The organism is Microvirga makkahensis, assembly GCF_009830105.1.
In the GTDB taxonomy this organism is placed as follows: Bacteria; Pseudomonadota; Alphaproteobacteria; order Rhizobiales; family Beijerinckiaceae; genus Microvirga; species Microvirga makkahensis.
Genome location: NZ_WURB01000010.1, coordinates 112,648 through 153,580, shown reverse-complemented (window position 1 = coordinate 153,580; position 40,933 = coordinate 112,648). Strand labels below are relative to the sequence as shown.

Annotated in this window: 40 protein-coding genes (1 of these 40 cut by a window edge); 16 read left to right on the top strand and 24 right to left on the bottom strand. The window is 63.1% G+C overall.

Going from position 1 to position 40,933, the window contains the following annotated elements; genetic code table 11:
* Positions 1 to 326 precede the first annotated feature (326 nt).
* From GR328_RS15480 to GR328_RS15470, 3 genes are all read right to left on the bottom strand, one after another.
* A complete protein-coding gene (locus GR328_RS15480) occupies positions 327 to 1,079 on the bottom strand; it encodes a recombinase family protein (RefSeq protein ID WP_160885422.1) in 753 nt (250 codons plus the stop codon).
* Between the two features lie 50 nt (positions 1,080 to 1,129).
* Positions 1,130 to 1,648 carry a superoxide dismutase family protein gene (locus GR328_RS15475; protein ID WP_160885421.1) on the bottom strand — a complete coding sequence of 173 codons (519 nt, stop codon included), beginning with the start codon at positions 1,646 to 1,648 and terminating at the stop codon, positions 1,130 to 1,132.
* Positions 1,649 to 1,869: 221 nt separating this feature from the next.
* On the bottom strand, positions 1,870 to 2,454 hold the full coding sequence (locus GR328_RS15470) for an NUDIX domain-containing protein (RefSeq protein WP_160885420.1): 585 nt from the start codon (positions 2,452 to 2,454) through the stop codon (positions 1,870 to 1,872).
* A 106-nt stretch (positions 2,455 to 2,560) separates the two neighbouring features.
* Between GR328_RS15470 and GR328_RS15465 the strand changes: the two genes are divergently transcribed.
* Complete coding sequence (locus tag GR328_RS15465) at positions 2,561 to 3,325, top strand: DeoR/GlpR family DNA-binding transcription regulator (protein ID WP_160885419.1); 765 nt, start codon at positions 2,561 to 2,563, stop codon at positions 3,323 to 3,325.
* A 442-nt stretch (positions 3,326 to 3,767) separates the two neighbouring features.
* Here the strand turns inward: GR328_RS15465 and GR328_RS15460 are convergent, their stop codons facing one another.
* A complete protein-coding gene (locus GR328_RS15460) occupies positions 3,768 to 4,670 on the bottom strand; it encodes a class D beta-lactamase (RefSeq protein ID WP_160885418.1) in 903 nt (300 codons plus the stop codon).
* 231 nt (positions 4,671 to 4,901) lie between these two features.
* Entirely contained in the window at positions 4,902 to 5,849 is a 948-nt protein-coding gene (locus GR328_RS15455) for a LysR family transcriptional regulator (protein WP_160885417.1), read from the bottom strand.
* Between the two features lie 237 nt (positions 5,850 to 6,086).
* Here GR328_RS15455 and GR328_RS15450 point away from each other — a divergent pair, with 237 nt between their 5' ends.
* Positions 6,087 to 6,317, top strand: coding sequence for a helix-turn-helix domain-containing protein (locus tag GR328_RS15450; RefSeq protein ID WP_160885416.1), 231 nt, complete (start codon positions 6,087 to 6,089; stop codon positions 6,315 to 6,317).
* Positions 6,318 to 6,662: 345 nt separating this feature from the next.
* Here GR328_RS15450 and GR328_RS15440 read toward each other — a convergent pair whose 3' ends face one another.
* On the bottom strand, positions 6,663 to 8,003 hold the full coding sequence (locus GR328_RS15440; protein ID WP_160885414.1) for a GAF domain-containing protein: 1,341 nt from the start codon (positions 8,001 to 8,003) through the stop codon (positions 6,663 to 6,665).
* Complete coding sequence (locus GR328_RS15435) at positions 8,000 to 8,497, bottom strand: pyridoxamine 5'-phosphate oxidase family protein (protein ID WP_160885413.1); 498 nt, start codon at positions 8,495 to 8,497, stop codon at positions 8,000 to 8,002. The genes GR328_RS15440 and GR328_RS15435 overlap by 4 nt, the downstream gene beginning before the upstream one ends.
* A gap of 110 nt (positions 8,498 to 8,607) precedes the next feature.
* Between GR328_RS15435 and GR328_RS15430 the strand changes: the two genes are divergently transcribed.
* From GR328_RS15430 to GR328_RS15410, 5 genes are all read left to right on the top strand, one after another.
* A complete protein-coding gene (locus GR328_RS15430) occupies positions 8,608 to 10,152 on the top strand; it encodes a flavin-containing monooxygenase (RefSeq protein ID WP_160885412.1) in 1,545 nt (514 codons plus the stop codon).
* Positions 10,153 to 11,557: 1,405 nt separating this feature from the next.
* Positions 11,558 to 12,202, top strand: a complete 645-nt coding sequence (eda, locus tag GR328_RS15425) for a bifunctional 4-hydroxy-2-oxoglutarate aldolase/2-dehydro-3-deoxy-phosphogluconate aldolase (protein ID WP_160885411.1) — start codon at positions 11,558 to 11,560, stop codon at positions 12,200 to 12,202.
* A 60-nt stretch (positions 12,203 to 12,262) separates the two neighbouring features.
* Positions 12,263 to 13,096 carry a tellurite resistance TerB family protein gene (locus GR328_RS15420; RefSeq protein WP_160885410.1) on the top strand — a complete coding sequence of 278 codons (834 nt, stop codon included), beginning with the start codon at positions 12,263 to 12,265 and terminating at the stop codon, positions 13,094 to 13,096.
* Between the two features lie 302 nt (positions 13,097 to 13,398).
* Positions 13,399 to 15,207 (top strand): IlvD/Edd family dehydratase, encoded by a 1,809-nt coding sequence (locus GR328_RS15415; RefSeq protein WP_160885409.1) that lies wholly within the window; start codon positions 13,399 to 13,401, stop codon positions 15,205 to 15,207.
* A 27-nt stretch (positions 15,208 to 15,234) separates the two neighbouring features.
* A complete protein-coding gene (locus tag GR328_RS15410) occupies positions 15,235 to 15,981 on the top strand; it encodes an SDR family oxidoreductase (RefSeq protein ID WP_160885408.1) in 747 nt (248 codons plus the stop codon).
* Positions 15,982 to 15,996: 15 nt separating this feature from the next.
* On the opposite strand, the gene GR328_RS15405 is transcribed toward GR328_RS15410, so the two are convergent.
* On the bottom strand, positions 15,997 to 16,296 hold the full coding sequence (locus GR328_RS15405) for a tetratricopeptide repeat protein (RefSeq protein ID WP_160885407.1): 300 nt from the start codon (positions 16,294 to 16,296) through the stop codon (positions 15,997 to 15,999).
* Positions 16,297 to 16,408: 112 nt separating this feature from the next.
* On the opposite strand from GR328_RS15405, the gene GR328_RS15400 reads away from it, so the two are divergent.
* Positions 16,409 to 17,593 (top strand): AraC-like ligand-binding domain-containing protein, encoded by a 1,185-nt coding sequence (locus GR328_RS15400; protein WP_160885406.1) that lies wholly within the window; start codon positions 16,409 to 16,411, stop codon positions 17,591 to 17,593.
* A gap of 22 nt (positions 17,594 to 17,615) precedes the next feature.
* Here the strand turns inward: GR328_RS15400 and GR328_RS15395 are convergent, their stop codons facing one another.
* The 7 genes from GR328_RS15395 to GR328_RS15365 form a co-directional block, all read right to left on the bottom strand.
* On the bottom strand, positions 17,616 to 18,590 hold the full coding sequence (locus GR328_RS15395; RefSeq protein WP_160885405.1) for a 2-hydroxyacid dehydrogenase: 975 nt from the start codon (positions 18,588 to 18,590) through the stop codon (positions 17,616 to 17,618).
* A 19-nt stretch (positions 18,591 to 18,609) separates the two neighbouring features.
* Complete coding sequence (locus GR328_RS15390; RefSeq protein WP_160885404.1) at positions 18,610 to 18,915, bottom strand: TfoX/Sxy family DNA transformation protein; 306 nt, start codon at positions 18,913 to 18,915, stop codon at positions 18,610 to 18,612.
* Positions 18,916 to 19,016: 101 nt separating this feature from the next.
* Positions 19,017 to 19,544, bottom strand: a complete 528-nt coding sequence (locus GR328_RS15385; protein ID WP_160885403.1) for a MarR family winged helix-turn-helix transcriptional regulator — start codon at positions 19,542 to 19,544, stop codon at positions 19,017 to 19,019.
* Positions 19,545 to 19,635: 91 nt separating this feature from the next.
* The gene (locus tag GR328_RS15380; RefSeq protein ID WP_160885402.1) at positions 19,636 to 20,451 is read right to left on the bottom strand and encodes an ABC transporter permease; all 816 of its coding nucleotides are present in this window, start codon (positions 20,449 to 20,451) and stop codon (positions 19,636 to 19,638) included.
* The gene (locus GR328_RS15375) at positions 20,448 to 21,224 is read right to left on the bottom strand and encodes an ABC transporter ATP-binding protein (RefSeq protein WP_160885401.1); all 777 of its coding nucleotides are present in this window, start codon (positions 21,222 to 21,224) and stop codon (positions 20,448 to 20,450) included. The genes GR328_RS15380 and GR328_RS15375 overlap by 4 nt, the downstream gene beginning before the upstream one ends.
* A 33-nt stretch (positions 21,225 to 21,257) precedes the next feature.
* On the bottom strand, positions 21,258 to 22,271 hold the full coding sequence (locus GR328_RS15370) for an ABC transporter substrate-binding protein (protein WP_160885400.1): 1,014 nt from the start codon (positions 22,269 to 22,271) through the stop codon (positions 21,258 to 21,260).
* A gap of 180 nt (positions 22,272 to 22,451) precedes the next feature.
* On the bottom strand, positions 22,452 to 24,026 hold the full coding sequence (locus GR328_RS15365) for an OpgD/OpgG family glucan biosynthesis protein (protein WP_160885399.1): 1,575 nt from the start codon (positions 24,024 to 24,026) through the stop codon (positions 22,452 to 22,454).
* A 636-nt stretch (positions 24,027 to 24,662) separates the two neighbouring features.
* Here GR328_RS15365 and GR328_RS15360 point away from each other — a divergent pair.
* The 4 genes from GR328_RS15360 to GR328_RS15345 all read left to right on the top strand — a co-directional run bounded on the left by GR328_RS15360 (position 24,663) and on the right by GR328_RS15345 (position 28,835).
* Positions 24,663 to 25,817 carry a type III PLP-dependent enzyme gene (locus GR328_RS15360; RefSeq protein ID WP_160885398.1) on the top strand — a complete coding sequence of 385 codons (1,155 nt, stop codon included), beginning with the start codon at positions 24,663 to 24,665 and terminating at the stop codon, positions 25,815 to 25,817.
* Between the two features lie 129 nt (positions 25,818 to 25,946).
* Entirely contained in the window at positions 25,947 to 26,522 is a 576-nt protein-coding gene (locus GR328_RS15355) for a GNAT family N-acetyltransferase (RefSeq protein WP_160885397.1), read from the top strand.
* 487 nt (positions 26,523 to 27,009) lie between these two features.
* Positions 27,010 to 28,440 carry a homospermidine synthase gene (locus GR328_RS15350; protein WP_160885396.1) on the top strand — a complete coding sequence of 477 codons (1,431 nt, stop codon included), beginning with the start codon at positions 27,010 to 27,012 and terminating at the stop codon, positions 28,438 to 28,440.
* A 56-nt stretch (positions 28,441 to 28,496) separates the two neighbouring features.
* A complete protein-coding gene (locus GR328_RS15345; protein ID WP_160885395.1) occupies positions 28,497 to 28,835 on the top strand; it encodes a hypothetical protein in 339 nt (112 codons plus the stop codon).
* Between the two features lie 234 nt (positions 28,836 to 29,069).
* Here the strand turns inward: GR328_RS15345 and GR328_RS15340 are convergent, their stop codons facing one another.
* From GR328_RS15340 to GR328_RS15330, 3 genes are read right to left on the bottom strand one after another with little or no spacing between them, the layout of a single operon-like run.
* On the bottom strand, positions 29,070 to 29,591 hold the full coding sequence (locus GR328_RS15340) for a DUF2937 family protein (protein ID WP_160885394.1): 522 nt from the start codon (positions 29,589 to 29,591) through the stop codon (positions 29,070 to 29,072).
* Between the two features lie 18 nt (positions 29,592 to 29,609).
* Positions 29,610 to 29,882: a hypothetical protein gene (locus GR328_RS15335; RefSeq protein WP_160885393.1), complete on the bottom strand. Its 273-nt coding sequence runs from the start codon at positions 29,880 to 29,882 to the stop codon at positions 29,610 to 29,612.
* An 8-nt stretch (positions 29,883 to 29,890) separates the two neighbouring features.
* Positions 29,891 to 30,895, bottom strand: a complete 1,005-nt coding sequence (locus tag GR328_RS15330) for a WD40 repeat domain-containing protein (protein ID WP_160885392.1) — start codon at positions 30,893 to 30,895, stop codon at positions 29,891 to 29,893.
* Between the two features lie 184 nt (positions 30,896 to 31,079).
* Here GR328_RS15330 and GR328_RS15325 point away from each other — a divergent pair, with 184 nt between their 5' ends.
* Entirely contained in the window at positions 31,080 to 31,343 is a 264-nt protein-coding gene (locus tag GR328_RS15325) for a hypothetical protein (RefSeq protein WP_160885391.1), read from the top strand.
* Between the two features lie 49 nt (positions 31,344 to 31,392).
* Here GR328_RS15325 and GR328_RS15320 read toward each other — a convergent pair whose 3' ends face one another.
* The 5 genes from GR328_RS15320 to GR328_RS15300 form a co-directional block, all read right to left on the bottom strand.
* Entirely contained in the window at positions 31,393 to 32,352 is a 960-nt protein-coding gene (locus GR328_RS15320; protein WP_205790039.1) for a CobW family GTP-binding protein, read from the bottom strand.
* Between the two features lie 159 nt (positions 32,353 to 32,511).
* On the bottom strand, positions 32,512 to 33,432 hold the full coding sequence (locus GR328_RS15315; RefSeq protein WP_160885390.1) for a metal ABC transporter substrate-binding protein: 921 nt from the start codon (positions 33,430 to 33,432) through the stop codon (positions 32,512 to 32,514).
* 22 nt (positions 33,433 to 33,454) lie between these two features.
* Positions 33,455 to 34,357 (bottom strand): zinc ABC transporter permease AztB, encoded by a 903-nt coding sequence (gene aztB, locus GR328_RS15310; RefSeq protein WP_205790037.1) that lies wholly within the window; start codon positions 34,355 to 34,357, stop codon positions 33,455 to 33,457.
* Positions 34,332 to 35,081, bottom strand: a complete 750-nt coding sequence (aztA, locus tag GR328_RS15305) for a zinc ABC transporter ATP-binding protein AztA (RefSeq protein ID WP_160885388.1) — start codon at positions 35,079 to 35,081, stop codon at positions 34,332 to 34,334. Before aztA ends, aztB begins: the two co-directional genes overlap by 26 nt.
* A gap of 252 nt (positions 35,082 to 35,333) precedes the next feature.
* Positions 35,334 to 36,911 carry an OpgD/OpgG family glucan biosynthesis protein gene (locus GR328_RS15300; RefSeq protein ID WP_160885387.1) on the bottom strand — a complete coding sequence of 526 codons (1,578 nt, stop codon included), beginning with the start codon at positions 36,909 to 36,911 and terminating at the stop codon, positions 35,334 to 35,336.
* 155 nt (positions 36,912 to 37,066) lie between these two features.
* Between GR328_RS15300 and GR328_RS15295 the strand changes: the two genes are divergently transcribed.
* From GR328_RS15295 to GR328_RS15285, 3 genes are all read left to right on the top strand, one after another.
* Positions 37,067 to 38,032 (top strand): TAXI family TRAP transporter solute-binding subunit, encoded by a 966-nt coding sequence (locus GR328_RS15295; RefSeq protein WP_160885386.1) that lies wholly within the window; start codon positions 37,067 to 37,069, stop codon positions 38,030 to 38,032.
* 92 nt (positions 38,033 to 38,124) lie between these two features.
* Positions 38,125 to 40,419, top strand: coding sequence for a TRAP transporter permease (locus GR328_RS15290; protein WP_160885385.1), 2,295 nt, complete (start codon positions 38,125 to 38,127; stop codon positions 40,417 to 40,419).
* Positions 40,416 to 40,778: a DUF1850 domain-containing protein gene (locus tag GR328_RS15285; RefSeq protein ID WP_160885384.1), complete on the top strand. Its 363-nt coding sequence runs from the start codon at positions 40,416 to 40,418 to the stop codon at positions 40,776 to 40,778. The genes GR328_RS15290 and GR328_RS15285 overlap by 4 nt, the downstream gene beginning before the upstream one ends.
* Here GR328_RS15285 and GR328_RS15280 read toward each other — a convergent pair whose 3' ends face one another.
* Positions 40,779 to 40,933, bottom strand: the 3' portion of a protein-coding gene (locus tag GR328_RS15280) for a hypothetical protein (protein WP_425487042.1). Its footprint extends 82 nt past the window's final position; 155 of the gene's 237 nt are visible here — the last part of the coding sequence; its start codon lies off the right edge, out of view — the gene reads right to left on this strand; it ends in the stop codon at positions 40,779 to 40,781.

The following is a 40,933-nucleotide window of genomic DNA, read 5'->3' as shown; positions in this document are numbered from 1 at the left end:
TTGCTTGTCCGGGGCCTGCTGCCGCACCGGCACGAGCCGGCTTGCCCTCTTGCGTGCTTGTTGAGCATCGCACCAGGCTTGTTGAGCATCGCACGAGAATACGCGCGAGATCGCCGTGCCGCTACAGGGCCGGGGAGGGCTGGATCATCAACTATCGGAGCGATCTGCGGTGCTGCGGAAGCCGGGGGGCCGTTTGGTCCCTGCCCAGCCGCACCGGAATGCCCGGATCTTACACCTGTGCAAGGACGCCGGCATGCTTCAGCCGGCATTCACCTCGCGGCTGGGCGTCGTTGCCGAAGAGGGCAGGGGCGCTCGCGCCCCTCCGATCATGCCGAGGAAGCCGGTCGGCTCATGCGGATCGGCGCCGGCGTCGCAGCGGTTACGACACCCGTCGCAATCGCCTTCACGATATCTCCCGGAAGGAAGACCAGACTCGCGATCGCCGCTTGCGTGATCGGCATCCCGGAGATCATCGACAGGCCGACGATGCCGAAAGCGTAGATCACGACAACGCCCCCGACAACGGAGGCCACAGCCGCCGAGACCCCGACCGGGAGCCGCTTGGGCAAAGCGTGAAAGACGAGGCCGGTGACGAAAGCGCCAGGAAGCCAGCCAAGAAGGAAGCCGACCGTCGGTCCGGCGAAGACGCCAAGGCCGGACGGGAACATCTGTGCCATCGTGCCCAGCATGCCGACATGGACCGCGTGCAGGCTCATGCCGTGAAACCTCAACTCGTCACAGAGGCTGACCACATCCGAGAGCTTGCGCGCAAGCCTATCGAGCGCCTCCACGATCACGACGTCAAACGCATCGCGACGCAATTCCAAGAGAAGCGCCTTGTAACCAGGGCGGTTGCTGCTGGCCCCGGAGAGCGCCCGGTCGTGGAAGTTCGCCGTGACCTGGAGCTCGTGTTGCGCGGCATAGCGGCGGTAGGCCTTCTCCAGGGTCGCGAGGGTAACCTCGTCCACGCGGCCGGGGGCCGGTATCGCCCTGGGCCGCGTGCCCGCCGGGAACACGCGCTTCGCCCGCCTCACCGGCGGCATAGTCCGATGAACCACCCCTTCAGCGAAGGCACTCATAGCGCGAGGATCGGCTCCTTGCGCCATGAGTATCAACGCGGCCGACCCAGCTATCGGGCCTTGGTAACGACACCGCAGGCGATGCGGTCGCCGGAGGCCCCTGCTGGGTCCGTCTTGTAGTCGTCGGCCTTGGCATGAACGACAATCGCCGTGCCGTCCTGATCGAGTAGGCTCTTCGCTCCCCCGGACAATGTCAGGCCAGGCGCAAGGGCATCCACAACGGCTTTGCCGTCAGATGCGGCATGCAGGTTGGGCAGATCGCCCGCGTGGGAGCCGGCCCCATCATGAAAGCCGTGTTTCCTGCCATCTGGGTTGAAGTGCCCGCCAGCAGTCGCGAACGGCGGCTTACACTGGCCCACCGCATGCAGGTGAAAGCCGTGGGGGCCGGGTGAAAGCTGGGTCAGCTCTCCGGTAACCAGCACACCCTGCGCAGTCTCGATCAGGGTCACGGCCCCAAGTATCTGCCCTTCAAGGCCTTTCATCTCAGCGACGGCTTTGTCGCCTGGTGCTGCATGAGCTGCCGAGACCATGGCGAACGTGCAGAGCAAAGTTGAAGTCAAACGGATCATCGGAACGTACCTCCTTTTCAAGTCTAGACCATGTTGGCTTAAGCGAATCCGGCTGGCATTCGCGTTGCAGGCTCGCAGCTTCGGGCAATCCCCGAATTCAGTGACAGTGTTGGCAGATAAACTGCGTCGGTTGGCCTCCGGCCCATCGCGCATCTCAAGGCTTCGGAGCAGCTAGTGGCGCTCCAATTCGGAACTAGCGCCGCTTCTGCACGCACCGTTGATCAACAGCGAAACAGATTGAGCGCAGCGTACTGGAGCAGCATGATGGTCTTGCCGTCCCTGATCGCACCTGTTCCGATCATGGCGAGCGCTTCCCCAATGTCTAGTTCCATCACCTCAATATCCTCGCCCTCGGCCAAGTTGCCTCCTCCGGGCGATATCCGGGCAGCGGCATCGTAGCGGGCGACAAAGAAGTAAAGCCGCTCGGTTACGGAACCCGGGCTCATGTAGGCTTCGAAGATCTTCTGCACGTCCGTGATCCTGTAGCCGGTTTCTTCCTCCGTTTCAGCCCGGATGCGCTCCTCAGGAGTGACCCTGTCGAGGAGCCCGGCCGGCGCCTCAATCAGAAGATCCCGATAGCCGTCGACATAAGTGGGAAAGCGAAACTGCCGGGTCAGGACGACCGTGCGGCGATCAAGATTATAAAGGAGGATGGTGGCCCCGTTTCCGCGGTCGTAGCTCTCGCGGGTCATCGTTTGCCATGTGCCATCGCCGCGCCGATACGAGAAGGTGGTCTTCTTGAGCACGTACCAGTCGTCGGACAGGATCTGCACATCGTGAATTTGCACACGGTCGGCAACGGTCATTGAAGGTGTCCTGGGAGTGCTAGGAGGGCTTGGGGTAAAACCGTCGTTGAGAATAAAACGTGCATAAACGTGCAAAGTCAAGTATAAACGTGCAAAAGGAGTGACCATGCTCACCCAGCAACGCAAGGCGCACATTCTTGAGGTGCTGAGGCGCGACGGCCGGATTATTGCAAAGACCCTCAGTCAGGAGCTCGGTCTATCGGAGGACACGATCCGGCGCGACTTGCGTGAGCTGGCGGCGGAAGGCTTGCTTCAGCGCGTGCACGGTGGCGCGCTTCCGGCTTCACCGGCTCTCGCCGACTTTTCGGGACGGCAAGGGGTTGCGCCGGGAGCCAAAGCCGCGATCGGTCGCGCCGCCGCCCGGATGATCCAGCCTGGTCAAGTCGTCTTTCTCGATGGAGGCACGACCGCTGTCCAGGTCGCCCGCAATTTGGCGTCGGATCTCAAGGCTACTGTCGTAACACACAGCCCTAGCGTTGCGGTCGTGCTGGCCGAGCATCCGACCGTTGAGGTGGTACTGATTGGAGGACGTTTGTTCAAGCATTCTGTCGTGGCGGTCGGAGCCGCCACTTTCGCGGCGATTGCACAGGTGCGGGTCGATACTTTCTTCATGGGAGTTACGGGAGTTCATGCCGAAGTTGGCCTGACCACCGGCGATTGGGAGGAGGCGGCTGTCAAGCGAGCGGTGTGCCGCCACGCCGCCGAGACGGTCGTGCTTGCCTCTCACGAGAAACTTGGCGCTGCCTCGCCTTATGTCATTGCCCCGATCACCGAGATCAGCACGCTAGTCGTGGAGGATGGACTGCCGGACTATCTGATCGAACCTTACCGCCGACTTGGCATCGCAGTGCAAACGGCGCGAGATCCGTAACCGAAAGCCTCGATAAACAGGACGGGTGCCGAGAGGACCAGGTGAAATACAATGAAGGCCTTCTAACCCATTGAGAGGGGCATGTTCCGCCACAGGATCATGCCTTTTGCCGTATGCGAGAGTGTGCGCCGTTTAAGCTGAACTCACTGAGTTTCAACCCGATCATTCAGGGTTGTCGAACGAGCCCCATTACATGGTGATACCGCTCCATTACGGCCCAGATCCGAAACAGCAATGTTCAAAATCCCAATAGGGGAATGCTGCATATCGGTTCCAGAGCTCCACAGAGCTGTTCGGAGCTCTGATGTTACCGAGAAAGGGCCGGGTCTTCTGGAGCCTCGAACGGCGCTTGGACCCAAGGATGGAATAGGCGCAACCTGAGTCCAGCTCCTAAGGTGCCTGCTTCATGACAGGTACTTGGATCGAGAAACTCCAATCTAGCCTACCAGTTAACAGGAAGAGCGCCGATTTCCTTAAGTAGAGTCTCGGCGAAATCCCGTCGAAACTTGAGAATAGATGAATAGCCCGGGCCACGAGCATACAGGGCATAGAACACGGGTTTTTTCTGAGGCCTCTCTACAAGCCCCACCAACCAGCCCTGAAACGCACCATCAAGGTTGCCAGCTTGAACCGGTCCTGAGCCGGTCTTTCCATATAGTTTATAGCCACCCTCATTCTGCAGCTCTGCCACCTTCTTGAAAGCAGTGAGCGTATCTGTCCGCAGCTCAAACTGACCCTCGATTGCATTCTTGATGAACGCTACCTGCTCTCGAGGTGAGATTAACAGCCGACGGGCTGCGTCAGGATCGTCGAGCCAAAACGTGTCACTGCCCTCTGGGACATTGGCATTGCCGTAACGGAATCGCTGGAGATACTCTCGGTAACGTTTGGCTCCGATTTCTAGAGCAAGGTCCTGGAAGTACCATGCAGCTGAACGCATGAATGCAGAACCGAGTGTTTGGTCCTGTCTCCAATCCACGGGCCAGTACTCGGCGGCAGGACGTCGATTCTGGTCCCACTTGCGCACATGATTGAGATTTGATGCGACCCCAGTCTCCAGTGCGATCATCAGGTTTGGGATCTTGAATGAGGAGAATGGAGGATGCCGCTCGTCAATGTCCTTGGGGTTGAATGCGTATTGTACTCCAGCCTCACTATCAACGGCGTAGAAGGTGACGTGTCGATCAGCAACTTCCGCTCGGAAAGGCTCACTTGAGAGCTCGTGAAGTCTGGGCTGCGAATATGCTGCTGCTGGCGCAGCTGCGATCATGCAGGCGGAGAGAATTCGCCTAGTGAACATGAGAGCATCAAGCTGGCGCAATATGCCTCTTAGAGCCTTAGACATTTATCCTCCTTCGATCGTGCCAGGTGCCGCTATGGAGACGCCAGATCTGCGTTCCAGGTATCGCCATAGCGCTGAGGGGGATACTGAGCCAACTGACTTATTGTCAGGGCATCATGAACAACATTCAGATTCGGCGCCGGCGGACCCGCGATCTTGACGTAAAGGGGCTCGGAGTACCCTGTAGCCTCCGTGAAGGATACTTCACCTCAGTGCGAACTTCAGCGGGATGTATCAGGTAGAGGTCTCTGGGATGCCTCTCGGGACCAACGAGGCTGCCTCCTGAATGATGCCCTTTGCCCAATTCAGTGCTGGTTCCTTCTGATCTCTCACCGAGCAGAGGAGAGTCAGATCCGATCGGAGTTGCGGCTCAATTCGAATGATGCGCAGCGTAGGCGAGCCTCTCACAATCGCAGCAGCAGTCCGGTCGGGCATTGAGGCGATGAGATCGCTCGTTTCGAGGACCTGCCCTAAACCGGCATAGCTCGGAACAGAGAGCGAAAATGTCCGAAATCGTCCACTCCGTGCAAGTGAGACGTCAAGATAATTTTGCGTTACCGGCCAAGGAACAGGATAAACTTGGGGTTGCGCGAGGTACAAGTTCAGAGAAACTGTATCGGGGCCATCATAAAGAGCCGACTTGCGGCCGGCTACGGCGACGAGTTCGTCTTGCCAAAGCAAGGTTGGCGCAATCTCCACTCCGATAGGAGTATGACCGCCAACCGACAAGACAAAGTCAAGACGTCCGCTCTTAAGATCGACCTCATAGCTTCTACGTTCGAATGTTTCGACCGTCAGAGACCATTGAGGCGCCCTAGACCGTACCAGTCCCATGACCGCAGGAATCAGTGTGGGTTCAAGCGCACCCGGCGCAGCAATCCTGAGCGCGCGCCGGGTGCGGCTAGGTTCAAAGGTGTCATGCTCCCCCTGTTCAGGTCCATTGAGGGATGAGATCAGCAAGGACAGTGGGCGTTCAAGCGCTCTTGCCCGAGCGGTTGGGATCATGCCCCCTGGTGTACGCACAAAAAGCGGATCCGCGAACGCTCCCCTTAACCGAGATAGAGCGTGGCTCACGGCGGACGGTGTTATGAACAGTCTCTCCGCAGTTCGGTTGACACTGCGCTCCTCGAGCATGATCCCGAGCACTTTGAGGAGATTCAAATCGAGTCGCCGCCAATCCATCCTGCCCCCGTGCAGCAAGCGCTGAACGCCTCCCATTCGATTGAGTTCTCAAGCATGGCTGGTTGGGAAGAATCAAGGCAGACCCCTCGGACAACCACACCTTGGGGCTCTCAGTACGGCCTCAAATGCTCATTTGAACTCGTCCACTCACCAACACCCCCTAGAGCGGTTTGGGGTTGAACAGAATCGGAAGATCTGACTCGATGGCGGTCACGGGCGTGAGCACAGAGGTTCGCCATGACCACCCCATTGTCTCAGGATCTGCGCCGGCGCATCGTGCGGGCGGTTGAGAACGGCAATTCGATCCGCCAGGCTGCCGCCCGCACCGAGGTGAGTCCCTCGACCGCCGTGAGGCTGATGCGGCGGCTGCGCGAGACCGGCTCAGTAATGCCTGAGCGGATCGGCGGCCACCGTCGCCCGGTGCATGAGCCACATCAGGATCTGCTGCGATCCCCGGTGGACGCCTAGTCCGGCATCACGCTCGCCGAGATCCAAACTGAACTGCGCGCCCGCGGGATCGAGGTGCAGGCCCTCTCGACCATTCATCTCATGCTCAAGCGCATGGACCTGACGCATAGAAAAGGCGATCCGAGCGGTCGGAGCCAGCTTGCTGCATCTGCCGCCCTACAGTCCCGATCCTAACCCGATGGAACAGCTCTTTTCCAAGCTCAAGCCGCTTCTGCGCACCTCGGGCCACGCGACGAGGAGGCGTTCTGGGAGACCATCGGAGAAATGCTCGACAGCTTTCCAGCGGAGGAGTGCCGGAACCGCCTCAGGAATAGCGGATGTGAGCCCGTCCAAGTCGAAACCGCTCTAGTCAGCGGCCTCTTCCAATACTGCGGATCCGGCGACCTCCAGACGGATCCGGCCACGGCCAACTCGTAGCAATTGTATGGGCACGGCCTTCTCCTCGAGCCGACGGCGGAGCAGAAGCAATCGTGTTTCGAGATTGTCCTTGATGTCCGGCAAGCGCAATTCTTCTGAGAGCCGGATTTCACGGTTCGTAAACTCCGTCCGTCCCTCACGGAGGTAGATGCGGAGCAGATGAACCAGCAGCCGACCAGGCACACCTTTGATCAGATACTCGTTTTCGATGAAGATGCTGTCATCATAAGCATAATGGACGACGCGGAACTGTCGCCCTGCCATGACAGGCTCAGCCGCCACGGTCGGTTCACTCGGCTGTCCCTCACCAGCTTCGGTCTCGGCGAGCGCGAGAGCTGCGGCGGCTTGCGTCGCCACGACCACGAGTGCCACTTCATCCTCTTTGGTGAAGGCGAGCCGCCGGGAGCTCTCCAGGAACAGCACGCCACGCAAGCTGCCATGCGCGATCATCGGCAGCGCGACTTGGCTCATGGTATCCTGCATTCCTGGAAGCAGGATTGTACGCGTGCGGTTCTCCTCGTACGAAGAAGCATGAACCGCAGAGCCGAATCGTCGGATCCGGCTCATGTCACTGACCCGAACAGGCCGACGTTCCGAGGCCGCTGTTCCGATCACGCCCTCGCCCACCAATACCTCGGAGCCGATCCCGCTGCGATCGTAGCCGCGGCTGCCGATGGTAAAGAGCCGCTCGCCAGTCGGGTCCTTCAGCAGCAGCATGGCGTTGGTGAAGTTGAACCTATCGCGCAGCCCATCCAAAACAGCATCAACGATGGAACCCGCATCGACCGCCTCCGAAATCTTTCGCGTGATCGCAGCGACGGTCATAAGCTGCAGCCCTGCCTCCCGCGAGGGAACTTTTAGTCTCGGCCTCGTCGAGGGGACGGCATGCACTGCTTCTACCCGATAGATGTCGACCCCGCGCAGCCGCATGACCTCGCCCAGGCCCATCTGGGTGCTGGTCGCCCGGAGCTGGGCCGCCATCTCTTCGAAGAGTTCGCCGCTGTCGAGGGTCTGCTCGAAAGCCACATAGAGCTGGTACTGCGCTCCGTCACGGGGATCGACAATCAGCACGGCGGCGGTGGGGTTGGCCCGCACGTTCGCGGCTGTCTTGGAAAAGAACTGATTGGACAGGGCCACCCGCTCGTCGTCGACCAGCACCACGTGCGACAGATAGGAAATGTTCGGCGTCCCATCGGGTGCGGCGGTGGCAATGATGGATGGAATGACACCCTCGAAACATGCGACGAGGTCGCGAAGCCTGATCGTCATGGTTGCCGCTCGACCAACTGGCCTGCCTTTGCGCCTGGCGTCTGTACAAAGATCTCCTCCACCGTAAGGCGCAGCGCAACTAGGTCTCGATTGATGAGCCAAGGCGCTACGATGCGCCTCTCAAGACCAAGTTCCCCCAAAGCCGCGCACATGCTTTTCCTGTAGCCGGCTGCCAGGGTGATGTGTTCAGCTGAGACCGGGGCCACTGTAGCCTGCCCCTTCACCTGATAAGACACGTAGTCCGAAGGGCGGGCAAAGGTAACCGCAAGCTGGCCATTGGCCCGAACGTTGAGCACCGTTCGCGGCCATTGCCACTCAGAAATCATCAGATCGATGCGGCCTTCCTCTCTGTGGACGACGGCTCCAACGGCCCGCGCGATCTCCGGCACCAGCGAGCCGTCGCGAGTGCCCAGAACGATCATCACAGGGCTGGCCATGAAGGCTGCGAACTCTTCGTGAATCAGCACGATGGATGCCCCTTTCCAGCCGAGCATAGCTTCTTAGCAATCTTTTAGGAAAGCAGGCCGTGCACTTAGGAATCATTTAGGAAACACAGAATGCAGATCGGCATATTTCATCGGCTCCCCTAACTGAGGAGCTCGAGATGACTGATACTGCCCCCCGTCAGATGCCATCCAACGCCGTCGGCATCATCGGTGCCGGTCCAGCCGGCCTGGTGACGGCACGCTGGCTGTCGAGCCATGGCTTCGAGCCCATTCTGTTCGAAGCAGCCGACCACCTCGGCGGCCAGTGGAACGCGACCTCACCCCTGAGCGGCACCTGGCGCGGCATGCGCACGAACACCAGCCGCGTGCTGACGCGCTTCTCGGATCTGGACCATCCGGAGGGATCACCCGTCTACCCCAGCCGGGAGGACATCCACGCCTATCTGGAGCGCTATGCCCAACAGTTCGGGCTCATGCCCCGCATCCGGAATCGCACTTGGGTTGAGCAGCTTCAAAGGGCCGATGGCGGCGGGTGGCTCCTTCGCTCGCGTCGGGATGGCGAAATCCAGACTGGGCATTTTGCCCGTGTGGTGGTCGCATCAGGCCGCTATGTGGTCCCTGAGGTTCCCGCAGTGCCGGGACTCAATGGTTTCACGGGGGCTCTTAGGGCTGCCCACACCAGCCAGTACGACAGCGGTCAGACTTACCGCGGCAAAGACGTGCTAGTCGCCGGCTGCTCGATCAGCGCGTTGGAAATTGCGTCCGACATCGCCTTGTCCGGCGCCCGTAGCGTCACGGTGTGTTATCGGCGGCAGCGCTATATTCTTCCCAAGCTGGTGGCCGGGGTACCGACCGACCATGTCATGTTTACGCGAGCGGCCGCTCTCGCAGGCGAGGTCTTGCCACCTGATGTTCTCGCGGCTGGTTTGAAGGCAACAGTGCTGCGCGTGGCCGGATCGCCCGATCAGTTCGGTGCGAGGACACCCGACGAGAACGTTTTCACGGCCGGGATCACGCAATCGCAAAACTTCCTCCCGCTCGTAGCCGAAGGTCGCATTGCTGTCCGGCCGTGGATCGAGGCTGTCGATGGACGCTCCGTCCGCTTTGCCGATGGAACCACGGATGCGTTCGATGCGATCCTGTTCGGCACGGGTTATCGTCTGTCGCTGCCCTTCCTTGCGCCGGAGATGGCAGCAGTGCTCGGCCTCGACGACACGCATATCGACCTATGCGATCATACTTTCCATCCAGAGCTTGAAGGACTCGCCTTCGTCGGCCTTTACGATCAGGTCGGACCGTTTTTCCCCGTTCTTGAATTGCAGGCGCGCTGGATCGCCTACACCTGGGCAGGCGTGATCCCGGCGCCGAGTAGCGATGTGCTGGCTGCCGGGCTGGCTCGGAGCCGTGCTCTGCGCGGAGGCCCTCAGAGCATCCCGATGCAGGTGTTGGCGTTGCTCTTTGCCCGGAATGCCAACGTAGAGCCTGACCTTGGCAAATGGCCGGATCTGGAGCGGGCGCTGCTCTTTGGCCCGCTTTCGTCGGTCTCCTTCCGCCTGGAAGGCCCGGACAGCCTTGAGGATGCGCCGGAGCTGACGGCGGCTGCGGCCGCCGCTTTCGGCGCGATCCGCTCGCGGGATATGAACGATGAGGAGCGCAGTCTGCGAGAGCTGATCACACGGTCATTCGCGTCCCGCGCAGCCTGACCTGAACGCTGCCACGGGCGATGTGCGGTTGGGCTTCCGCCTGCGCATCGCCCCTTAACCTGCCCTCGCTGTCGCAATGCCGGGTGCCCGCGCGGATCAGCCTATGATCATGGAACAACCATACACTGCTTGCTCGAAGCCAGTCGATCATAACGGATGGCCTGATCGTGCATCGTCGCTAACACAGAGCCACTTTGGCAGATCGGGGCTGTCCGCTGATTGTGTGCGAATGTCCCCGTTGGAGGCGGTTTCCACCCGTGCCCAATGTCCGGCCTCGGTCAGACTGGGACGTTCCGGGATTAGGTAGCAAAGGCCACCAGATTAAGGATCAATCGTTGCGATTGCTGGAGAATGCCCGCTTCACCTCAAGGCGCCAGACGGCAGATCGAGGGGTCCCCGAATTGGTAAACGAGCATATGCGGGCACTCGTCTCGTACGGGGAGCTGGGAACCCTTCGGGGCCTGCTCCGAACCGTCTCATCTCGTCCGTGACGGCGCCGTTTCAGGCAAGCGAAGTTCCATGCCGTATCGGGTTGCGGCATCGATGGTTCTTGCCATTTCCTCGGAGCCGGGTCGCGGCGCTTGCTTATCCTGACGCGGCCGCTGTCCGACCTCACGGAAGAAGTTCTCGAAGCCTGATGGCGCCATCCACACCGGCATTCTTGCCGGGGTCGAACTGATGTCGCGGAAACTGTGCACGGCGCCAGCGGGGATGTCCACGGGAGAACCCGCATTGGCAGTGAACGTGCGCTCTCCGTCCGCGACCTCCAACTTCCCCTTCGAGGATGTAATAGACTTCCTTCCGGGCATGGTGGATATGCGGCGGAGGTCCGGCCTGCGGCGGCACGTGGGCCTCCCAGACAAAGAGAAAGTTGTCGGTCTCAGCCCCGGCGATCCTGAACGCGTAGGTGTCCCCGAAAACCCGAATCTTTCCCCTGCGCCTGCGGGAACGTGCCGGATTTGAGGTGAGCTCGACGCCTGCGCGTCGATCGACGAGATCGGCAGGGCAGGGGCAGAAGAAGCATGCGTCACAGGACGCATGGCGTACTCCCGCAATGACGAAGTGGATCTCCTTGGGCAGACTGATCAACATGCCCCTCGCGCGTGAGGGGCATGCACTTGTGCGTCCGGGCCGCTCGTTCGAGCGAATGCGTCCGGTCATAGGCGGCACCGTACGACAGCCTGCACCATAACCAAAGCTAATTTATAATATGTTCAGCATTAGATGATATTATGGCCTGGTGCCGCTATGGAGGATTGTATCGCTCCAGTTGCATCTGCTTGTTCTAGGCGTCGTCCCGGTCACAAGCCGCACAGCGCCCAATACCCTCCAACACCTTGGCAGACACGCCGCCAAGGCCTAAAACCGCTTTCAATCCGGCGACGCGTGCAAGGAAGGAAGCGGCATGGCCTCTGAGGGAACTGTTCTTCGCGATTATCTGCGCCTCGCGCCTGTGATCCCGGTCGTGACCATAACAGACGCCCGGATCAGTATCGACCTGGCTCATGCGCTTGTGCGAGCCGGATTGCCTGTCATCGAAGTGACGCTCAGAACCTCCGCGGCGCTCGATGCGATCAGCGCCATTGCGAAGGCCGTTCCTGAGGCGGTGGTCGCGGCCGGCACGGTGCTGGCGAAAAGCCAGATCCGCGAGACAATCGATGCCGGGGCCAAATTCATCGTGACGCCCGGAACGCCGCCGAAGCTGGCTCAGGCTCTGAGCGAAGCGACGGTCCCGGTAATGCCAGGCTGCACGACGGTTTCGGAGGCGATGGCGCTCGCCGACATGGGGTTCTCTCATCTGAAATTCTTTCCGGCGGCGGTCTCCGGGGGAGTGGCGTGGCTGAAATCCGTCCATGGGCCCCTTCCGAATCTCCTATTCTGTCCGACCGGCGGCATCGACCGCGCGAGCGCAGCTTCTTACCTTTCTCTCCCCAATGTCGCCTGTGTGGGCGGCACGTGGATCACCCCGGCCGATGCGATGAGGAGCGGAGATCTCGCCGAGATCGAGCGCCTTGCGCGCGACGCGGCCTCCTTGCGCGGCCAAACCTGAACCATTCTTCCTTACCTCCGTTGTGTTCTTGCTTTGTCAGTGAACCGGCAGGAGGAGCCCATGGTCGATTACAGAAAGCTGTTGGATGCGTTCGTGGGCGCGATGGGCCGCGCGGAACCGCACCATCAGGAACGGCCGGGCTCTCCGGAGGTCAAGCAGGATGCCGGGCTGCCGCAACAGGGATTCGGGAAAGCCGTCACGGATCTTGCCGGTCAATCGCCGGAGCAGCTTATTCAGAAGGCCAGGAACTTGGCGGCACAGCATCCAGGCGCAACACAGGCGGCCCTGCTCGGCTTGGCGGGGCTGTTGTTTGGGCGGCGCAAGAAGGGCAAACTCGCGAGCAACATCGTGAAACTCGGTGGACTCGCGGTCATCGGAGGTCTTGCCTACCGGGCTTATCAGAAACAACAGGGTGGGGGGGCGAAAGTTGCGCAATCCCAAGAGCCGGCCACGGTAGAAGGCGAGGCGTCCTCGGGCGGGGCTGCGGCCCAGGCGGCGCTCGCCGTTCCCGAGACATCCCGCTTCCATCCTGTTTCACAGACCGAGGACGACGCCCTGCTTTTCTTGAGAACCATGGTCGCGGCTGCGGCGTCCGATGGAAGGATCGACGAAGCAGAGCGCGGCCGGATCGTGAAGGGGCTGACCGAGGCCGGCATCGATCCCCAAGCCAGCCGCTGGCTGGAACGGGAAATGGCCTCGCCCGCCGACGTGGAGGAACTGGCCGCCAACGTCAATGACCCCGAAAAAGCCGCACAGGTCTATGCGGCGGCTCGTATCGCGATCGATCCCGACACGATACAGGAGCGTGAATTCCTCCACCAGCTGGCGGAAGCCCTCGATCTTGAGCCTGCGGCCCGGGCGCAGATCGATGAGACGGCGAGTGCTTTGCGTTGACCTTTCGGGCTTTCGGGATGAGGCCGCGACCGGCCTGATTCCCGTATGGGTGGATGCAGCCTGATCATGCCGAATCTGCGCCTGCGCCCTGAGGGCCGGCACGACAGCGGCACCTGTCTCAATGTTTCATGACAATCTGTACGATCCAATCGAAAGTCGTCTTGCGTCGCGAAACGTTTCGCTTTCGATTGTAGTCAAGAGAATCGACAAAGCAGGTTCGATTTCGCCAAACCGGTTGGACACTGGTTCTGTCCTGTCCCAGATTAGGCCGAAGCACCTGTGTCATCTGAGAGGATTCAAGAATGGCTGACAGGCCCCATCGCCGCTCTCCCGATCAGCTCCGCTCTCGGCTCTGGTTCGACAATCCGGACAATCCCGGAATGACAGCGCTCTATCTCGAGCGCTACCTGAACTTCGGGCTTACGGGGAAGGAACTCCAGGGTAGGAAGCCGATCATCGGCATCGCGCAGACGGGGTCCGACCTCTCGCCCTGCAACCGTCACCACCTCGAGCTCGCCAAGCGCGTGCGTGACGGCATCACGGCGGCAGGCGGCGTGGCGTTCGAGTTCCCCTGTCACCCGATTCAGGAGACGGGCAAGCGCCCGACAGCCTGCCTGGACCGCAATCTGGCCTATCTGTCCCTCGTCGAGGTTCTCTATGGCTATCCTCTCGACGGCGTCGTTCTGCTGACCGGTTGCGACAAGACCATGCCGGCCTGCCTGATGGCGGCGGCCACCGTGAACATCCCGGCGATTTCGCTCAATGTGGGTCCCATGCTCAACGGCTGGCATCATGGCGAGCGCACCGGTTCCGGGACGATCGTGTGGAAGGCCCGCGAGCGTCACGCGGCAGGTGACATCGATTATCAGCAGTTCATAGACATTGTCGGCTCCTCCGCGCCCTCCGTCGGCCATTGCAACACCATGGGCACGGCTTCGACCATGAATGCCTTGGCCGAGGCGCTCGGCATGTCGTTGCCTGGTTCGGCTGCGATTCCGGCACCTTATCGCGAGCGTGGGCAGATGGCCTATGAGACGGGCCGGCGCATCGTCGAAATGGTCTGGGAGGATCTGAAGCCCTCCGATATCATGACGCGCGAGGCGTTCGAGAACGTCATTGTCGCCAATGCGGCCATCGGGGGCTCCACCAATGCGCCGATCCATATCAATGCCATTGCGAAACATATCGGCGTTCCGCTCACCAACGACGATTGGGAGCGCATCGGCTTCGAGATCCCGCTGCTCGTGAATGTTCAGCCCGCCGGTGAGTATCTCGGCGAGGAGTATTTCCGCGCAGGCGGTCTGCCGGCGGTCATCGCGGAACTCATCGGTGCGGGAAAAATTCACGAGGATGCGCTGACCTGCACGGGCACGAGCATTGGTGAGAACTGCAAAGGCAAGTTCACCTGGGATCACGACGTGATCCGCTCCTATGACAATCCGTTGAAGGAAAACGCGGGATTCCTGAACCTCAAGGGGACGCTCTTCGACTCCGCGATCATGAAAACCAGCGTGATCAGCCAGGAATTCCAGGAGCGTTATCTGAACAACCCGGACGACCCGAATGCCTTCGAGGGCCGCGTCGTGGTGTTCGATGGACCCGAGGATTACCATCACCGCATCGACGATCCGTCGCTCAATATCGACGAGCACACCATACTCATCATGCGCGGGGCGGGACCCATCGGCTATCCCGGCGCGGCGGAAGTGGTGAACATGCAGCCGCCCGGTTCACTCATCAGGCGCGGCGTGCTCTCGCTCCCCTGCATCGGCGATGGACGCCAATCCGGCACGTCCGGCACGCCGTCCATCCTCAATGCCTCGCCTGAGGCGGCGGCGGATGGCGGCTTGGCGCTGCTGCAGACGGGCGACCGCATCCGCATAGACCTCAACAAGCGGACGGCCGACATTCTGCTTCCTGCGGGGGAGTTGGAGAAGCGCCGCGCCGATCTGGAAGCGCGGGGCGGCTATGCCTATCCGGCGAGCCAGACGCCTTGGCAGGAGATCCAGCGCTCCATGGTGGATCAGCTCTCCGAGGGCATGACGCTCAAACCTGCGGTGAAGTATCAGAAGGTGGCGCAGACCTTCGGTGTGCCTCGCGACAATCATTGAGGCATTCGTGGAGCACTGGAAAACACCATGGCGGACCGGCTGAAGAACAAGACTGCCCTCGTGACTGCGGCAGGGCAGGGGATCGGGCGCGCCATCGCGGAGGCTTTCCTTCGCGAGGGGGCGCGGGTATGCGCTACGGATCTCGACGAGAAGAAACTCGAAGGCCTGGAAGGAGCGACGCGACACCGACTGGATGTCCGTTCGAGTGCTGCAATCGATGCGCTTGTCCGCGACGCCGGGCCCTTCGACATCCTCGTGAATGCGGCAGGATACGTTCATCACGGCACGGTTCTCGAATGCTCGGAAGACGATTGGGATTTCTCGTTCGATCTGAACGTGAAATCCATGCACCGCACCATCAGGGCCGCCCTGCCTGGCATGCTGGAGAAGGGTGCCGGCTCCATCGTCAACATCGCCTCCGGCGCATCTTCCGTTCGCGGGATTCCGAACCGCTATGTCTACGGCGCGACGAAGGCGGCGGTGATCGGCCTCACCAAAGCGGTGGCCGCCGATTTCATCAAGCGCGGCGTTCGTGCCAATGCCATCTGCCCCGGCACCGTGCAGTCGCCATCGCTCGATCAGCGCATCGCGGATCTGGCGGCAAGCTCCGGTCAAAGTACCGAGGTCGTGCGCCAGGCCTTCATCGACCGCCAGCCGATGGGACGGCTCGGCACCTCTGAGGAGGTTGCGGCGCTCGCCGTGTATCTCGCTTCCGATGAATCGAGTTACACGACGGGCCATATCCACCTGGTGGATGGAGGATTTGCGCTCTGAGAGGCGCTTGCCTTCTTAAAGTTGAGCGCGTGGCGTCTGATCGACCGCACGTTGCATGGCGCGTTTTGCTTTGTTGAGCCAGAGGATCGCCTGCTCGTCGCGCCAATCCAACCGCAATGCATGGCGAAAATCGCTGGCTGCCTGATCGTATTGGCCGATACTAAGCAGAATGCGCCCGCGAATGAGGTGAAAGCGGGCCGAATGAGGGCGGCCGGCTGCAGTCAAACCGGAAAGGCAAAGCCTGTGTCTCCAGTACGGAATGAAACCTGGAAGCAGCCTTCGCGATAGATCAATGCTGTTCTGATTGTCGGGCATCGTTTCTTTCCAAGGATGCATGATGGCTTTGGCCAGTCGGTGTCGGCAAAACGGAAGAGCCTCGCAAACGACCTCATGAAGATGCCATCCGTCTTCCGCAGCGGAAATCGGAGTGGCGCAAGACTTGTCGGAAAAACGCGGATATCGTACTCTTGCGCGAACGGTTCACCCAGAAGATGCACCAATAGAGCCAAAAGTCCTGGGATTGACTGTCGAGACGGGCAGGATCATGGCAGGTGCTTCCCCGGATCTGGAACAGACGACGTTTCCGAAGTCGACAAACGGCCCCGGCACAACGCCTGTCGCTCACGATGGCTCTGTAATCGATCTTACGGTCAGATCATCTCAGCTTGATGAGATGGAGGATCTCACAAGTTCGCTGATGACCCCCAACAGGCTGAGACCGTTAGACAGGGGCGGTGCATTCGACGGGGCTTTCCGCGTCCATGGCTCGCAGGATTTCTGTACCTTTGTGGTGGGCTATGGGTGCTCGGTCGGGGTCAATATCCAATACAAGTCGATGGATGAGCGGGTGGGTTTTGTCTTGGCCCCCAAGGGGAAAGCTCGCATGGCCATGGACGGGCAAGAGTTCGAGGTTTCCGACCAGCGTGGGCTCGTACTGACCGCCGGGGATCCCAGAACTCTGAGCTATTTCGACGATTGCGTGACCTCCATTCTCGTGATGAATCTACGCAAGGCGGCGGAATACTGCACGAGGCTGCTGGCTCGTGACCTCGACAGGGATCTCCGGTTCGACACCGGCTTCGATCTGAGCAGTGCCAGTGGACAAAGCTGGATGCGGCTGTTCCAATATGCCACCGCCGAGCTTGCAAACCCACACTCATTGTTCCGGACCATACCCGCCGCCCGTCAGCAACTCGAGCAGACGGTGCTGACCGGCTTTCTCCTCAGTCACTCTCACACCTACTCCGACGCGCTGCTCCGGCCCCAGCCCGCGGCCGCTCCGTACTATGTGAAAAGAGCGGAAGTTTATATCGAAGCGCATTTCGCCGAGCCGCTGTCCCTGGCCGACATCGCGGCCCAAGCCGGCGTCAGTGCGAGGAGCCTGCAGAACGGATTTCAGAATTTCCGCAACACCACGCCGATGGGATTTCTCCGAGCGGTGCGGCTGCAGCGCGCGCATGAGGCGCTTCTCAGGGCAGACCCGATCCATGGGACTGTGACGGAGATCGCGCTGAGTTGCGGCTTTAACCACATGGGCGAGTTCGCCAGTCTCTACCGGCAGACCTTCGGCGAGACGCCGAGGCAAAGCTTGACGAGAACGCTTTACCGCTGAGGCAAGTGCACGGGAAGGGGGCTTATGACTTGGTCAGACCGTTCCAGGGCGTTTCCGAAACCGGCGTCAACGGTCCACGCCCTTCGAACCATGCGATGAGATTGTCGGCCACCAGCTGGCCCATGGCGTTGCGCGTGTGGACGGAACCCGAGGCGATGTGGGGCAGAAGCACGACCTGCTCCATCTCGATCAGTTCCTGTGGGACGCGTGGTTCGTCCTCATAGACGTCGAGGCCCGCGGTCAGGATCGTGCGCGATCTCAGCGCCTCGATCAGCGCCCGTTCATCGACCACGCTGCCGCGTGCTACGTTGATGAGAACGCCGTTCGGACCAAGCGCCTTCAGGACGTCCGCGTTGACGAGGTGCTTCGTCGAGGCACCGCCCGGGGTGATCACGACCAGCACGTCGCAGGCTTCGGCCAGACCGACGAGCGTCGGATGATAGGCATACGCGACGCCCTCCTGCCGCGTGCGGCCGTGATAGGCGATGCTGACGTCGAAACCTTCCAGGCGCTTTGCGATGGCCTTGCCGATGCGCCCGAGACCGACGATCCCGATCTTCCGCTGGCGAAGAGTCGGCGAGAGAGGAAAGGGCGCCTCCAGCCAGCGCCCCTCGCGCAGGTAACGGTCCGCCTGAGGAATCTTGCGCAGGGTGGCGAGAAGCAGGCCCAGGGTGAGATCCGCCACTTCATCGTTGAGCACGTCCGGCGTGTTGGTGACAATGATGCTTCGCCCGGCGGCCTCGGTGACATCCACGTTGTCGTAGCCCACGCCGAAACTCGACACGATCTCGAGATTCGGCAGGCGCTCGAACAGAGCCGCATCCATCCGGCCGTAGAGGGTGCTGGTGGCGACGCCGCGGATGCGCGGGCCGATCTCGCTCAGATATTGCTCGCGATCCTCATGCTCCCAAAGCCGGTGGAGATTGAAGGCTTCGTCGAGCGCCTCGATGACGATGGGCATCATCGGAGCGGTCATGAGGACGTCGGTTTTGCTCATGGTGCTTCTTCTCTGGTCTTCAGGCAATCGTGCAGCGTGATGCGGGTCTCTTCGGAAGGCCCTTCTCGACGAGGCGGGCCTCCCTTTGAAGGGCTGTTTTCACATCCTGGGGCAGATCGAGCCAATGATAACCGCGTAGGGCGGCTTCGAGCCCATAGAGGGCGTTAAGGCTCACCTGGCGAGGGAGCATGAACTTGAGACGGCGATAGGCCGCCACGGAGCCGATGGCTCTGAGATCGGACACCGTGCGGATACCGGCCTCCTCCAGCCGTCCCCGGGTGACGGGGCCGATTCCAGGAAGGGTGCTGACGGGTGCATCGCTCATGCGAAAGGATCCGTTCCTGCTCTTCGTGACATCACGATAGAGCAAGTTGCGGCCGGATGCGATAGACCGTGCGGCGTCAGCGGAAATGAGCCTTGGACAGCTCAGGCGGTGGCGGCGAGCTCGGGCTCCTCCGAGCCCAGATCCTCGAGATCTTCATCGGTCTCGAAGCCGGTCTGATCGGCGCCCGTGATGCCGGCGAGGTTCTTCGCGGCCTTGCGCAGCAGCTTGCGCAGGCGCTTGCGGTCCTTGTTGTCGAATCCTGCGAGAAGCTCGGCCTCCACCTCCTCCCAGAGAGCATCGATGGCCGCAGCCTTGCGCTTGCCCTCTTTGGTGAGCTTGACGCGTACGATGCGCGCATCGCCCGGCTCCGTGTGCCGCTCGACCAGCTTGAGGGAGGAGAGGCGGGATACGGTCTTGGAGGCTGTCGGCGGGCGTACGCGAAGAATGGCGGCGAGATCGCCCATGGTCATGGGACCGGCGTTGGCTAGGGCCTGAAGAACCTGCTCCTGGCCCGCGAAGAGTCCGAGTTCGGAGAGCTTGTCGCCCGTGCGGCTGCGATGGAGGCGGGCTGCTTGGACGAGAGCCCAGCCGACGCTTTTCACGCCGGGATGAATGGTGTCCTTGTCCATGCAATGCCCCTCTGGTGCATCAGTCGTAGCATGATGAGCAGGAAGTCATGACGTTTCGATGACAGATCCGTTGCCATCAACAGATCTCGCATCAAGCCTCCCTGGGCAGAGCGCTTTCGTGCCAATGTCGCAGCAGAATCCTGGTCAGGGCGCTCAAGGCGAGAAACAGGATAACGCCCATCAGCGCCAGGAGGACGAGTGCCGCAAAGAGGCGCGGAATATTGAGCCGGTATTGACTTTCGATGATGCGATAGGCCAATCCGGATCCGGCTCCTGCGGATCCGGCCGCCATTTCCGCGACGACGGCTCCGATCAGGGAGAGGCCGCCCGCGATGCGCAGGCCTGCGAGGAAAGCGGGCAGGGCGGCGGGGCGGCGCAGATACCAGAAGGCCTTCAACCGGGAGCCCAACCGCGCGCTCCAACCCTCGTGCGCGGGAGCGCCATAGAGCCGGAACAGCTCCAGCAGATTCCGGTCGACCGACTGAAGCCCCAGCATCGTGTTGGAGAGAATCGGGAAGAACGCGACGAGCCACGCACAGGCCAGCACCGCCACGTCCTGCGGCATGTAGATGAGCAGCAGCGGCGCGATGGCGATGACGGGCGTGACCTGCAGCACGACGGCGAAGGGATAGAGAGAATACTCGACGATGCGCGAGAGGCTCAACGCAGCCGCCAGGGTCACACCGCCGAAGACCGCCAGAACGAGGGCAGCGAGAGTAGTCTTCAGCGTGACCAGAAGAGAAGCCGACAGAAGCGGCCAGTCGGCTTTCATCGTCGCCGCGATCAGGCTCGGCGCAGGCAGGATATAGGGCGGCACATCGGCGGCGCGCACATAGATCTCCCATCCTGCGATGGCCATGACGAAAACCGCGAGCGGCAGGGCGAGCTTGAGAGGATCGCGGGTCATTGCAGCCTCTCGCCCGTCATGCTGCTCGTCAGGGCCCGCGACGCCTGCCGGCACAGATCCGAATAGGCGAGGCTCGTTCGGAAATCGCCGCTCCGTTCCCAGGGGGATGCGCCCGCGATCTCGGCGACGACCCGTCCCGGGCGCGGTGACAGAACGGCGATGCGGCTCGACAGATAGGCGCTCTCGTAAACCGAATGGGTCACGAACACGATGGTGCAGTTCAGCTCTCTCCGCGCTTCTAGAAGGTCGTCGTTCAACTTGAAGCGCGTGATCTCGTCGAGGGCAGCGAAGGGCTCGTCCATGAGGAGAAGTCGCGGCCTCACGCTGAGCGCCCGGGCAATCGAGACACGCATCTTCATGCCGCCGGAGAGTTCGCGCGGGTAAGCCTTCGCGAAATCCTCCAGACGCACGAGAGCGAGGCTCTCCGCGATGCGGTCCTTGGCCTCGCGTCGGGAAACGCCGCGCAGGCGCAGCGGCAGCCACACATTGTCCGCCACATTGGCCCAGGGCATCAGGGTCGGCTCCTGGAACACGAAGCCGACCTCGCCGCGATGGTCCGCGTCGGAAGAGCCGGGCCAGGTCACAATTCCGGACGTCGGCTCCGTGAGGCCCGCGATGAGGCGCAGCACCGTCGATTTCCCGCAGCCGGATGGGCCGAGGAGGGACAGGAAATCGCCCTCGCGGACATCCAGGTCGAGCCCGTCGAGGGCCGTCACGCCATTGGCGAAGACCTTTCCGACGCGGCCGAGAGAAACGAGGATCGGGGCGTTCATGGGATGCGCGGCGCCTGACGAGGCCGATGCCGGTTACTTCCTCAGTTCCAGCCCCACGCCCTTGTTGACGAAGCGGAGCGTGTAGGCCTTCGTGTAGTCGAGATCCGGCTTGAAGAGGCCGGCTTTCACCATCTTGTCGAAGAAATCCCTCATGCGTGCATCCGACATGGCGCCGATGCCGAGCTTGTGCGCATCGCCCGAATCGACGATGCCGTATTCCTTCATCTTCGCCACGGCATAGGCGAGGATTTCGTCCGTCATCTCGGGATTGTCGCGCTTGATGAGCGCGTTCGCCGGTCGGTTGTCGCCATACAGATAATTGTACCAGCCGATCGTGGAGGCATCGACGAAGCGCTGCACGAGATCGGGATCCTTCTCCACCAGGTCGCGACGGGTCTCGACGGTGGTCGAATAGGTGCTGAATCCGTGATCGGCGAGCAGGAACACGTTGGGCTTGAAGCCCGCCGCCTTCTCGATCACCAGCGGGTCGGACGTGGCATAGCCCTGCTGGACGGCCCGGCTGTTGGCGATGAAGGGCGCCGGGTTGAACCCATAGGGCTTCACCTGCTCGTCCTTGAATCCGAACTCCGCCTTCATCCATTGGAAGAAGGTGGCAGCGCCGTCCTTCGAGAGCAGGATGTCGTTCGATCTCTTGAGATCTTCGAACCTGTCGAGGTCCTGGCCCGGGTGACTCATCAGGATCTGCGGCTCTTTCTGGAAATGGGCGGCGACCACCATGGTCGGAATGTTCCTCTCCACGGCCGAGAAGGCCTGGATGAGGTTGCCGCCCATGTAGAAGTCCAGCTTGCCGACACTCATGAGCATGCGATTGCTGGCGCGCGGACCGCCCGGTACGATGGTGACCTTCAATCCGTGCTTCTCGTAAGTGCCGTCCGCAAGCGCCTGATAGTAGCCGCCATGCTCTCCCTGAGCGAGCCAGTTGGTGCCGAAGGTGACCTCCCGCAGCGCATCCTGCGCTGCGGCGGGACTCGTGCTCCAGCTCGACAACGCCATCAAGAGCCCAGCTGCCCAGACATACCGTTTCATCGTATTCGCCCCGCTTCCGCGCAGACGGCTCCTGCGCGCTCAAGTCAGGTCACGGTTCTGCGCGGTTCCACGACGCTTGGCAAGGGCCTCACCCTTGGGGTCTGGCGCTCTTCTCCGGCCCACCTACCCGATCGGGCTCCTCATCGGAGCACGCCGTCCGAGACGGCGGAGGCAGTTCCGTCACTCCACCGACCAGGGATAGATCCAGGTTTCCGTCAGCGCCCGGTTTCCTGCGCGCAGGAAGGCGCGCAGGTCCGTGGACTGGCCGGGCTCCAGCTTCACGTCGATGGCGGCGCGGAAGCCGTTGATGTGGTCGTTGGGCATGAGGAAGGTGTTGGTGATCCGGCCTACGGAGGTAGAGGGAACCAGCTGCACCTGATCGGGGGCGTCGAAGTAGTAGCCCAGCTCGCCTCCGGCGAAATCGACGATGAAGCGGCGGTGCGTGCGGTCGCTCGGCGCGTTCGAGCCGCTGGCACGGGGCGGGGTCTGGAAGGTGTTGATCGCCTTGCCGCCCGGATGCATGGAGCCGATGGCTGCCGCCGCCCTCAGGCGATAGGAGAAGGTGATCTCCTGGCCGGGCTCGTAGGGACGGTTGGGCTGCCAATAGGCCACGATGTTGTCGTGCGTCTCGTCCGGCGTCGGCAGCTCCACCAGCTCCACCCAGCCTTCGCCCCAATCGCCCACCGGTTCCACCCAGTAGCCGGGGCGCTGGTGGTAATAGGCTTCCAGATCCTGGTAGTTCTCGAACACCCGGTCCCGCTGCATCAGGCCGAAGCCGCGCGGATTGTTGTCGGAGAAGGACGAAATGGTCTTGGCAGCCGGGTTGCGCAGGGGGCGCCAGATCCACTCGCCCGCGCCGGAGTGCATGAGAAGTCCGTCCGAATCGTGCAGCTCGAGGCGGAAATCGTCCGTGGGCTTGCGATCGTTCTCCCCCTCGAAAAACATCGAGGTGAGCGGCGCCAGGCCCACGTTCTCGATGCGCTGGCGCGGGAAGAGCACGGCCGTGATGTCGAGCGTGGTTTCCTCCGACGGATAGATTTCGAAACGATAGGCTCCTGCGACGGAAGGGCTGTCGAGGAGAGCATAGACCGTCGCACGTTCGCTGTCGGGTCTGGGCATCTCGATCCAGAACTCGCGGAAATGCGGAAACTCCTCCTGCTCCCCGCCTTCCACGTTGATGGCGAGTCCCCGCGCCGAGAGGCCGTATTTCTGGTCCCGCCCGAGGAATCGGAAATAGCTCGCGCCGAGAAAGGCGATCAGCTCGTCGAACACCTTCGGGCTGTTGAGCGGATAGTGCAGCCGGAAACCGGCAAAGCCGAGATTGACCGGCAAGGGGCGGTCGATCTTGTTGCGGCCGTAATCGAACAGCTCGCGCTGATACGGCACCGGCGTCGGCACGCCCTCGCGAATGACGTTGACCGTCACAGGGCGCTGATAAAGGAAGCCGAGGTGGAACAAATGCAGCCGGAACGGGCCGTTTCCGGTGGCGAGCAGCGCTTTGTCCCCGCGGAAGCGGATATCGCGGTAATCGTCGAAGCTCAGCCGGTTGAGCGGTTCAGGCAGCTGCGCGGGCGGAGCCTCGAACGGAACGCTCGCCAATTCCCGCGCCCGGCGCACCACGTCCTCGAACTCGAACGGATCCGGCTCCGGAACGCCGTTCTGCGGAGCTTGCGCGAAAGCATCTCCGCCCCAGGCGGAGAGCGCGGTGGCAGCGAGCAGGCTTTGCAGAAAGGCGCGACGGGAGGAATGGAGCATGGCTGTGAGACTGTCTGTCCTGAATCGGCGAGAAGGAGGGCGGCCCTGAGGACGCCGTAAGCCTCAGATGGTTGAGCTTCGGCCTCTTAATAGGGGCTGAACGGAAGCGTCGCCATTCCCCTGCGGAAGCAGGGTTAAAAAATTGCGAGGAAGCCTCGAAAGGCTCTTGTGATCCGGGGCGAATGGTCTTATCTCATCCCTGCCCAAATTCGCACGTGCCTGTGGTCGCGTGCCGGTTGGTGGGCATCCGGACAAGAGGCCGGACAGCCGCCCGAGAGCGAATCTAGTTCTCGACTACCCCTAACCGGCAGCCGGAGGCGAAACCGGCGCACCTCGTTCTCAACGGGGGACGTGACTTAAAGCAACGACGAACGGGCTTTTTTGGTCTCGCCGGCCCTCCAAAGGTCGGCACCGAAGAGGCTTGTTTCTCATTGCCGGGCGTGCGGACGGGGAATCCCCATCCAATCCAAGGCAGCATCGTCGGGTGAAGAGCCCATCTCACGCTTCTCGTGTCTCCATCGCACGAAGCGGGATGCATCTTCCCTCGCTGACGCCGGACGGCAGAAGGATCTGACCGTCCAGATTTCAATCCGGAGGCTTAAAGACCTCCATTGAACCTTTGGTGGGGAGAGCGCCATGACTGAGCGCATTCGCGAATTTCTGCGCAACCGACGTGAGGACGGCCCCTGCGTCGTCGTCGACCTTGATGTCGTGCGCGACAACTACTCCAAGTTTGCCCGTGCGCTCCCCGACACGCGCGTGTTCTACGCCGTGAAGGCGAACCCGGCTCCGGAGGTGCTCAAGCTCCTTGCCGATCTCGGCTCGTGCTTCGACACGGCCTCTGTCGTCGAGATCGAGCTTGCGCTCGCCGCCGGCGCCACGCCCGACCGAATCTCCTTCGGCAACACGATCAAGAAGGAGCGCGACATCGCTCGCGCCCTCGAGATCGGCGTGCGCCTCTATGCGGTCGATTGCGAGGCCGAGGTCGAGAAGGTCGCCCGCGCCGCTGCGACCGCCGGCGTTGCTGCTTCCGAGGTGAAGGTGTTCTGCCGCATCCTGTGCGACGGCGCCGGCGCCGAGTGGCCGCTCTCCCGCAAGTTCGGTTGCGTGCCGGAGATGGCCGTCGACGTGCTCGAGCATGCGGTTCGCCAGGGTCTGGAAGCCTACGGCGTGTCCTTCCACGTGGGTTCGCAGCAGGGCAACACGGAAGCTTGGGACCAGGCTCTTGGCTCTGCCTCCGCGATCTTCCGTGAATGCGCCGATCGCGGCATTCACCTGTCGATGGTCAATCTCGGCGGCGGCTTCCCGACGAAGTACCTGAAGACGATTCCTCAGGTGGAGGCCTACGGCGAGTCGATCTTCCGCGCGCTGTCGAAGCATTTCGGCAACCGCATTCCGGAAACGATCATCGAGCCGGGCCGCGGCATGGTCGGCAATGCCGGCATCATCGAGGCCGAGGTCGTCCTCGTCTCGAAGAAGAGCCGCGACGAGGGCGAGGTGCGCTGGGTCTATCTCGACATCGGCAAGTTCGGCGGTCTCGCCGAGACCATGGACGAGTCGATCCGCTACCCGATCCGCACGGAGCGCGACGACGACCACATGGCGCCGTGCGTGCTCGCGGGTCCCACCTGCGACTCGGCCGACGTCCTCTACGAGAAGGAGCCTTATCCGCTTCCCGTCTCGCTGGAGATCGGCGACAAGGTGCTGATCGAGGGCACGGGCGCCTACACCACCACCTACTCGGCGGTGGCGTTCAACGGCTTCCCGCCTCTGAAGTCCTACGTGATCTAACTCACGTCCCGCCTGCCTCGCTCCACCGAGGCAGGCACCAACCTCACAGAAGTTGTCCCGGACGGCCTGCATGGGATGTCGTGCAGGTGCGAGGGCTGTCGCTCACCCAACGCTTGGGAGGCCACGGCCATGATCACGATTCGCGATGAATCCTTCCACGATACCGAGGCACGGGAAGCCCTGCTCGATGCTTGCTTCGGGCCCGCCCGCTTCCAGAAGACGTGCGAGCGCCTGCGTGAAGGGCGCAAGCCCGCCGATGGCTTGGCCCTTGTCGTCGAATGCGATGGCGCGCTCGCCGGCACCGTGCGCCTGTGGCACGTCTGCGCCGGTCCGAACCGCCCCGCGCTCATGCTCGGCCCCATTGCCATCGATCCCGCGCTGCAGAGCCTCGGCCTCGGCGGAAAGCTCATGCGCGAAGCGCTGGGCCGCGCGGCCGCTCTCGGCCACAAGGCAGTGCTGCTGGTGGGCGATGCGCCCTATTATGCGCGCTTCGGCTTCTCCACGCAGAAGACCGGGTCCCTCTGGCTCCCCGGGCCTTACGAGCGCAGCCGCTTCCTCGCGCTCGAGCTCGAGGCCGGGTCTCTCGACGGCGCGCGCGGCCTCGTCTCCGCGACGGGCGCCGTGGAGGACAAGCCGGATCTCGGCGCCTTGGTCGCCGCCGCCGCTCAAGGACGGCTGCCCGGCCTGCTGCGGCCCACAGCCTGATCGGCCAAGCCTCGTCCAGGCGCCGCCAAGCGGCTCCCGGATCGGGCAGCATGAAGGCGAAGCCGGCGGTGATCGGGGCAGCGCATCGTACGGACCGGGTTCTTCGCCCGCTCCTCCATGTCGTCACCGGCCTTGTGCCGGTGATCCCGATTCATGAGGCGCGATGGCCGGGACTGATCTCCGGATCACGTCCGGGGACGGCCATGGCACGCTGTCCTCGCGCTTCTTGCGGACCCGAAGGGCCGTGTCGAACGATGCGCCTGTCACCCGCTCACGAGGTCTTGTTTCGCAATGTCGAGCCCTAAATCCATGTCTGGCGTTCTTCTTGTCTCCTCAGCGTCCGCGCTCCGTCGGAAACCACGATACGAAGCCAGGACAAGGGCGCGGGCATTGACCCCGGGGGCTCCTCAATCCTAGATGCCGCCACAACCGTCTGACCCGGAGACACATCTCTCTTCCTCTCAGGATTTCGTAAGGAGAACCATCGATGACCACTTGGCCCGTTCACGGCCGCATCACCGGCCCGATCGTCATGATCGGCTTCGGCTCGATCGGCAAAGGCATGCTGCCTCTGATCGAGCGGCATTTCGAGTTCGACAAGAACCGCTTCACGGTCATCGATCCCGTCGATACGGACCGCAGCATGCTCGACGTGCGCGGCATCACCCTGGTCAAGGAAGCCCTGACAGTCGAGAACTACCGCGAGATCCTGACGCCTCTGCTCACGGAGGGCGGCGGACAGGGCTTCTGCGTCAACGTCTCGGTGGACACTTCCTCGCGCGCCATCATGGAGCTCTGCCGCGAGATCGGCGCGCTCTACATCGACACCGTGGCCGAGCCATGGGTCGGCTTCTACCAGAACAAGAGCGCGGACCCCGCGGAGCGCACCAACTACATGCTGCGCGAGAACATCCTCGAGGCGCGCCGCCAATCCCCCGGTGGAACGACGGCTGTGTCCTGCTGCGGCGCCAATCCCGGCATGGTCTCCTGGTTCGTGAAACAGGCGCTGCTCAACGTAGCAAAGGACCTGGGGCTTGAGGTCGGGGTGCCCGCGACCCGCGAGGAATGGGCAAGGCTCATGAGCCGAGTCGGCGTGAAGGGGATTCACATCGCTGAGCGCGACACGCAACGCGCGGAAAAGCCGAAGCCCATGGGCGTGTTCGTGAACACTTGGTCGGTGGAAGGCTTTGTGGCGGAAGGCCTGCAACCGGCCGAGCTCGGCTGGGGCACGCACGAGACGTGGATGCCGGAGAACGCCCGCACCCACGACAAGGGCTGCGGCGCCGCGATCTACCTGCTCCAGCCGGGCGCGAATACGCGGGTACGCACTTGGTGCCCCACACCGGGCCCGCAATACGGTTTCCTGGTCACGCATAACGAGGCGATTTCGATCGCGGATTACTTCACGGTGCGCGAAGGCGACAAGGTCGCCTACCGTCCGACCTGCCACTACGCCTACCACCCGGCGAACGACGCCGTGCTGTCTCTGCACGAGATGTTCGGCAATGCCGGCAACGTACAGGAGACGTCTCACATCCTCACCGAGGATGAGATCATGGACGGGTGTGACGAACTCGGCGTGCTCCTCTACGGCCATGGCAAGAACGCTTACTGGTACGGCTCGCAGCTCTCCATCGAGGAGGCCCGCAAGCTCGCCCCCTATCAGAACGCCACCGGCCTTCAGGTGACCTCCGCCGTGCTCGCCGGTATGGTATGGGCGCTTGAGAATCCGAATGCAGGCATCGTGGAGGCGGACGATGTCGATTTCCGCCGCTGCCTCGAGGTGCAGATGCCGTATCTCGGACCTGTGAAGGGCTACTACACGGATTGGACGCCGCTGGATGATCGTCCCGGTTTCTTCCCGGAGGACATCGACACCTCCGATCCGTGGCAGTTCCGGAACATTCTGGTGCGCTGACGGCGCACGTCAGGTCCGGGCTCGCCCCGGGCCTGACGAGGAGCGGAGTGATCGCCATGCCTCATTTCGAGGAGTTCTACGCCAACAAGTTGCGCGGAGGTCTCGGGGTCGTCGATGCCGAGGCCGTTCTCGACCTGCGCGGCGCATCCCGCGAGCAGGCTTCGGCGTCGCTCCAGGACATGCTGGAGCGCAGCCGCTTCGCCCATGCCAAGTCGGTCGCCGTCCGCCTCGATCCGCCGCCGGAAGGGGGCGGCGAAACGCTTTTCCAGTCCATCGGCAAGGCGCTGCTGGAGGCCAGGAAGCGCGGCTGGATCGACCGGCTGCAGACCCTGCCCGCCAGCGACGGGCTGGGCTTCTACGTAGTGCTGGCCGGGAGACCGGAGCGGAAGGTTTAGAGCCGTTTCCACTCACGTCGACCCGTCTCCCCTCATTCATGTGCCGCGTTTTTCGGCGGGCCGGTTCGCTCGTAAGGTGTGAGCTGCTCCCGTGTCATGGCCGGGCTCGTCCCATCCATCCCGATGCGTCTCCCTTCGTCATGGCCGGCACAAGGCCGGTGATGACACCTCGGCGGGTTTCAAATCTCACTTGGCGCTCACTTGGCGCCTCGTGCGACCCTACGGGGCTCGGGATCAGGCTCTTACTGCGGCCGGCTTGCGAGGCCTTCGCCGCAGGCTGCGCACGAATCCTGCCAGCAGCAGAGTGCCGCCCCACACGGCGACGAAGCCGATGGCGGCGGAAAGCAGGCCCTCTTCCGACATCGGGACGGCGGGCTCGAAATCCCGAAAGGCCGCCTCCATCACATCCCGGTCGCCGTCGCGCACCATGAGAGCGATGCGCGCGAAAGGACCAGCCTGCATCATGGCCTGACGATGGGCCTGGAGACGGCCGAGGCGCTCGACGTTGCCCTGCATCGCGATGCCCTGGCGACTCACGAGATCGTCGGGATTGGAGCGCAGCCGCGCGATGGCGCTGTCCTGCGACTCGCCATTGGCCGCCGCATTCGCGTCGAACTGCGCGATCACGCGCCCGAGCTCGTCGATCGCGCCGCCGAGGCGCTGGCGGTACTGCTGGGAATATTCGGGCCCCTGCGAGGCCGTAACGCCGCCGAGAAGCCCAAGGCCGAAGGCGACGATCCGAACGATCCGTGACACGCGCGACCTCCTCAAGGATCAAAGCGCGCCGAGGATATCCTGTTCCGTCACCTCATCGAGGGCTTTTTGCACCTTGAGCGCCCGGGTCTTCTGCCCGGGCTCCATCACCAGGATCACCGTCTCGATGCCGGGGCAGCCGGGATCGTTGCAGGCGATTTCGTTGACGGCGAAGGCGGTCTCGGGAGAGGTCCGAAGCGCCGTGCGCGCCATCTCCTTCACGCGCTCGATGGCCTCCCGCTCGGGTTTCGGAAGGCCGAACGTGCCTCTCAGGAAAGCGCCGAACAGTGCCATGGGCGACCTCATGGCAGAGTCAGGATACCGGCCTGACCGTCCTCGCAGCCGAAGGCGAGGCGCCGACCAGCCTTGTCCCAGGCCATGGCCGTGACTCCGCTGCCCTCCACGGCAGGGCGCACCAGAAGCTCGGAGGCATCGGCGAGGCGAATGAGCAGGATGCCGCCGTCCTCGTAGGCGACCGCCAGGACAAGAGAGTTAGGGTGGAACGCCACGCGGCTGACCCTCGCGGGCCGCACGCCGCATTCGCGCGGCGCCTTGCCCATGGGGCCTTCCTTCGCTTCGAAGGGCCAGATGATGGCTGCGTCCGCGCCGGACGTGGCCAGCCACTTGCCGTCATGGGACCAGGAGAAGGACCGCGTCTTCGAGGGATAGCCGCTCATGCGCATGTGGCCCTTGTCGGGGATGAGCCGCCAGCCGTGGAGCGCATTCTCCTGCATGGAGGTCACCACGAAGCGGGCGTCGGGCGACCAGGTCACGTCCAGATGCGAGCCCTTCCACTCGAGCATCTCGGGTTTCGCCTCCACATTGGGGAACCACAGGGTCGCCCCGTTGTAATGGGAGATGGCCAAGCGATAGCCCTTGGGCGCGAAGGCGAGGCCGCGGGCGGTGGAGGGCACCTCCAGCGTCTTCTCGCGGCCCTTGTCGTCCCGGGCGAAGACCCGCTTGCCCGCCGCATAGGCGAAGGCACCATGGGCGCTGAGCGCCAGCGAGTCGATCCAGGCGCCCTTGGCCTCCGCCAGGGTCCGGGTGGAGCCGTCCGGCCCCGTCACGGCCACGCGGCCGTCGTCGCCGCCGGTCACGAAGCGCTCGCCGTCGCTTGCTCCCACCAGAACGCCGGCATCGGGATGGGCTTCGACCCGGTGGGTCTCGCCGTCCTTCGCGAGCAGCACGCCGCCATCGCCGAGGCCGAAGGCGGCGGTGCCCTTCAGCCAGCCGATGGCGGTGACATGCGCCTCCGCCGTCACGGGGGCGACGCTTTGGGTCAAGGATGAAGCGGTTCCAGTACTCATCGAAGCGATCCCTTCAGGTGGGTTTCCCCATAGCATGGTTGCAGGGCGGAAAGGCAAGGCGAGATCCGGGGAGAGGCCATGCCCGGTCGCGGCTCCGATCGAGCGTCAGGGGTAATTCCTAAGAGCGATAGCCGCAGTCCGGTGCCAGCCCCATCCTAGATTTTTGAGGATCGGGAGCTCCGGCATGCAAATTTTCATCGCTATCGCTTTTGTCATGACAACGCTCGGCTCGATGGGGGCTTCCGCGCAGACGTGGGGCGGGGCTCCGGCTCAAGGAGAAGCGGCCGTCTCCGATCAGAGGGCAGCATATAAGGCGGCCTGCGAACGGGACGCCCGGCTGATTTACCGGACCGGCAAGAACGTGACCGTAAAATGGCGGCAGCAGGTGAAGGCCACCCGCAAGGCTTATGTCCAGGACTGCCTCGCGAGGGCCGGCTTCACGCAGTGAGGGATCTCCGCGTTCAGGAGCAGGAGGCCTGCCTTCGGAGTGGGGCGTGTCAGGCCGCGCAGGCCAGGAAACCGTCTCGGATCGCCTTCTCGTTCAGGTTCCTGCCGATGAAGACCACCTTGGAGGTGTGCTTCTCACCGGGCTTCCACTCCCCCTGCACGTCGCCGTCGAGGATCATGTGCACACCCTGGAAGACGAATCGCTTCGGTTCGTTTGGGAAGGCCACGATACCTTTGCAGCGCAGGATGTTCGGCCCCTCCACTTGGGTCAGGTTCGAGATCCAGGGCATGAACTTTTCCGGATCCACCTCGCCGTCGATAGCCACGGAGACGGATTGGATCTCCTCGTCGTGGTGATGATGGCCTTCCTCCAGGAAGTCGGGCTCGAGTTCGATGATGCGGTCGAGATCGAAGGCCTTCCGGTCGAGCACCTCGTTCAGCGGCACGGCCGCGTTCTGCGTGCGGTGGACCTTGGCATAGGGATTGATGGCGCGGATGCGCGCCTCGACCTCGTCCAGCTGCTCGGGCGTCACGAGATCGGTCTTGTTGAGGATGATCACGTCGGCGAAGGCGATCTGGTTCTTGGCCTCGGGCGCGTCCTTCAGCCGGTCGGACAGCCACTTGGCGTCCGCGACCGTCACCACCGCATCGAGGCGGGCGGCATCGGACACGTCCTGGTCCATGAAGAAGGTCTGGGCGACGGGGGCGGGGTCCGCGAGGCCTGTGGTCTCGACGATGATCGCGTCGAACTTGCCTTTGCGCTTCATCAGACCGTCGAGGATTCGGATCAGGTCGCCGCGCACGGTGCAGCAGATGCACCCGTTGTTCATCTCGAACACCTCCTCGTCGGCGCCGACGACGAGTTCGTTGTCGATGCCGATTTCGCCGAACTCATTCACGATGACGGCGTATTTCTTGCCGTGGGGCTCGGTCAGGATCCGATTGAGGAGAGTGGTCTTGCCGGCGCCGAGATAGCCTGTGAGAACGGTAACGGGGATCTTGTCGGTCATCGGATGGTCCGCGATTTTCATCCTCCCCTCGAGAGGGAGGATCGGCCGGAAGGCCGAGGTGGGATGGAAACACCAGCTTGGGTAAGGTCGCGCTGCCAACCTCACCCCGAAGCGCTTACGCGCTTTGACCCTTCCCCTCAAGGGAAGGGCGGGAAACGGTCAGCTCGACAAAGCCGCGCTGAAAGCCTTTATATTGTGTCTCATCATGTCAATGTAAGTGCCGGCGGGGCCGTCCGGCTCGGAAAGGGCGTCGGAATAGACCCGCTCTCCGATCCTGGCCCCGGTCTCCTTGGCGATTCGCTCCATGAGACGGGCATCTGAGACGTTCTCCACGAAGACGGCGGCGATCTTCTCGCGCCTGATCTGCTGGATGATGCGGGCCACGTCCTTGGCCGAGGCCTCGGCCTCGGTGGAGACACCCTGCGGAGAGACGAAAGCGATCCCATACGCGTGCCCGAAATAGCGGAAGGCGTCATGGGAGGTGATGATCCGGCGACGCGCTTCGGGGATGTTGGCCACGAGGCCTTTCACCTCGGCTTCGAGAGTGTCGAGTTTGGAGAGGTACGCGGCGGCGTTGCTCTCGTAGGCCGCCTTGCCCCCGACATCCGCCGCGATCAGGGCATCGCGGATATTGGCCACGTAGATCCTGGCATTGCCAATGTCCTGCCAGGCATGGGGATCGATGCCGTGGTCGTGATCATGGCCATGGTGATCGTCGTCTCCCTCGATCAGCTTCGCGCCCTTCGCAGCCTCGACCTTTGTGGCCCTGGTGCCCGAGGATTTGATGAGACGGTCGATCCAGCCCTCGAATTTCAGGCCGTTGGTGAAGACGATCCTGGCCTCGGTCAGGCGGCGTCCGTCGGCAGGCGTGGGTGCGTAGACATGGGCATCCCCGTTCGGACCGACCAAGGTCGTCACCTCCACGCGTTCTCCGCCCACATGGCGCACGAGGTCCCCGAGAATCGAGAAGGTCGCGACGACCTTGAGCTTTTCCGGCGGCTGTGCTGCTGCGGGCATGCTCATGCCGGTGAGCGCCAGAGAACACGCAAGCAGAGATAATGTCGCTCGTCTCGTCAGCATGGTCGGATCCTTCGGTAGGGTTTCAGGCTTCCAGATGCTTGCCCGGCCAGAGACGCCAGAGCACGCCGCCTTCGCGGCCCATGAGCAGCGAGGCTACGTAAACGGCACCGGCCGAGAGGATGATCGCAGGTCCTGCGGGCAATTCCGCATGGAAGGAGAGCAGGAGGCCCGCGATGCCGGAGGCAATGCCGATGAGCATGGACACGACCATCATCATGGTGATGTCGCTGCTCCAGAATCGGGCGGCGGCGGCGGGCAGCATCATCATGCCGACGGCGAGCAGGGTGCCGAGGGCGTGAAATCCGCCGACAAGGTTCAGCACCACGAGGCCGAGAAAGATGAGATGGGTGGGCGTTCCCGAGCGGCTGACCGAGCGCAGGAAGATCGGATCGACGCATTCGAGCACGAGCGGGCGGTAGAGAACCGCAAGGGCCAGAACCGTCAGGGTCGAGATCGAGGCAAGCAGCAGCAGCGTGCCGTCGTCGAGCGCGAGCACCGTACCGAAGAGCACGTGCAGGAGATCGACGTTCGATCCTCTGAGAGACACGATGGTGACGCCGAGCGCGAGCGAGAGGAGATAGAAGGCCGCGAGCGAGGCGTCCTCCTTCAGCGAGGTGTAGCGCGAGACGAGGCCGGCGGCCATGGCGACGATCACGCCCGCCGCCAATCCGCCCACTGTCATGGCGGGAAGAGACAGGCCCGCGAGCAGGTAACCGACCGCGGCACCGGGCAGAATGGCATGGGCCATGGCGTCGCCCGTGAGGCTCATGCGCCGCAGCATCAGGAACACGCCGATGGGGCCGCCGCCGAGCGCGATCGCGATCACGCCCACGAGCGCGCGCCGCATGAACTCGAATTCGGAAAAGGGGGTGATGAGAGGATCGAGCACGGCCGGTTCTTTATGCGGCTCCGCGCTGGCACACATGCGCATGGGGATCATGCGCCTCGACCATGCGGCGGGCTTTCAGGAGGTTGTCGGCGCTCAGCACCTCGAGCGTGTCGCCCCAGGCCACGGGCTCGCGGGCGATGAGCAGGGTTTCCGGGAAGACGCGCCGGACCATGTCCAGATCGTGCAGCACCGCGACGACCGTGCGGGACTCGTCGTGCCAGCGGCGCACGAGGTCGAGCAGGTCGGCGGTGGTCTTGGCGTCGATGGCGGTGAACGGCTCGTCGAGCAGGATCACCGGCGCATCCTGCAGGAGCAGGCGCGCGAAGAGGGCGCGCTGCATCTGGCCGCCGGACAGGGTCGAGATGGGACGGCGCTCAAAGCCGATGAGGCCCACGGCCTCCAGGGCCTCCTCGATCTTCGCGCGGTCTTTGGCCGAAATGCCGCCGAAGAGCCCCGAACGGGACCAGAGACCCATCGCCACCAGGTCGTAGACGGAGAGCGGGAACGAGCGGTCGATCTCGGCCGCCTGCGGCAGATAGGCGATTTCGGAGGAGGGGCCGTCGAGCCGGATCCGGCCGTCGAGGGGCTTCAGGGTGCCGACGATGCCCTTGAGCAGGGTCGACTTGCCCGCCCCGTTGGGACCGACCACCGCCGTCAGGCTGCCGGCGGAGATGGCCCCGTTCAGGTGATGCACGGCGGGCCTGCGGCCATAGCCGAGGGTCACTTCGTTGAAGCGGATGGCTGTGGCGGGCGCGGACATGCTCTTAGCCCAACACTCGTAAGACCAGCAGCCACAGAATCCCCAGGGCTGCGGCGGCGCCCGCCAGCCGCTGCCACACCGAGAGGCGAAGCAGCGAAAAGGTGGGGGCGGCGGCCATGGCCCGGTGCTCGTGGCGGTGGTTGTGGTGACCGTGCGACATGCCTCCACACATAGACTCAATCGATCGCCGTTTCCAGTGGCGTATAGTATTTTATACGCCACTGTTAACATTGTGGGTTACAAACAGAAATCTTAGAACGTTGGATGGTGCTGATAGAGCCAGGTTTCGCTCAAGACCTCATCTCCGCTGCGCAGGTAGCAGCGCATCTCAACCGGCTCGGTGCCGGTGACCGTCAGGTCGAACTGGGTCCGCCAGTGGCCGGGCACGTTGTTGGGAACGGCCTCGGTGAGGATGTTGGAGAACTCGCCGCGCGAGGCGGTGAGGACGGGCTTCGGGATCACGCCGCTGGGAAGCCTGGTCAGCGGCTCGCCGATGAATTCCACCATGAACTTGCGCACGCCCTTGGGGCGCAAGGTGCCGGCCTGTCCGCCATTGCCGAAGCGGGTGGCGATCACGTGGGCGAGCGGGGTCGGGTAGGGCTCGTTCGCCGCCCAATGCATGCGATAGCGGAACTCCATGGCCTGACCGGCGCGGGCGGGCTCCGCCGGCACCCACATGGCCACGATGTTGTCGTGGATCTCGTCGTCGGTGGGAATCTCCACAAGCTGGATGGAGCCTCTTCCCCAGGTGCCCTGAGGCTCGATCCAAAGCGAGGGGCGGCGGTCGTAATAGACGCCGTCGAGATAGTGGTCGAAATTGCGGTCCCGCTGGAGCAGGCCGAAGCCGCGCGGGTTCTCGTCGGAGAAGGCCGAGGTGATGATCCGCGGCGGGTTGTTGAGCGGGCGCCAGATGCGCTCGCCGGCTCCTGTCCACATGGCGAGTCCGTCGGAATCATGGATCTCCGGGCGCCAGTCGATGGCGGTGGTCTTCGCTTTTTCCGAGTACCAGTACATGGATGTGAGCGGCGCGATTCCGAGGCGCGCGATATCCTTGCGGAGGTACAGGGCGCAGTCGAGGTCCATGATGACCGCGGCAGCCCGCTGCATCACGAAGCGATAGGCTCCCGCCACGCTCGGGCCGTCCAGAAGGGCGTAGATCGTCACCGTGTCCGAGCCGGGCTTGGGCGTCTCGAAATAGATGTGGGTGAAATCCGGGAATTCCTCGGGCCTGCCATGCACGGCCACATCGACGGCCAGGCCGCGGGCGGAGAGGCCGTACTGATAAAGCTCGCCGATGGCGCGGAAATAGGACGCGCCGAGGAAAGCTACCCAATCATTCTTTCTCCAGTCGAGCCTGCCGTTGCGGGATTCCTGGAAGCGGAAGCCGGCGAAGCCTGTGTTGTCCGGGAGCTTGCGGGCGGGCGAATCCGCCGGCATGTCGAAGTATTGGGTGTCGTAGACGATCTCGCGGGCCTGGCCGCCTTCGACCACGTGCATGCGGACGGGCTTCTGGAAGAAGCGTCCCATATGGAAGAAGGTGACCGGGAACTCGCTGGGACCGTCGGCCCAGAGAGCAAGGTCGGTCTTGAACCTGATCTTGCCGTGGGCGTCGTAGTCGATCTGATAGAGAATGTCCGGCGAGGGGCTCGGCGGGGCGGTATAGGCGGTGCGCGCCATGGCCTCGGCCCGCTTCTTCAGGTCCTCGAAAGAGAAGGGGGCCGGTGACCCCATCTTCAAACCCTGCTGCGCCAGGGCGGGGCTCGAGAAGCCCTGAGCGGCCAGGGCGGCCGTGGCGGTGGCGGTCTGGAGGAACTGGCGGCGGTTAAGCATGGATCGACGCATTTGGTTGTGGAGAAGACGGACCCCTACCGACCAAGGTGGCAGGATTAAGTCCTCATAGCCTCTTGAGAAAACTTCGTCAGCAGCCAAAACTAGGTCCACACACAAGCACCGCTGAGTCAGGTGCCATAAATTGGGAGTACGTCATGTATCGAAACGTCATGCGCCGCCTCGTGGGCGCGGCCACCGCTCTCGCCCTCGCGGGTGCGAGCCTTCCGGCTCAGGCCCAGGACTTCATCAACGTTCTGACCGGCGGCACCTCGGGCGTCTATTATCCGCTCGGCGTGGCGCTCTCCAAGGTGTTCACGGAAAAAGTCCAGGGCTCGCGCCCCTCGGTCCAGGCCACCAAGGCTTCGGTGGAGAACCTCGTCCTGCTGCAGCAGGGCAAGGGCGAGATCGGCTTTACCCTGGGCGACAGCCTGGCCATGGGCTGGGCAGGAAACGAGGAAGCCGGCTTCAGGAGCAAGCTCGACAAGCTGCGCGGGATCACCGCCATCTATCCCAACTACATCCAGATCGTCGCCACCAAGGATTCCGGCATCAAGTCGCTCGCCGACCTGAAAGGCAAGCGCCTCTCCGTCGGTGCGCCGAAATCCGGCACCGAGCTCAATGCCCGCGCGATCCTTCAGGGGGCTGGCCTGACCTATCAGGATCTCGGCAAGGTCGAGTATCTGCCCTTCGGCGAGTCCGTCGAGCTCATGAAGAACCGCCAGCTCGACGCCACCCTGCAATCGGCCGGTCTCGGCGTCTCCTCGATCCGTGACCTCGCCACTTCCGTTCCGATCGTGGTGGTCGAGATCCCGGCCGACGTGGTGACCAAAGTGGGCTCTCCCTACATCAAGGCCACGATCCCGGCCGGCACCTATGAGGGCCAGACGGCACCCGTGGATACGGCCGCCGTGGTGAATTATCTCGTCACCCATTCCGGCGTGAAGGACGAGACGGTCTACCAGATGACGAAGGCGATCTACGAGAACCTGCCCGAACTCGCGGCCGCTCATGCGGCCGCCAAGGACATCAAGCTCGAGAACGCTCTCTCCGGCATGCCGGTCCCAGTTCATCCGGGCGCCCAGCGCTATTTCGACGAAAAAGGTGTGAAGAAGGGGTCCTAATCCCTTAGACGGATTTACATTCGAGCCGGGGCGGCGCACCTGCCCCGGCTTTCGCATGTCAAGAACGTGAATCGGTTGAAGAGAGGGCCTCCATGAGCCATGGCATGAATGCGTCCGAGATCGCGACGCTCGAGCAGCCGTCCGCGCCGGCCAATCCCGAGCATGGCCTGCCGGAGAATTTCGGTGAAGGCATTCCAGGCAAGTTCCTTTTCTGGATCGCGGTGGCTTTCTCGGCTTTCCAGATCGTCACGGCCTTAGGCATCCCTCTCGATCGTCCGATCTTCGGGAGCGTCTCGGCGCTCCATCTGACCGGCGCGGTCTTCGCGGCTTGGGCCGGATGGCTCGTCTTCCAGCGTCTGAAGGGCCGCAGCGTGATCGACGGGGCGCTGGCGCTCGTAGCGCTCGCCATCGCCTATGCGCTCATCTTCAAGTTTCCGGGCAGCCTGCCGAGCCAGGTGGTGCGCGCCCTCCATGTGGGCTTTCTCTGCCTCGTCGCGGGCGCGATGCTGGCGAACCACAAGGCGCGCAGCCCCGCCACCCGGGTGCTCGGCTGGATCGTCGGCCTCGTCGGCTTCGGCATCGGCGTCTACCATTGGGCTCTCTATGAGGAGCTCGTGGTGCGTTCGGGCGAGCTGACGCAGGCCGACCTCGTGGTCGGCATCACGGCCATCGCGGTGCTGTTCTACCTCGTCTGGCGCGTCATGGGGCCGGCGCTCCCTATCGTCGCCGGCATCTTTCTGGCCTACTGCCTGTTCGGCAATTATCTGCCCGCGCCCTTCGATCATCGCGGATACTCGCTCGAGCAGGTGATCGAGCACATGTCCTTCGGTACGGAGGGACTCTATGCGACTCCGACCCTGGTCTCCGCGACCTACATCTTCCTCTTCATCCTGTTCGGCGCGTTCCTCGAACGGGCGGGCATGATCCAGCTCTTTACCGACGTGGCGATGGGGCTGTTCGGCAACGCCAGGGGAGGTCCGGCGAAGGTGGCCGTATTCTCTTCGGCGCTTATGGGAACGATCTCGGGCTCGGGCGTGGCCAACGTGGTCTCGACGGGGCAGTTCACCATCCCGCTCATGAAGCGGTTCGGCTACAGGCCCGAATTCGCGGGCGGCGTCGAGGCGACCGCCTCCATGGGCGGCCAGATCATGCCGCCGGTCATGGGCGCGGTGGCCTTCATCATGGCCGAAACCATCGACGTGCCTTACGTCGAGATCGTAAAGGCCGCGCTCATTCCGGCCATCCTCTACTATGGGTCCGCGTTCCTCGCCGTCCACCTCGAGGCGGGCCGGGCAGGACTGCTCGGAATCGCCAAATCGGAGCTGCCGAGCGCAGCGCGCGCGCTGAAGGAGAAATGGCATCTCATCCTGCCGCTGGCGGTTCTCGTCTATCTCCTCTTCTCCGGCTATACGCCTCTCTTCGCAGGATCCATCGGTCTTGCGCTCACCGTGGTGCTGATCCTCGCGGGCGCGCTTGCGCTGGGCCTCGTGAGCGAGACCGTGCGCCTCGTCTTCTGGGTGGGCCTCGGCCTCGTCGCCGCGGCCTTTCTCTGGGTCGGCGTAACCCTCGTACTGGTGCTGGTCGGGATTCTCGTCCTGATCAGCCTTTTCGTGCGCGGCGGACCCGAAACGTTGGAGGCCTGCCGGGATGCCCTGGCCGACGGCGCCCGTCAGGCGCTGCCCGTCGGCCTGGCCTGCGCGGTGGTGGGCATCGTCATCGGCACGATGACGCTTACCGGAATCGGCACGATCTTCGGCAACTGGGTAGTGTCCATCGGTCGCGATTCGCTCATCCTGTCGCTGGTGCTCACGATGTTCGTGAGCCTCATTCTCGGCATGGGCATTCCGACCATTCCGAACTACATCATCACCTCGTCGCTGGCAGCCCCTGCGCTGCTGACGCTCGGCGTGCCGCTCATCGTCTCGCACATGTTCGTCTTTTACTTCGGCATCATGGCGGATCTGACGCCGCCCGTGGCGCTGGCGGCGTTTGCGGCGGCCCCTATCGCGAAGGCGTCGGGTTTCAGGATCGGCTTCCAGGCCCTGCGCATCGCCCTGCCGGGCTTCGTCATTCCCTATATGGCCGTTTACGACCCGGCCCTGATGATGCAGCATGTAGACGGCGTTTCCGGAGGCGCGTTCTGGGCGAACGTCGCCTACATGGTGGTGAAGGCGGGCCTCGCGGTGCTGCTGTGGGGCGCGGCCTCGGTCGGCTATCTGAACGTGGCGATGCCCTGGTGGGAGCGCCTCGGGGCTGCCGTCGCGGCGGCCTTTCTGGTGCTGGCCCTGCCGGTCACGGACGAGATCGGCTTCGCGCTGGCCGTGCTCGTGCTCGGCATCCACTTCTGGCGCGCCCGCCGGATCCGGACGGCGGCGGCCCGCTCATGATCTGCCTCGTCGCGGGCAAGGTCGTCGCGCCCCTGATGGCGGGCGCGATGACCCTCGCCTGGACGCATTCGGTCGAAAAGATCGTCTGGGAGGAGGATTGGCGGGCGACGCCCGCGGGGCTGGAACTCGTTCAGGCGCGGGTGAGGGGCTCGGGCGCGGGGATGGAGCCGCCGCCCGAGGCGAGGCTCGTCGGCGGCGCATGGGCCTGGAAGCCGGATGTTCCGCCTCAAGCCGAGGTGATCATGCGTCGCTCGGGCGCGACGGCGGACTGGCGGGTCTGCATCGACGGGGAATGTCGCCCGATGGAGGCCTACGTGCCCCCGGATGCCGACCCGATCGTGATGAGGGTGTGCCCCTGATTACTCGGCGAGGGGTTCGACGGCGACGCAGCGGCGCCAGAGATTCACGAGGAAATAGACGGCGAGCAGGCTGAAGAGGCCCATGAGCACATAACCCACGATGGCTCCCAGCTCGAACAGACCCGCGATGGCCCAGCCGGCGGAGATGGCTACGC

Coding starts and splice junctions, on each gene's coding strand:
- GR328_RS15460 (WP_160885418.1), bottom strand. CDS start 4,670: ATGTCTAAGGCTCTAAGAGGCATATTGCGCCAGCTTGATGCTCTCATG.
- GR328_RS15430 (WP_160885412.1), top strand. CDS start 8,608: ATGACTGATACTGCCCCCCGTCAGATGCCATCCAACGCCGTCGGCATC.
- GR328_RS15390 (WP_160885404.1), bottom strand. CDS start 18,915: ATGAGCGATGCACCCGTCAGCACCCTTCCTGGAATCGGCCCCGTCACC.
- GR328_RS15435 (WP_160885413.1), bottom strand. CDS start 8,497: ATGCTCGGCTGGAAAGGGGCATCCATCGTGCTGATTCACGAAGAGTTC.
- GR328_RS15455 (WP_160885417.1), bottom strand. CDS start 5,849: ATGGATTGGCGGCGACTCGATTTGAATCTCCTCAAAGTGCTCGGGATC.
- GR328_RS15440 (WP_160885414.1), bottom strand. CDS start 8,003: ATGACGATCAGGCTTCGCGACCTCGTCGCATGTTTCGAGGGTGTCATT.
- GR328_RS15465 (WP_160885419.1), top strand. CDS start 2,561: ATGCTCACCCAGCAACGCAAGGCGCACATTCTTGAGGTGCTGAGGCGC.
- GR328_RS15350 (WP_160885396.1), top strand. CDS start 27,010: ATGACCACTTGGCCCGTTCACGGCCGCATCACCGGCCCGATCGTCATG.
- GR328_RS15385 (WP_160885403.1), bottom strand. CDS start 19,544: ATGGACAAGGACACCATTCATCCCGGCGTGAAAAGCGTCGGCTGGGCT.
- GR328_RS15480 (WP_160885422.1), bottom strand. CDS start 1,079: ATGAGTGCCTTCGCTGAAGGGGTGGTTCATCGGACTATGCCGCCGGTG.
- GR328_RS15320 (WP_205790039.1), bottom strand. CDS start 32,352: ATGACCGACAAGATCCCCGTTACCGTTCTCACAGGCTATCTCGGCGCC.
- GR328_RS15290 (WP_160885385.1), top strand. CDS start 38,125: ATGAGCCATGGCATGAATGCGTCCGAGATCGCGACGCTCGAGCAGCCG.
- GR328_RS15365 (WP_160885399.1), bottom strand. CDS start 24,026: ATGCTCCATTCCTCCCGTCGCGCCTTTCTGCAAAGCCTGCTCGCTGCC.
- aztA (WP_160885388.1), bottom strand. CDS start 35,081: ATGTCCGCGCCCGCCACAGCCATCCGCTTCAACGAAGTGACCCTCGGC.
- GR328_RS15355 (WP_160885397.1), top strand. CDS start 25,947: ATGATCACGATTCGCGATGAATCCTTCCACGATACCGAGGCACGGGAA.
- GR328_RS15325 (WP_160885391.1), top strand. CDS start 31,080: ATGCAAATTTTCATCGCTATCGCTTTTGTCATGACAACGCTCGGCTCG.
- GR328_RS15410 (WP_160885408.1), top strand. CDS start 15,235: ATGGCGGACCGGCTGAAGAACAAGACTGCCCTCGTGACTGCGGCAGGG.
- GR328_RS15395 (WP_160885405.1), bottom strand. CDS start 18,590: ATGAGCAAAACCGACGTCCTCATGACCGCTCCGATGATGCCCATCGTC.
- GR328_RS15475 (WP_160885421.1), bottom strand. CDS start 1,648: ATGATCCGTTTGACTTCAACTTTGCTCTGCACGTTCGCCATGGTCTCG.
- GR328_RS15405 (WP_160885407.1), bottom strand. CDS start 16,296: ATGCCCGACAATCAGAACAGCATTGATCTATCGCGAAGGCTGCTTCCA.
- GR328_RS15370 (WP_160885400.1), bottom strand. CDS start 22,271: ATGAAACGGTATGTCTGGGCAGCTGGGCTCTTGATGGCGTTGTCGAGC.
- GR328_RS15470 (WP_160885420.1), bottom strand. CDS start 2,454: ATGACCGTTGCCGACCGTGTGCAAATTCACGATGTGCAGATCCTGTCC.
- GR328_RS15330 (WP_160885392.1), bottom strand. CDS start 30,895: ATGAGTACTGGAACCGCTTCATCCTTGACCCAAAGCGTCGCCCCCGTG.
- GR328_RS15420 (WP_160885410.1), top strand. CDS start 12,263: ATGGTCGATTACAGAAAGCTGTTGGATGCGTTCGTGGGCGCGATGGGC.
- GR328_RS15315 (WP_160885390.1), bottom strand. CDS start 33,432: ATGCTGACGAGACGAGCGACATTATCTCTGCTTGCGTGTTCTCTGGCG.
- GR328_RS15345 (WP_160885395.1), top strand. CDS start 28,497: ATGCCTCATTTCGAGGAGTTCTACGCCAACAAGTTGCGCGGAGGTCTC.
- GR328_RS15295 (WP_160885386.1), top strand. CDS start 37,067: ATGTATCGAAACGTCATGCGCCGCCTCGTGGGCGCGGCCACCGCTCTC.
- GR328_RS15415 (WP_160885409.1), top strand. CDS start 13,399: ATGGCTGACAGGCCCCATCGCCGCTCTCCCGATCAGCTCCGCTCTCGG.
- aztB (WP_205790037.1), bottom strand. CDS start 34,357: ATGTGTGCCAGCGCGGAGCCGCATAAAGAACCGGCCGTGCTCGATCCT.
- GR328_RS15375 (WP_160885401.1), bottom strand. CDS start 21,224: ATGAACGCCCCGATCCTCGTTTCTCTCGGCCGCGTCGGAAAGGTCTTC.
- GR328_RS15300 (WP_160885387.1), bottom strand. CDS start 36,911: ATGCTTAACCGCCGCCAGTTCCTCCAGACCGCCACCGCCACGGCCGCC.
- GR328_RS15285 (WP_160885384.1), top strand. CDS start 40,416: ATGATCTGCCTCGTCGCGGGCAAGGTCGTCGCGCCCCTGATGGCGGGC.
- GR328_RS15360 (WP_160885398.1), top strand. CDS start 24,663: ATGACTGAGCGCATTCGCGAATTTCTGCGCAACCGACGTGAGGACGGC.
- GR328_RS15380 (WP_160885402.1), bottom strand. CDS start 20,451: ATGACCCGCGATCCTCTCAAGCTCGCCCTGCCGCTCGCGGTTTTCGTC.
- GR328_RS15335 (WP_160885393.1), bottom strand. CDS start 29,882: ATGGCACTGTTCGGCGCTTTCCTGAGAGGCACGTTCGGCCTTCCGAAA.
- GR328_RS15450 (WP_160885416.1), top strand. CDS start 6,087: ATGACCACCCCATTGTCTCAGGATCTGCGCCGGCGCATCGTGCGGGCG.
- eda (WP_160885411.1), top strand. CDS start 11,558: ATGGCCTCTGAGGGAACTGTTCTTCGCGATTATCTGCGCCTCGCGCCT.